General features: G+C 58.6%; 56 protein-coding genes (1 of these 56 running past the window's edge). 27 read left to right on the top strand and 29 right to left on the bottom strand.

Features of this window, described 5'->3' with window-relative positions:
* The 3 genes from lepA to lptF form a co-directional block, all read right to left on the bottom strand.
* Positions 1–668, bottom strand: partial view of a translation elongation factor 4 gene (gene lepA, locus NHU87_RS22715; protein WP_253552654.1) — the start only. It extends 1132 nt beyond the left edge of the window; only the first 668 of its 1800 coding nucleotides appear in the window; it begins with the start codon at positions 666–668; its stop codon lies beyond the left edge, outside the window.
* Between the two features lie 171 nt (positions 669–839).
* The gene (lptG, locus tag NHU87_RS22710) at positions 840–1901 is read right to left on the bottom strand and encodes an LPS export ABC transporter permease LptG (RefSeq protein WP_253552653.1); all 1062 of its coding nucleotides are present in this window, start codon (positions 1899–1901) and stop codon (positions 840–842) included.
* Positions 1894–3012, bottom strand: coding sequence for an LPS export ABC transporter permease LptF (lptF, locus tag NHU87_RS22705; RefSeq protein ID WP_253552652.1), 1119 nt, complete (start codon positions 3010–3012; stop codon positions 1894–1896). The genes lptG and lptF overlap by 8 nt, the downstream gene beginning before the upstream one ends.
* Before the next feature lie 297 nt (positions 3013–3309).
* Here lptF and NHU87_RS22700 point away from each other — a divergent pair, with 297 nt between their 5' ends.
* The 5 genes from NHU87_RS22700 (at position 3310) to rlmF (ending at position 10010) form a co-directional block, all read left to right on the top strand.
* Positions 3310–4800, top strand: coding sequence for a leucyl aminopeptidase (locus NHU87_RS22700; RefSeq protein ID WP_253552651.1), 1491 nt, complete (start codon positions 3310–3312; stop codon positions 4798–4800).
* Positions 4801–4860: 60 nt separating this feature from the next.
* A complete protein-coding gene (locus NHU87_RS22695) occupies positions 4861–5289 on the top strand; it encodes a DNA polymerase III subunit chi (RefSeq protein ID WP_253552649.1) in 429 nt (142 codons plus the stop codon).
* Positions 5290–5297: 8 nt separating this feature from the next.
* A complete protein-coding gene (locus NHU87_RS22690; protein WP_253552647.1) occupies positions 5298–5687 on the top strand; it encodes a DNA polymerase III subunit chi in 390 nt (129 codons plus the stop codon).
* A 222-nt stretch (positions 5688–5909) separates the two neighbouring features.
* Complete coding sequence (locus NHU87_RS22685; RefSeq protein WP_253552646.1) at positions 5910–8756, top strand: valine--tRNA ligase; 2847 nt, start codon at positions 5910–5912, stop codon at positions 8754–8756.
* A gap of 231 nt (positions 8757–8987) precedes the next feature.
* On the top strand, positions 8988–10010 hold the full coding sequence (rlmF, locus tag NHU87_RS22680) for a 23S rRNA (adenine(1618)-N(6))-methyltransferase RlmF (protein WP_253552645.1): 1023 nt from the start codon (positions 8988–8990) through the stop codon (positions 10008–10010).
* A gap of 212 nt (positions 10011–10222) precedes the next feature.
* Here rlmF and NHU87_RS22675 read toward each other — a convergent pair whose 3' ends face one another.
* Positions 10223–10504 (bottom strand): HU family DNA-binding protein, encoded by a 282-nt coding sequence (locus NHU87_RS22675; RefSeq protein WP_007905514.1) that lies wholly within the window; start codon positions 10502–10504, stop codon positions 10223–10225.
* A 394-nt stretch (positions 10505–10898) separates the two neighbouring features.
* On the opposite strand from NHU87_RS22675, the gene yejK reads away from it, so the two are divergent.
* Together yejK and NHU87_RS22665 are read left to right on the top strand one after the other, a co-directional pair.
* Entirely contained in the window at positions 10899–11903 is a 1005-nt protein-coding gene (gene yejK, locus NHU87_RS22670) for a nucleoid-associated protein YejK (protein WP_253552644.1), read from the top strand.
* Positions 11903–12253 carry a glutaredoxin family protein gene (locus NHU87_RS22665; RefSeq protein ID WP_253552643.1) on the top strand — a complete coding sequence of 117 codons (351 nt, stop codon included), beginning with the start codon at positions 11903–11905 and terminating at the stop codon, positions 12251–12253. Before yejK ends, NHU87_RS22665 begins: the two co-directional genes overlap by 1 nt.
* Positions 12254–12400: 147 nt before the next feature.
* Here NHU87_RS22665 and NHU87_RS22660 read toward each other — a convergent pair whose 3' ends face one another.
* The 5 genes from NHU87_RS22660 to NHU87_RS22640 all read right to left on the bottom strand — a co-directional run bounded on the left by NHU87_RS22660 (position 12401) and on the right by NHU87_RS22640 (position 16331).
* Positions 12401–13336 carry a glutathione S-transferase family protein gene (locus NHU87_RS22660; protein ID WP_253552642.1) on the bottom strand — a complete coding sequence of 312 codons (936 nt, stop codon included), beginning with the start codon at positions 13334–13336 and terminating at the stop codon, positions 12401–12403.
* Between the two features lie 88 nt (positions 13337–13424).
* The gene (locus NHU87_RS22655; RefSeq protein ID WP_253552641.1) at positions 13425–13745 is read right to left on the bottom strand and encodes a GIY-YIG nuclease family protein; all 321 of its coding nucleotides are present in this window, start codon (positions 13743–13745) and stop codon (positions 13425–13427) included.
* Positions 13746–13784: 39 nt separating this feature from the next.
* Complete coding sequence (locus NHU87_RS22650; RefSeq protein ID WP_253552640.1) at positions 13785–14255, bottom strand: nuclear transport factor 2 family protein; 471 nt, start codon at positions 14253–14255, stop codon at positions 13785–13787.
* Positions 14256–14368: 113 nt separating this feature from the next.
* Positions 14369–15682, bottom strand: coding sequence for a CynX/NimT family MFS transporter (locus tag NHU87_RS22645; protein ID WP_253552637.1), 1314 nt, complete (start codon positions 15680–15682; stop codon positions 14369–14371).
* The gene (locus tag NHU87_RS22640; RefSeq protein ID WP_038981661.1) at positions 15672–16331 is read right to left on the bottom strand and encodes a FadR/GntR family transcriptional regulator; all 660 of its coding nucleotides are present in this window, start codon (positions 16329–16331) and stop codon (positions 15672–15674) included. The genes NHU87_RS22645 and NHU87_RS22640 overlap by 11 nt, the downstream gene beginning before the upstream one ends.
* A gap of 166 nt (positions 16332–16497) precedes the next feature.
* Between NHU87_RS22640 and NHU87_RS22635 the strand changes: the two genes are divergently transcribed.
* Both NHU87_RS22635 and NHU87_RS22630 read left to right on the top strand, forming a co-directional pair.
* Positions 16498–16809 carry a type II toxin-antitoxin system MqsR family toxin gene (locus NHU87_RS22635; RefSeq protein WP_048395423.1) on the top strand — a complete coding sequence of 104 codons (312 nt, stop codon included), beginning with the start codon at positions 16498–16500 and terminating at the stop codon, positions 16807–16809.
* On the top strand, positions 16806–17288 hold the full coding sequence (locus NHU87_RS22630; protein WP_253552635.1) for a type II toxin-antitoxin system MqsA family antitoxin: 483 nt from the start codon (positions 16806–16808) through the stop codon (positions 17286–17288). The genes NHU87_RS22635 and NHU87_RS22630 overlap by 4 nt, the downstream gene beginning before the upstream one ends.
* A gap of 65 nt (positions 17289–17353) precedes the next feature.
* Here the strand turns inward: NHU87_RS22630 and NHU87_RS22625 are convergent, their stop codons facing one another.
* The 4 genes from NHU87_RS22625 to NHU87_RS22610 all read right to left on the bottom strand — a co-directional run bounded on the left by NHU87_RS22625 (position 17354) and on the right by NHU87_RS22610 (position 21516).
* Entirely contained in the window at positions 17354–18118 is a 765-nt protein-coding gene (locus NHU87_RS22625; RefSeq protein WP_008053474.1) for an amino acid ABC transporter ATP-binding protein, read from the bottom strand.
* Positions 18119–18129: 11 nt separating this feature from the next.
* On the bottom strand, positions 18130–19227 hold the full coding sequence (locus tag NHU87_RS22620; RefSeq protein WP_253552634.1) for an amino acid ABC transporter permease: 1098 nt from the start codon (positions 19225–19227) through the stop codon (positions 18130–18132).
* 10 nt (positions 19228–19237) lie between these two features.
* Entirely contained in the window at positions 19238–20419 is a 1182-nt protein-coding gene (locus NHU87_RS22615) for an amino acid ABC transporter permease (RefSeq protein ID WP_217854427.1), read from the bottom strand.
* Between the two features lie 65 nt (positions 20420–20484).
* The gene (locus tag NHU87_RS22610; protein WP_253552633.1) at positions 20485–21516 is read right to left on the bottom strand and encodes an amino acid ABC transporter substrate-binding protein; all 1032 of its coding nucleotides are present in this window, start codon (positions 21514–21516) and stop codon (positions 20485–20487) included.
* Between the two features lie 469 nt (positions 21517–21985).
* Here NHU87_RS22610 and NHU87_RS22605 point away from each other — a divergent pair, with 469 nt between their 5' ends.
* From NHU87_RS22605 to NHU87_RS22585, 5 genes are all read left to right on the top strand, one after another.
* Positions 21986–22642, top strand: coding sequence for an alpha/beta hydrolase (locus NHU87_RS22605; protein ID WP_253552632.1), 657 nt, complete (start codon positions 21986–21988; stop codon positions 22640–22642).
* Positions 22643–22727: 85 nt separating this feature from the next.
* Complete coding sequence (rhlB, locus tag NHU87_RS22600) at positions 22728–24215, top strand: ATP-dependent RNA helicase RhlB (RefSeq protein ID WP_253552631.1); 1488 nt, start codon at positions 22728–22730, stop codon at positions 24213–24215.
* A 137-nt stretch (positions 24216–24352) separates the two neighbouring features.
* Entirely contained in the window at positions 24353–25300 is a 948-nt protein-coding gene (locus tag NHU87_RS22595) for an ornithine cyclodeaminase family protein (RefSeq protein ID WP_253552683.1), read from the top strand.
* 158 nt (positions 25301–25458) lie between these two features.
* Positions 25459–26586, top strand: a complete 1128-nt coding sequence (locus NHU87_RS22590; protein ID WP_253552630.1) for an NAD(P)/FAD-dependent oxidoreductase — start codon at positions 25459–25461, stop codon at positions 26584–26586.
* A gap of 99 nt (positions 26587–26685) precedes the next feature.
* Positions 26686–27327, top strand: coding sequence for a helix-turn-helix transcriptional regulator (locus NHU87_RS22585; RefSeq protein ID WP_038981650.1), 642 nt, complete (start codon positions 26686–26688; stop codon positions 27325–27327).
* A 130-nt stretch (positions 27328–27457) separates the two neighbouring features.
* Here NHU87_RS22585 and NHU87_RS22580 read toward each other — a convergent pair whose 3' ends face one another.
* Together NHU87_RS22580 and hmpA are read right to left on the bottom strand one after the other, a co-directional pair.
* Positions 27458–28234 (bottom strand): ABC transporter substrate-binding protein, encoded by a 777-nt coding sequence (locus NHU87_RS22580; protein WP_253552629.1) that lies wholly within the window; start codon positions 28232–28234, stop codon positions 27458–27460.
* A gap of 236 nt (positions 28235–28470) precedes the next feature.
* On the bottom strand, positions 28471–29652 hold the full coding sequence (gene hmpA / locus NHU87_RS22575) for an NO-inducible flavohemoprotein (RefSeq protein WP_253552627.1): 1182 nt from the start codon (positions 29650–29652) through the stop codon (positions 28471–28473).
* Positions 29653–29799: 147 nt separating this feature from the next.
* Here hmpA and norR point away from each other — a divergent pair, with 147 nt between their 5' ends.
* The 5 genes from norR to NHU87_RS22550 all read left to right on the top strand — a co-directional run bounded on the left by norR (position 29800) and on the right by NHU87_RS22550 (position 34323).
* The gene (gene norR, locus NHU87_RS22570; protein ID WP_253552626.1) at positions 29800–31353 is read left to right on the top strand and encodes a nitric oxide reductase transcriptional regulator NorR; all 1554 of its coding nucleotides are present in this window, start codon (positions 29800–29802) and stop codon (positions 31351–31353) included.
* A gap of 273 nt (positions 31354–31626) precedes the next feature.
* Positions 31627–32529: a chemotaxis protein CheV gene (locus NHU87_RS22565; protein ID WP_008072097.1), complete on the top strand. Its 903-nt coding sequence runs from the start codon at positions 31627–31629 to the stop codon at positions 32527–32529.
* Between the two features lie 27 nt (positions 32530–32556).
* On the top strand, positions 32557–33015 hold the full coding sequence (locus tag NHU87_RS22560) for a GNAT family N-acetyltransferase (protein WP_253552625.1): 459 nt from the start codon (positions 32557–32559) through the stop codon (positions 33013–33015).
* Positions 33016–33163: 148 nt separating this feature from the next.
* Positions 33164–33490 (top strand): hypothetical protein, encoded by a 327-nt coding sequence (locus NHU87_RS22555; protein WP_253552624.1) that lies wholly within the window; start codon positions 33164–33166, stop codon positions 33488–33490.
* A gap of 83 nt (positions 33491–33573) precedes the next feature.
* Positions 33574–34323: a YkgJ family cysteine cluster protein gene (locus NHU87_RS22550; RefSeq protein WP_253552623.1), complete on the top strand. Its 750-nt coding sequence runs from the start codon at positions 33574–33576 to the stop codon at positions 34321–34323.
* Positions 34324–34490: 167 nt separating this feature from the next.
* Here NHU87_RS22550 and NHU87_RS22545 read toward each other — a convergent pair whose 3' ends face one another.
* The 8 genes from NHU87_RS22545 to rplM all read right to left on the bottom strand — a co-directional run bounded on the left by NHU87_RS22545 (position 34491) and on the right by rplM (position 39782).
* A complete protein-coding gene (locus NHU87_RS22545; RefSeq protein WP_054045524.1) occupies positions 34491–34748 on the bottom strand; it encodes a hypothetical protein in 258 nt (85 codons plus the stop codon).
* 146 nt (positions 34749–34894) lie between these two features.
* Complete coding sequence (locus NHU87_RS22540; RefSeq protein WP_008004998.1) at positions 34895–35308, bottom strand: ClpXP protease specificity-enhancing factor; 414 nt, start codon at positions 35306–35308, stop codon at positions 34895–34897.
* A gap of 16 nt (positions 35309–35324) precedes the next feature.
* Positions 35325–35942, bottom strand: a complete 618-nt coding sequence (locus NHU87_RS22535) for a glutathione S-transferase N-terminal domain-containing protein (protein ID WP_007905304.1) — start codon at positions 35940–35942, stop codon at positions 35325–35327.
* A 150-nt stretch (positions 35943–36092) separates the two neighbouring features.
* The gene (locus NHU87_RS22530) at positions 36093–36875 is read right to left on the bottom strand and encodes a cytochrome c1 (RefSeq protein ID WP_253552622.1); all 783 of its coding nucleotides are present in this window, start codon (positions 36873–36875) and stop codon (positions 36093–36095) included.
* The gene (locus NHU87_RS22525) at positions 36875–38086 is read right to left on the bottom strand and encodes a cytochrome b (RefSeq protein ID WP_253552620.1); all 1212 of its coding nucleotides are present in this window, start codon (positions 38084–38086) and stop codon (positions 36875–36877) included. Before NHU87_RS22525 ends, NHU87_RS22530 begins: the two co-directional genes overlap by 1 nt.
* Entirely contained in the window at positions 38086–38679 is a 594-nt protein-coding gene (gene petA, locus NHU87_RS22520) for a ubiquinol-cytochrome c reductase iron-sulfur subunit (RefSeq protein ID WP_253552618.1), read from the bottom strand. Before petA ends, NHU87_RS22525 begins: the two co-directional genes overlap by 1 nt.
* Positions 38680–38946: 267 nt before the next feature.
* Positions 38947–39339, bottom strand: coding sequence for a 30S ribosomal protein S9 (gene rpsI / locus NHU87_RS22515; protein WP_002555064.1), 393 nt, complete (start codon positions 39337–39339; stop codon positions 38947–38949).
* A gap of 14 nt (positions 39340–39353) precedes the next feature.
* Entirely contained in the window at positions 39354–39782 is a 429-nt protein-coding gene (gene rplM / locus NHU87_RS22510; RefSeq protein WP_007905295.1) for a 50S ribosomal protein L13, read from the bottom strand.
* A gap of 245 nt (positions 39783–40027) precedes the next feature.
* Between rplM and NHU87_RS22505 the strand changes: the two genes are divergently transcribed.
* The gene (locus NHU87_RS22505) at positions 40028–41068 is read left to right on the top strand and encodes an NADP(H)-dependent aldo-keto reductase (RefSeq protein WP_253552616.1); all 1041 of its coding nucleotides are present in this window, start codon (positions 40028–40030) and stop codon (positions 41066–41068) included.
* Between the two features lie 104 nt (positions 41069–41172).
* Here NHU87_RS22505 and NHU87_RS22500 read toward each other — a convergent pair whose 3' ends face one another.
* On the bottom strand, positions 41173–42309 hold the full coding sequence (locus tag NHU87_RS22500; protein WP_253552614.1) for an acyl-CoA dehydrogenase family protein: 1137 nt from the start codon (positions 42307–42309) through the stop codon (positions 41173–41175).
* A 244-nt stretch (positions 42310–42553) separates the two neighbouring features.
* Between NHU87_RS22500 and NHU87_RS22495 the strand changes: the two genes are divergently transcribed.
* The 5 genes from NHU87_RS22495 (at position 42554) to NHU87_RS22475 (ending at position 48984) form a co-directional block, all read left to right on the top strand.
* A complete protein-coding gene (locus tag NHU87_RS22495) occupies positions 42554–43450 on the top strand; it encodes a GlxA family transcriptional regulator (protein ID WP_173667540.1) in 897 nt (298 codons plus the stop codon).
* 260 nt (positions 43451–43710) lie between these two features.
* A complete protein-coding gene (locus tag NHU87_RS22490) occupies positions 43711–45660 on the top strand; it encodes a flavin monoamine oxidase family protein (RefSeq protein ID WP_253552613.1) in 1950 nt (649 codons plus the stop codon).
* 165 nt (positions 45661–45825) lie between these two features.
* Positions 45826–46713 carry a nitrilase family protein gene (locus NHU87_RS22485; protein ID WP_253552612.1) on the top strand — a complete coding sequence of 296 codons (888 nt, stop codon included), beginning with the start codon at positions 45826–45828 and terminating at the stop codon, positions 46711–46713.
* Between the two features lie 15 nt (positions 46714–46728).
* The gene (locus NHU87_RS22480; RefSeq protein ID WP_253552611.1) at positions 46729–47937 is read left to right on the top strand and encodes a hypothetical protein; all 1209 of its coding nucleotides are present in this window, start codon (positions 46729–46731) and stop codon (positions 47935–47937) included.
* 66 nt (positions 47938–48003) lie between these two features.
* Complete coding sequence (locus NHU87_RS22475) at positions 48004–48984, top strand: asparaginase (protein ID WP_253552610.1); 981 nt, start codon at positions 48004–48006, stop codon at positions 48982–48984.
* A 321-nt stretch (positions 48985–49305) separates the two neighbouring features.
* Here NHU87_RS22475 and zapE read toward each other — a convergent pair whose 3' ends face one another.
* From zapE to NHU87_RS22460, 3 genes are all read right to left on the bottom strand, one after another.
* Positions 49306–50400: a cell division protein ZapE gene (gene zapE / locus NHU87_RS22470; protein WP_253552609.1), complete on the bottom strand. Its 1095-nt coding sequence runs from the start codon at positions 50398–50400 to the stop codon at positions 49306–49308.
* Between the two features lie 90 nt (positions 50401–50490).
* The gene (locus tag NHU87_RS22465; protein WP_253552608.1) at positions 50491–51846 is read right to left on the bottom strand and encodes a tryptophan--tRNA ligase; all 1356 of its coding nucleotides are present in this window, start codon (positions 51844–51846) and stop codon (positions 50491–50493) included.
* Between the two features lie 24 nt (positions 51847–51870).
* Entirely contained in the window at positions 51871–52500 is a 630-nt protein-coding gene (locus tag NHU87_RS22460) for an alpha/beta hydrolase (protein WP_253552606.1), read from the bottom strand.
* Between the two features lie 145 nt (positions 52501–52645).
* On the opposite strand from NHU87_RS22460, the gene NHU87_RS22455 reads away from it, so the two are divergent.
* Entirely contained in the window at positions 52646–53080 is a 435-nt protein-coding gene (locus NHU87_RS22455; protein ID WP_217854458.1) for a YhcB family protein, read from the top strand.
* A 273-nt stretch (positions 53081–53353) separates the two neighbouring features.
* Here the strand turns inward: NHU87_RS22455 and NHU87_RS22450 are convergent, their stop codons facing one another.
* Both NHU87_RS22450 and NHU87_RS22445 read right to left on the bottom strand, forming a co-directional pair.
* Complete coding sequence (locus NHU87_RS22450) at positions 53354–54076, bottom strand: OmpA family protein (RefSeq protein ID WP_253552604.1); 723 nt, start codon at positions 54074–54076, stop codon at positions 53354–53356.
* 117 nt (positions 54077–54193) lie between these two features.
* Positions 54194–54838, bottom strand: a complete 645-nt coding sequence (locus NHU87_RS22445) for an MBL fold metallo-hydrolase (protein WP_008014570.1) — start codon at positions 54836–54838, stop codon at positions 54194–54196.
* Positions 54839–55053: 215 nt separating this feature from the next.
* Here NHU87_RS22445 and NHU87_RS22440 point away from each other — a divergent pair.
* Positions 55054–57671, top strand: a 2618-nt coding sequence (locus NHU87_RS22440) for a M10 family metallopeptidase C-terminal domain-containing protein (protein WP_253552602.1), incomplete at its 3' end; no start/stop codon positions are given.

The following is a 57671-nucleotide window of genomic DNA, read 5'->3' as shown; positions in this document are numbered from 1 at the left end:
CCCTTCTTCACACGACCGTGACGCACGCGCACCAGGGAAACAACACCCAGGTAGTTGTCGAACCAGGAGTCGATGATCAACGCTTGCAGCGGATCTTCGTAGTTGCCGGTCGGCGCAGGAATGGTGTGAACCAGGCGTTCGAGCACTTCATCGACGCCCAGGCCAGTCTTGGCAGAGCACTCGACCGCATCGGTGGCATCGATGCCGATGATTTTTTCGATTTCTTCTTTGACGCGGTCCGGATCGGCCTGTGGCAGGTCGATCTTGTTCAGGACCGGCATGACTTCCAGGCCCTGCTCGATCGCCGTGTAGCAGTTGGCAACCGACTGCGCTTCAACGCCCTGACCGGCATCGACCACCAGCAACGCACCTTCACAGGCCGCCAGCGACCGGCTGACTTCGTAGGTGAAGTCAACGTGGCCGGGGGTGTCAATGAAGTTCAGCTGGTACTTGATGCCATCGCGGGCAGTGTAATAAAGGGTGACGCTGTGGGCCTTGATGGTGATCCCGCGTTCACGTTCCAGGTCCATGGAGTCCAGCACCTGGGCTTCCATTTCGCGCTCGGCAAGGCCGCCGCACATCTGGATGAAGCGATCGGCCAGCGTCGACTTGCCATGGTCAATGTGGGCGATGATGGAGAAATTGCGGATATGACTCAAATCACTCACGGATCAACACTCAAAAAGGCTGCAGGCATAGCCCGCCGAAAAATAGCCGGGAATTGTACCTGATCCACGGCGCAAGCGTCACGTTCGCAGGTCAGACGGCGCTTACAAAAACGCCCCGGTCTTGCGACTGGGGCGTTTTGAGTGACAAGCCACATCGGGAATAACCCGCGATCAACCAGCCCGGCGCAACAACCAGACCCCGGCCAGGGCACAGACACCGGCCGGTACCAGCACCGCAAACAGCGGCGAAAAACCGAATACCAGGCTCGAAGGCCCGAGCAAATCCTGGACGATGCGGAAGGTGAAGCCCACCAACACACCGGTAAAGACCCGCTGACCGAGGGTCACCGAACGCAGCGGACCGAAGATGAAGGAAATCGCCATCAGCACCAATGCGGCGGTCACCAGCGGCTGCAACACCTTGACCCAAAATGCCAGCCAGTACCGACCGTTGCTCAGGCCCTGATCAGCAAGATAGTGGATGTAACTCCACAGACCGCTGATCGACAGTGATTCAGGCGCCATCACCACAGTGCTCAGCAGTTGCGGGCTCAGGGCTACTTCCCAACGCTCCACCGGAGTCGTCACCACTTCGGTGTTCTTTTCATGGAACAACGTGGTCGTGACATCGCTCAGTTGCCAGTGATCCGTGTCGAATTCCGCGCGCTTGGCGAAGCTCGAAGACAGAATGTGGCGTTGATCGTCGAAGCGATAACGGGTCACGCCATATAACAGACCATTGGGTTGCACGGAGTTGACGTGAATGAACTCGTCACCCTGACGGTGCCACAGACCGTGCTTGGCGCTTTGTGCATCGCCACTGCCCTGGGCCAGCGAGCGGTTGGCCTGAGCGGTGACTTCCGTGGCCGGCGCGACGTATTCACCGATCACCAGTCCCACCGCCATCAAAAGCAACATCGGCTTCATGACAGCCCAGACGATTCGACCGAGCGACACGCCGGCCGCGCGCATGATGGTCAGTTCGCTGTGGCTGGCCAGGCTGCCGAGGCCGATCAGGCAACCGATCAGAGCCGCCATCGGCAACATGTCGTACAGACGGCGCGGCGCAGTCAGCAGCACATAGCTCAGGACATCCGCCAGCGTGTAGGTATCGCTGACGTCGCCCATCTCATCGATGAAGGCAAACAACGTTGCCAGACCCAGAATGATCCCCAGTACCGCCAGGATCGCCATGAACACGCTGCTACCAATGTAGCGATCGAGCTTATCCACGGGCCACCTCCAGCGCACTGCGGCGACTTGCCATCTTCAAGCGCAACGGCTCCCAATACAGCAAGCCCAGACCGATGGCCAGGAAGATCGCATGCACCCACCACAAGCCCAATGCTGCCGGGATCTTGCCCTTTTCGAGGGCGCCGCGAGCGGCAATCAGGATGGTCAGGTAAGCCATATAAAGAAGAATCGCCGGCAGCAGCTTGAGGAAACGGCCCTGACGCGGGTTGACCCGCGACAGCGGCACCGCCATCAGGGTCACGATGAAGACCAGCAACGGCAGAGACAGACGCCATTGCAGTTCGGTGCGGGAACGAATGTCATCATTGCCCAGCAGGGAGCGGGTGGTCATCGCATCGCGGTCGGTGACTTCGTCGCTGACGTCCGGCTTGGGCAGCAATACGCCGTACTCGTCGTATTTGATGGCGCGGTAGTCGGCCTGACCCGGATTACCGTCGTAGCGGTAGCCGTTGTCGAGAATCAGATACCGATTGCCGTCGGGGCGAATTTCCTGGCGGCCCTTCTCGGCCACCAGCACGGAAATCCCGCGATCCTTTTTGTCGGAACTTACATTCTTTTGCGAAATGAACACGCCGCCCAGATTGATGCGGTCATCCGACAATTGCTCGGTGTAGGTCACCCGGGTACCGTCGCGCAAGGCCTGGAAGCGGCCTGGCTCGAGGGTATCGAACTCAGTCAGTGCGTCCTGTTTGTTCAGCAGCAGCTGGAACTGGTTGGCACCTTGTGGCGCCAGGCTCAGGCTCAACCAAGCCACCACTAGCGCAACCAGCGTGGCCGGAAACAGGGTGATGCGAAACAGCCGTTGCTGGCTCATGCCGGTGGCCGACAACACAGTCATTTCGCTGTCGAGGTACAGACGACCGTAGGCCAGCAGGATTCCGAGAAACAGCCCCAAAGGCAGGATCAACTGCAGGAAACCCGGCAGACGGAAGCCCATGATCAGGAACAGCGAGCCCGGATCCAGAGCACCAGCGGCCGCTTGGGCGAGGTATTTGATGAAGCGTCCGCTCATGATGATGACCAGCAGCACGGCGCTGACGGCGCTCAAGGTCAACAGGACTTCGCGGGATAGATAACGGAAGACAATCAAACCAGACACTCCAGGGTTGTCAGGCTAAGCGGCCAAACAAACAAACGTATCGGTCGGTCCGCAGGGCAGAGCCGCCGAAAAAGATGGCGCATTATCCTGTGATTGGGTGCGCCTGTCACTGCGCATGCTCAAGCAGATACCTGAACCACCGAAGTTCGTACGACCGAGGGTTGTCAGGCGCCATTAGCGAGGTTCAAACTGCGGCCTTTGTCGCTGGCACTGCTACCTGCGTCTTTCTACTTATAAGCAAGTCCTCTGCGCGTCGCGCATTTTGACCATTAATTCAGGGACCCGGACATGGAACTGGTTGTAAAGAGTGTTAGCCCGGAAACGTTGAAGACCGCCACCTTGGTGGTCGCCGTCGGTGAAGGCCGCAAACTCGGCATCGTTGCCAAACAACTCGATGAGCTGAGCGGTGGCGCCATCAGCGCGGTACTCAAGCGCGGCGATCTGGCAGGCAAAGTCGGCCAGAGCCTGTTGCTGCACAGCTTGCCTAACCTCAAGGCCGAGCGCGTGTTGCTGGTGGGCGTGGGCAAGGATGACGAACTGGGCGATCGCCCGTTCCGCAAAATCATCGCCGGCATCCTCAACACCCTTAAAGGCCTGGGCGGCAGCGATGCAGTACTGGCCCTGGATGAAGTCGTGGTCAAAGGCCGCGACAGCTATGGCAAGACCCGCCTGCTGGCCGAAACCCTGGTGGATGGCGAGTACACCTTCGACCAGTTCAAGAGCCAGAAAGCCGAGCCGCTCACCCTGAAGAAAATCACCTTGGTGACCATCAAGGCAGCACAGGCTGAAATCGAACGCGCCGTGGCCCACGCCACCGCGATCGCCAACGGCATGGCCTTCACCCGTAACCTGGGCAACCTGCCGCCAAACATCTGCCACCCGACATTCCTGGGCGAGCAAGCCAAGAACCTGGGCAAAGAATTCAAGAGCCTGAAAGTCGAAGTCCTCGATGAAAAGAAGATCAAGGATCTGGGCATGGGCTCGTTTTACGCCGTCGGCCAGGGCAGCGCCCAGCCGCCGCGCCTGATCGTCATGCAATACAACGGCGGCAAGAAATCCGAGAAGCCCTACGCGTTGGTTGGCAAAGGCATTACCTTCGACACCGGCGGCATCAGCCTGAAACCGGGCGCCGGCATGGACGAAATGAAGTACGACATGGGCGGCGCCGCCAGCGTGTTCGGTACCCTGCGTGCCGTGCTTGAGCTGAACCTGCCGATCAATCTGGTGTGCATCCTGGCTTGCGCCGAGAACATGCCGAGCGGCAACGCTTCGCGTCCGGGCGACATTGTCACCACCATGAGTGGCCAGACCGTGGAAATTCTCAACACCGACGCCGAAGGCCGTCTGGTGCTGTGCGATGCCCTGACCTATTCCGAACGCTTCAAGCCGCAAGCCGTGATCGACATCGCCACCCTGACCGGTGCTTGTGTCGTCGCACTGGGTTCTCACATCTCGGGCCTGCTGGGCAACAACGACGAGCTGATCGGCCAACTGTTGAGCGCCGGCCAATCCGCCGACGACCGCGCCTGGCAACTGCCGCTGTTCGATGAGTATCAAGAACAATTGGACAGCCCGTTCGCTGACATCGCCAACATTGGCGGCCCGAAAGCCGGCGCCATCACCGCTGCCTGTTTCCTGTCGCGCTTCACCAAAAACCTGAACTGGGCGCACCTGGACATCGCCGGCACGGCCTGGACCAGCGGCGGCAAGGACAAGGGCGCCACTGGCCGTCCGGTTCCCCTGCTGACCCAATACCTGCTGGACCGCGCCAAGGCCTGAAACCGATGACCTTGAGCAGCATCACTTCCCTGTGATGCTGCTCAAGGCTCAGGAACCGCAATGACCAAAGTCGACTTCTATATCCTGCCCAGCGCCGATCCTTCGGCACGGCTGGATTTCGCCTGCAAACTCACTGAAAAAGCCTGGCGCATGGGTCACCGCATTTACCTGCACTGCAGCGATGACGCCCAGCGTGATGACCTCGATGCGCGTTTGTGGGCCTTCAAGGGCGAAAGCTTCGTGCCTCACGGTCCCGCTGAAAGCGAGCCGGAGGGTTTAATTGTCCTGGGTCTTGGCGATGACTGCGGTCAGCATCAGGATCTGTTGGTCAATCTGGACCTGAAAGTCCCGGTATTTGCCAAACAGTTCGCCCGCGTGGCGGAAGTGGTGGTGGAAGATCCGACGATTCGTTCGGCTGCACGGGAGAGTTTCCGTTTCTACCGTGAACAGGGCTATCCTCTGCAAGATCACCGTTTACAGCGACTCTGAGCATTCCGATGGACACTCCAAAACCGCAGCAAAAGTCCGCGCATCTGCTGGATGACCTCGAGTCGATCCGCCAACTGCTCGGCGATGACAACCTGCAACCGCCCTTGCTGACCGACACGGTCATTGAGGGTGATCAGGAACAGATCCCCATGCTGTTCGACACGGTCGGCAATGCGCCGCAGCCGGCCGAAACGACACCGCCGCCCGCCCCGGCCGCGCAACCGTCGCCCGCCGCCAGCAAAGGCCCCGATGCCCTGCTGCACCTGGACAGCGAACTGCGCGCCGCCGCGCTATTGATCATGCAAGACGTGATCGACGACTTCGCCCCGCACATCGAAACCGAAATCAAACGCCGTCTTGATGCGCGGATGGAACGGTTGCTCAGTCAGTACGAATAAACACCACCATTCTAATGTGGGAGCGGGCTTGCTCGCGAAGAGGCCGTAACATTCAACATTAGTGTTGGATGATAGGCCGCCTTCGCGAGCAAGCCCGCTCCCACATTGTTTTTGTGCAATGCCTGATGGTCAGCTCATCCCGCGATCAACTCGCCCTACGCCCCATGCCCCGCTATACTTGCCGGCTTTTCCTGAATAAATGCCAATAGGGTCCCGCCGCGCATGGATAAGACCTACCAGCCGCACGCCATTGAAACTTCCTGGTACAACACCTGGGAGTCTGAGAATTACTTCGCCCCGCAAGGCGCGGGCGAGTCTTACACCATCATGATCCCGCCGCCGAACGTCACCGGCAGCCTGCACATGGGTCACGGCTTCAACAACGCGATCATGGACGCCCTGATCCGTTTCCGCCGCATGCAGGGTCGCAACACCCTGTGGCAGCCGGGTACCGACCATGCCGGTATCGCCACGCAAATGCTGGTGGAGCGTCAACTCGAAGCCCAGGGCCAGAATCGCCATGATCTGGGCCGCGAAAAATTCCTCGAGAAAGTCTGGGAATGGAAGGATCAGTCCGGCGGCAACATCAGCCGTCAGATCCGCCGCCTCGGCTCGTCCGTGGACTGGAGCCGTGAGCGCTTCACCATGGACGACGGTCTCTCGGAAGCGGTTAAAGAAGCGTTCGTGCGCCTGCACGAAGACGGCCTGATCTACCGCGGCAAGCGTCTGGTCAACTGGGACACCAAGTTGCACACGGCGATTTCCGACCTCGAAGTGGAAAACCACGACGAGAAAGGTTTCCTGTGGAACCTGAAGTACCCGCTGGCTGACGGCGCCAAAACCGCTGAAGGCAAGGATTACCTGATCGTCGCGACCACGCGTCCGGAAACCATGCTCGGCGACGCCGCCGTGGCCGTTAACCCGAACGATGAACGCTACAAAGCCCTGATCGGCAAATTTGTCGAGCTGCCACTGGTTGGCCGCCGCATCCCGATCATCGCCGACGATTACTGCGACCCTGAATTCGGCACCGGTTGCGTGAAAATCACCCCGGCCCACGATTTCAACGACTACGAAGTCGGCAAGCGCCACAACCTGCCGCTGCTGAACATCTTCGACAAGAACGCCAATGTTCTGCCCGCAGCCCAGGTGTTCAACCTGGATGGCACGCTGAACACTGAAGTCGACGGCAAGCTTCCAGCCGAATACGCCGGCCTGGACCGTTTTGAAGCGCGCAAGCAGATCGTGGCAGCATTCGACGCCGCCGGCCTGCTGGTCAGCGTCGACGATCACGCCCTGAAAGTGCCGAAAGGCGACCGCTCCGGCACTATCATCGAGCCGTGGCTGACCGATCAGTGGTACGTCTCCACCAAGCCATTGGCCGAGCCGGCCATCGCTGCGGTTGAAGACGGCCGCATTCAATTCGTGCCCAAGCAATACGAAAACATGTACTTCTCGTGGATGCGCGACATCCAGGATTGGTGCATCAGCCGTCAGCTGTGGTGGGGCCACCGGATTCCGGCCTGGTACGACGAGTCGGGCAAAGTCTACGTGGGTCGTGACGAAGCCGAAGTACGTGCCAAGAACAACCTCGGCCCGGACGTTGCGCTGCAACAGGACAACGACGTTCTGGATACCTGGTTCAGTTCGGGCCTGTGGACTTTCTCCACGCTCGGCTGGCCGGAGCAGACCGAATTCCTGAAGAAATTCCACTCCACCGACGTGCTGGTGACCGGTTTCGACATCATTTTCTTCTGGGTTGCCCGGATGATCATGCTCACCATGCACTTGGTGAAAAACGAAGACGGCACACCGCAGGTTCCGTTCAAGACCGTTTACGTGCACGGTCTGGTTCGTGATGGTCAGGGCCAGAAAATGTCCAAGTCCAAGGGCAACGTCCTGGACCCGCTGGACATCATCGACGGTATCGAACTGGAAGAGCTGGTGCAGAAACGCACCTCCGGCTTGATGCAGCCGAAACTGGCGAAGAAGATCGAGAAGCAGACCCGCGACGAGTTCGCCGACGGCATCGCCAGCTACGGCACCGACGCCCTGCGCTTCACGTTCTGCTCGCTGGCATCGACCGGTCGCGATATCAAGTTCGACATGGGCCGCGTCGAAGGCTACCGCAACTTCTGCAACAAAATCTGGAACGCGGCGCGCTACGTGCTGGACAAGGGCGAAGACTGCGGTCAGAACGGCGAAGCCTACGAGTTGTCCCTGGCGGATCGCTGGATCATCTCGCAGTTGCAACGCACCGAAGCCGAAGTGACTCGTCAGCTCGATCAGTTCCGTTTCGACCTGGCCGCACAAGCCTTGTACGAGTTCATCTGGAATCAGTATTGCGACTGGTACCTGGAACTGTCCAAGCCTGTGCTGTGGGACGAAAATGCACCGGTTGAACGTCAGCGCGGCACTCGCCGCACGCTGGTTCGGGTGCTGGAAGTCGCGTTGCGTCTGGCGCATCCGTTCATGCCGTTCATCACCGAAGAAATCTGGCAGCGCGTCGCGCCGCTGGCCGGTATCGAAGGCAAGACGATCATGTTGCAACCTTGGCCAGTGGCCAACGAAGCACGTATCGATCAGGGCGCCGAAGACGACATCGAATGGCTCAAGGGCCTGATGCTCGGCACGCGCAACATCCGTGGCGAAATGAACATCGGTCCAGGCAAGCCGCTGAACCTGTTCCTGAAAAACGTCAGCGCCGAAGATCAGCGTCGTCTCACCGAGAACGAAGCGCTGCTGAAGAAGCTGGCGCGTCTGGAATCGATCACCGTTCTGAAGGCCGGCGAAGAAGCACCGCTGTCCGCCACCGCTCTGGTTGGCGAGATGGAAGTGCTGGTGCCAATGGCCGGCCTGATCGACAAGGACGCGGAGCTGGCTCGTCTGGACAAGGAAATCCTGCGTCTGCAGGGTGAAGTTCAGCGCGTCGGCGGCAAGCTCTCCAATGCCGGTTTCGTCGACAAGGCCCCGGCCGAAGTCATCGAGAAGGAACGCGCCAAACTGGCTGAAGCCGAACAGGCTTTGGGCAAGCTGGCCGAGCAGCATGCGCGGATTGCCAGTTTGTAATTGGTAAATCGCAATGAAAGAGGGAGGCCCGCAACGGCCTCCCTTTTTTTACCCGCCCTTTTCGCTTTCTGTAGGAGCGAGGCTTGCCCGCGAAGGTCGCGACGCGGTTAAACAGACATACCGCGTTATCGTTCTTCGCGGGCAAGCCTCGCTCCTACGGGATCCCCCGCGCTGCCATTGTCTGTGGGACAATACCCGCCACTTTTAGCCATACCCGAATCGACAACGCCCATGAACGCCCCCCGCACACCAAGACCTGCGCGCAAGAAGCCTGACTCCGCTACCCCGGTCAAAGCCGTGGAACCCCGCGAGAAGGCCAGCCTGCACCCGCGCAATCGCCATCAGGGTCGTTACGACTTCCCGGCGCTGATCAAAACCACGCCGGAACTGGCGAAGTTCGTGATCATCAACCCGTACGGCAAGGAAAGCATCGACTTCGCCAGCCCGGACGCGGTTCGGGTGTTCAACCGGGCGTTACTCAAATCGTTCTACGGCATTGCCCATTGGGACATCCCGGCCGATTACCTGTGCCCACCGGTGCCGGGCCGCGCCGACTATGTGCATTTCCTGGCCGACCTGCTGGCCAGCGTCAACGACGGCGAGATCCCTCGCGGTGCGCCGGTCAAGGTGCTTGATATCGGCATGGGTGCCAACTGTGTCTATCCGTTGATCGGCTACAGCGACTACCGCTGGCACTTCCTCGGTTCGGAAATCGACCCGACGGCCGTGGCTGCCGCCAAAGCCATCGTGCAGTCCAACGGGCTGAACAAAGCCATCCAGCTGCGCCAGCAAAGCAATCCCAAGCACATTCTGCTGGGCCTGCTTGAACCTGGCGAACGCTTCGACCTGACCATGTGCAACCCGCCGTTCCACGCCTCGATGGACGAGGCAACCAAGGGCAGCGAGCGTAAATGGCGCGCACTGGGCCGCGCCGACCCGAAACGCAAACTGCCGGTGCTGAACTTTGGCGGCCAATCGGCCGAATTGTGGTGTGAAGGCGGCGAAGCACGGTTTGTGACGCAACTGATCGCCGAGAGCGCGCATTTTCAACACAAAGTGCTTTGGTTCAGCACCCTGGTCTCGAAAGCCTCAAACCTGCCTGCGATCCAGACGGCACTGAAAAAGGCCGGCGTACTGGAGAGCCAGGTGGTGGAAATGTCTCAGGGGCAGAAGCAAAGCCGCTTCGTCGCCTGGACCTTCCAGACCAAATCCGAACAGCAGGTCTGGCGCGAACGTTGGGCGCGTAAAAGCTGATTAGCTGACCGACGTAGATCAACTGTGGGAGCGGCGGTGCGACGATTCGACTTCTCGCGAAGGCGGTGTGTCAGTCGAATTCAATAGTGACTGACACACCGCCTTCGCGAGCAAGCCCGCTCCCACATTGGTCATAGGGTGTTACGGGTAAATCGCAGACACAAAAAAACCGTGCCCGGATTGCTCCGGAGCACGGTTTTTTTCTACAAATCTTACTTGTTAACAGCGTCGGTCAGGCCTTTGGCCACAACCAGCTTGATAACTTTCTTGGCAGCGATTTCGATGGCAGCGCCAGTCGAAGGGTTGCGGCCGGTACGGGCAGGACGCTCAGTCACTTTCAGCTTGCCGATACCTGGCAGGGTGATTTCGCCGCCGTTTTCCAGCTGATCAGCAACGATTTGGCCCAGTTGGTCCAGAGCGTTACGCGCGGTGGTTTTTGGCGCGTCGATAGCTTCAGCGATGTCGGCGATCAGTTGGTCTTTAGTAAGAGCCATGTAATGTTCCTTCCCTATCAAATTCATATGGATTGCAGAGTGCAGTGTCAGCCATCGAGCCCGATCTTCTGGATCTGGCACCCTCGGCCATAACCACGACGAGTCGGGGTATAGATACCGAAATCAGGGTTTGGTTCGACCTGACAAATGCTGAATGCACGCTTAACGCAGTGACTTCGCGTAAGACCGGGCAAAACTAGCACAGAGACGGGGAAATATCCGCCTCTAGCTACCCATTTGGTCAGCTTTATTGCTCTAAATCGGCAAAAAACTGCATAAGGGCCGGCGGACAGCTGCAAATTGCCCTTGGCGCCACGCCAAAACCAGTGGTTGCGGTACACTGAGCGCTTTTTGGGGGAGCACGCCCTCCTCTCTTCAATCAGCCGAGAAGCCCATGCCGATCCGTCATTGCATCGTCCACCTGATCGACAAAAAACCCGACGGCACACCCGCAGTTCTTCATGCCCGCGATTCCGAACTGGCCGAGTCCAGCGCCATCGAGTACATGCTTGCCGACCTCAACGAGAGCTACAACGCCAAGCAAGGCAAGGCCTGGGGTTTCTTCCATGCCGAGTCCGGGGCGCATCCGTTCAGCGGCTGGCTGAAGGAATACCTCGACGGCGGCAAGGACTTCACAGCCTTCAGCCGGGTGGCGGTGGAACAGCTGCAAAAGCTGATGGAAGAGTCGAACCTCTCTGTGGGCGGCCACGTGCTGTTTGCGCATTACCAACAGGGCATGACCGATTACCTGGCCATCGCCCTGCTGCACCACAGTGAAGGCGTGGCAGTGACCGATCAACTGGACGTGACCCCTTCGCGACATCTGGACCTTGGCCAGTTGCATCTGGCGGCGCGAATCAACGTCTCCGAGTGGCAGAACAACAAACAGTCCAAGCAGTACATCTCGTTCATCAAAGGCAAGAACGGCAAAAAGGTTTCGGAGTACTTCCGCGACTTCATCGGCTGCCAGGAAGGCGTCGACGGCCCCGGCGAAACCCGCACCCTGCTCAAGGCCTTCAGCGACTTCGTCGAAAGCGAAGACCTGCCGGAAGAATCCGCGCGCGAAAAGACCAAGACCCTGGTGGATTACGCCAGCAGCCAGGCAAAAATGGGCGAGCCCATGGGCCTGAAAGAGTTGTCGGAGCTGATCGACGAAGAGCGCCCGAAAGCGTTCTACGATCACATCCGCAACAAGGACTACGGTCTGTCGCCCGAGATCCCTGCGGATAAGCGCACCCTGAACCAGTTTCGCCGCTTCACCGGCCGCGCCGAGGGCTTGTCCATCAGCTTCGAAGCGCACCTGCTGGGCTCGAAGATCGAATACGACGAAGAAGCCGGCACGCTGATCATCAAAGGCCTGCCGACCCAATTGACCGACCAGCTCAAGCGGCGCAACTGATGCTCGGCGGCGTATTGAAGAAATGCTTGCTGATCCTGCTGGTGGTCGTTGTTTACCAGAACTGGGGCAAGATCGAGCGGGTGTTCGACCCCTCGCAGGTGGTGTCCGAGCAGACCCAGGCCAAGGCCAACGTCGTGCTCTATACCACCGAATGGTGCGGCTACTGCAAGCTGACCCGGCGCTTTCTCGACCAGAAGGGTATTCCGTACAAGGAATTCGATATCGAGAAAGATGCCCAGGCTCGCAAAGCCTACGAAGCGCTGGGCGGACGCGGGATTCCGCTGATCGATGTCAACGGGACGTTGATTCGCGGGTATGACCCGGACAAGGTTCTTGCGGCGCTGAAATAACTCTTCAGACCGGCACCGTCCCTTGTGGGAGCTGGCTTGCCTGCGATAGCGGAGTATCAGGCAACATCAATATTGCAGCGCGGACCTCATCGCAGGCAAGCCAGCTCCCACAGGTTAGTGCATGACCAGAAAATGAGTGGTTAGCGCCTACTGCGCTTCGATGCGAAACCCGAACCGCGGAAAGTGCACATGCACAACGCCGGCCCGCTCGTCTTCGCGACGTAGAATCAACTCTTCGCTGCCCGCAAACAACAACTCACCCGCCACCGGATCAACCCCATAATCCGTCGCGGCAATCACCACTTGCTGACCAACCTCGAACCCGTTCGGCTCCTCGAACTGCTCATCCGGCAACGCAGCCGGTGTGGCATTGCGCGCGACCTCAAGCGCTTCTTCAGAAGTCATCTCGCTGAACGCGCCATGACCAAAGCCCATCACCCGGCCAAACCACGCCGACACAGCCGGATAAGCATCCACCAACGGTGACGTCACGTGCGTCGCTTTGAGGAACCACAGCGAGTGGACCAGGGCAAAGTCGGCAATCGACGGCTCGCCGAACAGGAAGTCACCCTGTTCGCGTTGAAGCTGCTGCTCCAGACGCGCCATGATCGTTGGCCACTGATGCCGAGCCTGCTCGGCGGACAACCGTGTAGCGCTGCCACCGCTGAACAAGCCGGCGCGATCGGCCAGGAACCCCTTGATCGCTTCCGGCGACAACTTGCCAAAGCGCACCGCCACCGACGCTGGCTGGAACACCAGGCTGACCGCATGCTGGAACACTACTGAATCGGCCCACGCTGCGAAGGTCGCGGTGATCATTTCCTGGCCTTCCGGGAAGAATGCCGGCAAGGCTTTTTCCTGCTCCAAACGACGAGCCATCAGCGCGGTGTCGCAATAGACATCAGCACCAATCTGCAACACCGGCGTCTTGCGGTAACCGCCGGTTAACGCCGTCAGATCGGGCTTTGGCATCACTGGCGAGATGTTCACCGAGCGCCAGGACAGCCCCTTGAACCCCAGCAGCAAGCGGGCCTTTTCGGCGAAAGGGGACGTCGGGTAGTGATGAAGAATCAACTCGGACATGCTCGGCTCCGCCGCTCGGATAAGGAGCCAGCAGCTTAGCGCGCAATCCGCAAGCGGCCTACCCATCTGCCTGATGGGCGCTTATCAGTCAGATTGATAAGCCAGCAGCCGCGCTCGCCACCAAACATTCCTTGGCGCTTTTCTTGAGTTTTTTGATCAATCGTTCCTGGCGCAATGCTTCGCTTTTGTCGCGACAGACTTCGGTGTAGACCAATGCCACGGCCGGGCTGGACAGGAAGAAGCGCGCGCCTTTGCCACTTTGGTGGGTGGCGAAGCGGCGGACGGGATCGTCGCTGATCCCGCAGTAGAGCGAACCATTGGCCGCGCGAACGAGGTAGACGAACCAGGGTTTGCTGACGGGCAGAGGCGGTTCGGCGGCAATGTCGGAAGATTCGCTCGAGGTGTTCACGTGACGATCAAGGCTTGTAGGAAACAAGCCGCGATCTTATCAGCGACTGGCCTGAAATGCCTTCAGCCCCTTCAAGGCCTGAGCACGAACGGCGTTTCTCACCACCGGCGTCCAGCCCAACAACAGCCCTTTGAAACCCAGCGCCTGACGCGACCAGCGCCACAGGTCAAAGCTGTCGTGATGCTCGCAGATCTTGCCGTCGCGAAACACGAAACGCGCCTGGATGTCGTTGACCACGGTATTGCCGGTCTGGCTGAACAGGTAGGTCGCCACCCAATGGGCACCGCCCGTGCGCTCATCGCTGCGCACGTTATCGAAGGTCAGGGAGAAGTCCTTGGCCCGGGTGGTGAGCATGCGCCACATGTCGCCGGCATCGCGACCGCGCAGCTCGCCGAACGCCGGATCACTGAACACCACGTCGTCGGTGTAGCAGGCACTCATAGCCTCGGCATCAAGCCGCTGGAAGGCTTGGTAGAACCGGTTGATCAAGGCGTTGTGGGCATCACTCATGGGTAGGCTCGCTGGGTTGCAAAGTGGCGTCGAAAGATTGCCTGCACCATAGTCAACAAATGCGCAGAACACTATCGGCATTCGTGGCCCGAATACCGACAGTGCGCAAAACGTCAGACTTTCTCGCTTTGAACCTGGACGTACAACGAACGTCCGGCACCGAGGCCAGCGATGATCGCGCCGAGGCCGATGACGCCGAAAATCCAGCCCAAGGCGCTCCAGCCGCCGGTCCAGTCATGCACCACACCGACCGCGAATGGCCCCATGGACGCTAGGGTGTAACCGAAGCCCTGGGCCATGCTCGACAGGTTGGCCGCGACATGCGCGTCCCGCGAGCGCAGCACGATCAGGGTCAGCGCCAGGCTGAACGTGGCGCCCTGCCCCAACCCCAGCAAGATCGCCCACCCCCACAGGCCGTCGATTGGTGCGTAGAGGCAACCGAACAAACCGCCGAGGGTCATTGCCATGACGATCACGATCGCCAGCCGCTGATCCTTGCCGCGCGTCGCCAGCCAGGGGGCTGCCAGCGAGCTGATCAACTGGACAATCACCGAACCCGACAACACCAGACCGGCCTGGGTTGGTGTCAGACCGCGGCCGATCAGAATCGACGGCAGCCAGCCAAACACGATGTAGGCCAAAGACGATTGCAGGCCCATGTACAAGGTCACCTGCCAGGCCAGCGGATCACGCAACAGCCCTCGGACCCGAGAGGCAACATGATGCGCGCCGTGTTTCTGGCCGACTTGCGGGAGCCAGAAAATCGCCGCGACCAACGCTGGAACCACCCAGAAGCCGAGACCCAAGGCCCAGCTTTTGTCGAAGTGTTCGCTCAACGGCACGGTTGCCCCAGCCGCCATGGCCGCGCCCAGGCACAGTGCCATGGTGTAGACACCGGTCATGGTGCCGGCCTGTTTCGGGAAGTCGCGTTTGACAATACCGGGTAGCAGCACGCCGATCACCCCGATGCTGGCGCCGGCCAGCACGCTGCCGGCGAACAGGCCGACCTCACCAAACGAACTGCGCAAAATGATCCCGCCGGCCAGCATCAGAAGAATCCCCAACACCACGCGCTCGGCACCAAAACGTCGCGCCAGCACCGGCGCCAATGGTGCGAACAGACCGAGGCAAAGTACCGGCAAGGTCGTCAGCAACCCGGCTTGGGCGGCCGATAGCCCCAGCGTCTTCGAGATTTCGCTGAGCATCGGCGCCATGCTCGACAGCGCCGGACGCAGGTTCAGCGCCACCAGAATCAGGCCGAGCAACAGCAACCATGGCCGCTGAAGGACCGGGTGAGTTTGCTGAACCTGTTCGTCATCGGCCTCGGCGTCGATCAACAGCTCTTCGAGTTCCGCCGTACGCTTGAGCTCAGTGCTGCTGTTGCTGGCCTGCTGGGTGGACATGGGGTTCTCGGTTTCAAGGTTCATTGATCAACTGCCTCGACAGGGCTTTGGCCCGTTCCGGGTCGCGTTGCTCGACGGCATCGAGCAGTTCGACATGAAGGTCGAACACCGCTTGGCGTCGAGGTGAGATGTTCAGGGTCTGGCGCAAGTGCGCGCCGACGATGCTGGAGAAATAGCGATACAGCTCGCTGAGTGTGGGGTTGTGCGCCGCATCCACCAGTCGACGGTGAAACACCAGATCGCAGGCGATGTAGGTGTCGAGATCGCCGTGGTAGTGACTGCCGCTGACGCCTAGCGCCTCGCGCAATGCCACCAGGTCTTCATCGGTGCGGCGTAACGCCGCGAGGCCGATGGCTTCGACTTCCAGAATGTGCCGGGTTTCCCGAGCCTGTTCCTGAGTGCAACGGGACAGCGCCTTCATGGTGTCCAGCGGATCAATCACCGCCCTCAGATAACTGCCGTCGCCCTGGCGAATCTCGATCAACCCGGAAAACGCCAACACACGCATCGCTTCACGCACGGTATTGCGACTGATGCCCAGCTCAGTCGCCAGTTCCGGCTCGGTGGGCAAGCGCTGGCCGACCGTCCAGACGCCTTGATTGATGCGCAAGCGCAACTGGTCCAAGGCCTGATCGACCAGGGATCGTTTAATTAATGGAGAAATGTCTGACATGGAGTTCGCCATTTCATCCAATCATAGGATGAATTTTCTGACATGTTAGTCAGCTTCGTGTAGGACGGCAACCGCCTACGGTCAGAGAGGAGGGAATGGAGCGGGATTTTCGATTAGTCAAAATTACCCTTTAAGGGTAATTTCTAGAATAGGTTCAAGGTTTCTTATGGAGAAGCACACACCCCATTACAACCTGGTGGTGATCAAGGAGGATGTCAGGCGGCTCGGGAAAAACGCGTTTACCAAAACGGCACGGAAAAACGGCAGAGACCTGGGCTTTAGCATCAGGGAAATGCAAGAGGTCATTTTCGAATTGCACAGCAAGATGTTGTACAAATCGATGACTACCTATGGCGATCATCGGATTTGGCAAGACGTGTACCACATCACTTCGCACGATCTGGAGATTTACATCAAGGTCACTTATTGCTCAGGCAGTGAACCTCCGGTGATCTCCTTCAAGGAGAAAAACCCATGAATACAAAACAATGCTTCAGCTGCGGCGCGCGAGAGGGAATGAGGCACTTCGAAGGTCGCGGCGAAACCATGAGCGTCAAGGGAATGGAGCGCCGGGTCGATGATTTATCCGGATGGGAGTGCCAGGCATGCGCAGAAGTCATACTCGACCCCGGTTGCTCGGAGCGCTATTCCGATGCGTGCGACGAGCTGGTCATCGCCGGCAGACAAATGATCGGCAACGAAATGAAGCGCATACGCCGCAAACTGCATCTGTCGCAAAAAGAAGCGGTACTCCTGCTGTCTGGCGGCGGGCACAACGCGTTTTCCCGTTACGAGCGCGGCGAATTACTCCCGCCCAAGGCGCTGATGGTGCTGATGCGCTTGCTTGATCGCTATCCGCACTTGCTCGCGGATGCGAGAACCCTGGGTGAAGGGGCGGACTTGAGGGGATTCAAGGATACGGTGCACAAGGAACATGAAACGCTCACCGTGTCCTGAGCAACAGAAGTACAAAAACAAAACCCGGCGCGAGGCCGGGTTTGTTTTTGCGAGTCAGTCTGCCATCAATGCAGAATCTGGCTCAGGAACAGTTTGGTACGCTCATTCTGCGGGTTGTCGAAGAAGTCGTTTGGCGCGGCCTGTTCGACGATTTCACCCTTGTCCATGAAGATCACGCGGTTGGCCACGGTACGGGCGAAGCCCATTTCGTGGGTTACGCAGAGCATGGTCATGCCGTCTTCGGCCAGGCCGATCATGGTGTCCAGAACCTCTTTCACCATCTCTGGGTCGAGTGCCGAAGTCGGTTCGTCGAACAACATGATTTTCGGTTTCATGCACAGGGCACGGGCAATCGCCACACGCTGTTGCTGACCGCCAGACAGTTGCCCCGGGTATTTATGCGCCTGCTCCGGAATGCGTACGCGCTCCAGGTAATGCATGGCGATTTCTTCGGCCTTGCGCTTGGGCATCTTGCGTACCCACATCGGCGCCAGGGTGCAGTTCTGCAGGATGGTCAGGTGCGGGAACAGGTTGAAGTGCTGGAACACCATGCCGACTTCACGACGGATCGCTTCGATCTGCTTGAGGTCGTTGGTCAGCTCCACGCCATCGACCACGATGCGGCCCTGCTGGTGTTCTTCCAGACGATTGAGGCAACGGATAGTGGTGGATTTGCCGGAACCCGACGGACCGCACAAAACGATACGCTCGCCTTGCTTGACGTTCAGGTTGATGTCTTTCAACACGTGGAACTGGCCGTACCACTTGTTCACGCCCTGCATCTGAATAATGCCTTCAGGGCTCACAGGCTGTTTGATCGCTTCACTCATAAACTACGCTCCTAACGCTTGTGGCCAGTGTCCAGCTTACGTTCCAAATGCATGGAGTAGCGGGACATACCAAAACAGAAAATCCAGAACACCAGGGCTGCGAACACATAGCCTTCAGTGGCCATGCCCAGCCATTTCGGGTCGGCGGCGGCTTGCTTGACGCTGTTGAGCAGGTCGAACAGGCCGATGATGATCACCAGGCTCGTGTCCTTGAACAGCGCAATGAAGGTGTTGACGATGCCAGGGATCACCAGCTTCAGGGCTTGCGGCAGAATCACCAGGCCCATGCTGCGCCAGTAACCGAGGCCCATTGCTGCAGCCGCTTCGTACTGACCTTTGGGGATCGCTTGCAGACCGCCACGCACCACTTCAGCGATATAGGCCGACTGGAACAGGATCACGCCGATCAGTGCCCGCAGCAGTTTGTCGAAGTTCATGCCTTCAGGCAGGAACAACGGCAACATCACCGAAGACATGAACAGCACCGTGATCAACGGCACGCCGCGCCAGAATTCGATGAAGGTTACGCAGACCACACGAATCGCCGGCATATTCGAACGCCGGCCCAGGGCCAGAACGATACCCAGCGGCAGTGCGCCGACGATACCGACAGTCGCGATCACCAGGGTCAGCATCAGGCCGCCCCACTGGCTGGTTGGCACTTCGGTCAGACCGAACCAGCCACCGTGCAACAAGGTGTAGGAAATGATCGGATAGAGCACCAGAAAGCTCAGCCCGTAGATCGCCTTGCGCGGGAAGCGCGAGATGAACAACGGTGCCACGCCGATGACCGCCAGCCACACGGTCAGGTCCACGCGCCAGCGCAGGTCTGTCGGGTAGTAGCCATACATGAACTGGCCGAAGCGCTGCTGGATGAACACCCAGCAGGCGCCCTCCTTGGTGCAGTCGGCGCGGGTGGTGCCGACCCAGTTGGCGTCGAGAATCGCCCAGCTCACGATAGGCGGAACTATCAGGTAAATCAGATAGAACGCGAACAGCGTCAGCAGCGTGTTGATCCAGCTGGAGAACATGTGCGCCCGCATCCACGCCACGATACCGATGCTACTGCTCGGTGGTGGCATGTCGGGTTTGAAAGTATGAGTCGTCATGCGCTTTTCCTTACCGCTCGATCAGCGCAATGCGCTTGTTGTACCAGTTCATCAGCAGGGAAATGCTGATACTGATCGCCAGGTACACGCTCATGGTGATGGCAATGACTTCGATCGCCTGCCCGGTCTGGTTCAGCACCGTACCGGCAAACAACGAGACCATTTCCGGATAACCGATACCGGCCGCCAGCGAGGAGTTTTTCGCCAGGTTCAGGTATTGGCTGGTCAGCGGCGGAATGATCACGCGCAGGGCTTGCGGGATGATCACCTTGCGCAGGGTCGGACCGTTACGCAGCCCCAATGAGTGGGCCGCTTCGGTCTGGCCATGGCTGACCGACTTGATGCCCGAACGCACGATTTCGGCGATAAACGCCGCGGTATACACCGTCAGGGCCAAGGTCAGCGCCAGCAGTTCCGGGATCAGCACCCAGCCACCGACGAAGTTGAAGCCCTTGAGCTCCGGCATTTCCCAGTGCAGCGGCGCGCCGAAGATCAATGCGCACAACGCAGGGATCACCAGGAACAGCGCCAGGCCTACCCAGAATTTGTGGAACGGTACGCCGGTCGCTTCGAAACGCTTGTTGGCCCAGCGGCACATCAACACGATCGCGACGATCGCCACGACCACACTCACCACAAACGGCCAGAAACCATCCGCCGCCAACGCTGCGGGCATGTTCAGGCCGCGGCTGCTGACGAAGAAGGTATCGCCGAAGTTATGGCTGTTGCGCGGCCCTGGCATGGTCAGGAACACGGCGAAGTACCAGAACAGGATTTGCAGCAGCGGTGGAATGTTACGGAAGACCTCTACATACACCGTCGCCAGCTTGGCAATGATCCAGTTCTTCGACAGCCGTGCCACACCGACGATGAAACCAAGGATCGTCGCCAGGATCACACCGATAAAGGTGACCAGCAGGGTGTTGAGCAGGCCGATGACGAACACTCGGGCATAACTGTCCGATTCGGTGTAGTCGATCAGGTGCTGAGCGATGCCGAAACCGGCACTGCGCTCAAGAAAGTCGAAACCCGAGGTAATGCCCCGGTGCTGGAGGTTGGTTTGCGTGTTGTCGAACAGAAACCAGCCTAGCGAGACCACCGCCACAATGGTGATGATCTGGAATACCCACGCACGCACTCGTGGATCGCTGAGGCTGAGCCTCTGCTTTGGTGCGCCGATTGAATTTTGCATGAAGTGCCCCGGAAATAATGGAACAGAACATCACCCGGTGGTTGGCCCACCGGGTGATAGAACCATCAGCGCACTGGTGGTGCGTATTGAATGCCGCCAGCGTTCCACAGAGCGTTCAGCCCGCGGTCGATTTCCAGCGCAGTGCTCTTGCCAAGGTTCTTCTCGAACACTTCGCCGTAGTTACCGACTTGCTTGACGATCTGCACGACCCAGTCTTTCTTCACTTTCAGGTCTTTGCCATATTCACCGTCAGTGCCGAGCATACGAGCCACGTCCGGGTTCTTGGTGGCCTTGGCTTCGGCTTCGACGTTCTTCGAAGTGATGCCTGCTTCTTCAGCGTTGAGCATGGCGTAGCCAGTCCAGCGCACGATGGCCAGCCATTCGTCGTCGCCATTACGCACGACCGGGCCCAGCGGTTCCTTGGAAATGGTTTCCGGCAGAACCACGTAGTCCTTCGGCGAAGCCAGCTTGCTGCGCTGGGCGAACAGCTGGGATTTGTCGGAGGTCAGTACGTCGCAACGACCGGATTCAAGCGACTTGGCGCTTTCATCGGAGGTGTCGAAGGTGATCGGGGTGTACTTCAGACCGTTGCCACGGAAGTAGTCGGAAACGTTCAGCTCGGTGGTAGTGCCGGCCTGGATGCAGATGGTTGCGCCATCCAGCTCTTTGGCGCTCTTGACGCCCAGTTTGTTGTTTACCAGGAAGCCGATGCCGTCGTAGTAGGTGATGAAGCCCGGGAACTTGAGGCCCATGCCCGCGTCACGGGAGCTGGTCATGGTGGTGTTGCGCGACAGGATGTCGATTTCACCGGATTGCAACGCGGTGAAGCGCTCTTTGGCGTTCAACTGGCTGAACTTGACCTTGGTCGCATCGCCGAAAACGGCAGCAGCCACAGCGCGGCAGAAGTCAGCGTCGATCCCGACGATCTTGCCAGTGGAATCCGGAACCGAGAAGCCCGGCAGACCGTCGCTTACACCGCACTGTACGAAACCTTTCTTTTGCACAGCATCCAGGGTTGCACCCGCCTGAGCGAACCCGCTGACACCGAGCACTGCGGCTGCAGTCACGATGGCCAGGGTGGATTTCAACATCTTCATTCAAACCTCCAGTTTTGCTCTTGTTGTGTCGGAGCTTGAGCCCTGTCGCACCCTTTTGAGGCGTTGCTGACCCTTGTTGGCTTTTTTTAGGGTCAACCGACATAAGGACCGTCGCCATGAGTCTAGTAGGAGAAAATCCACATTATGGATAACGCCCTTCTCACCAATCGGCCGAACGGGCTGTAGCCCTTTCACGTTCGCGAAGCCCGTAGCGGCCACTGGCGAACATCCATCACCGGATTCTTTGCTATCCCACGACCAGCCGTACACTGATAGTGTTACCGCCAGGCATGAGATTGGTTGCACAGGCTTCCCCATAGCAAACCCCGTACCAGACCGCTCGCTAAAGCGATTAAGCGACAGGTCAATAGCAAAACTTTCAGCCTTGCGACATCTTCTTAACTGATCAACCAGACGCGCACTCAGAGCTCGCACTCAATTGAGACGCACGCACACATATGGAGCACCCATGACCGAGCCCTTGATTCTGCAACCCGTCAAGCCCGCAGACGCCTGCGTAATTTGGCTGCACGGGCTGGGCGCCGACCGCTACGATTTCCTGCCGGTAGCTGAAGCGCTGCAGGAAACCCTGTTGACCACTCGCTTCGTTCTGCCCCAGGCACCGACTCGCGCCGTCACTATCAATGGCGGCTACGAAATGCCGAGCTGGTACGACATATTGGCCATGAGCCCGGCGCGCGCGATCAGCCGCGAGCAGCTGGAAGTGTCCGCGCAGCGGGTCTTTGATTTGATCGAAGAGCAGAAGGCCAGCGGAATAGACGCCTCGCGCATCTTTCTCGCCGGGTTTTCCCAAGGCGGCGCGGTGGTGTTGCACACGGCCTTTGTGAAATGGCAGGGACCGCTGGGTGGCGTACTTGCCCTCTCGACTTATGCACCGACCTTCAGCGCTGAACTGGAGCTTTCCGCCAGCCAGCAGCGCATTCCGGTGCTGTCTTTGCACGGCCAGTACGATGACGTTGTGCAAAACTCCATGGGCCGGACCGCGTACGAGTATTTAAAGCAACATGGTGTCACCGTGACATGGCAGGAATACCCAATGGGCCACGAAGTGTTACCCGAAGAAATTCGTGACATCGGCGTCTGGCTCGCCGAGCGTTTGCGTTAAAAACTACCCATTGATCCATCCCACTACGCCGCGCCCGATTCTTGCATTACACTGGCCGGCGTATATTCCTTAACCAATTGATGAGATGACCGTGCTCAAAGCACTCAAGAAAATGTTCGGTAAAAGCGAGACTGAGCAGCTCGCGCCAGTCTCCAGCGCTCCTTCTCATACTCCCAGCCACCGCACCGACGGTAATCAGCCTGGCCGGACCGCAACCGTAGCGGTACCGAAGCACGAACCGGTGACCACACCGACCGCCCCCTCGGCACCGGCCATTGCCTCTGAGCAGCCGCGCAGCGAAGCCCCGAAACCGGTAAAACCGCGTCGCGAACCCAAGCCAAAAGCGCCGGTTATTCCCTGGAAACTCGAAGACTTCGTCGTCGAACCCCAGGAAGGCAAAACCCGCTTCCACGATTTCAAACTCGCCCCCGAACTGATGCACGCCATTCAGGACCTGGGGTTTCCGTATTGCACGCCGATCCAGGCGCAGGTGCTTGGTTTCACCCTCGCAGGCAAAGACGCCATCGGTCGCGCCCAGACAGGCACTGGCAAAACCGCCGCCTTCCTGATTTCGATCATCACTCAGCTGCTGCAAACCCCGCCGCCCAAAGAGCGCTACATGGGTGAACCGCGGGCACTGATCATCGCCCCGACCCGGGAGCTGGTGGTGCAGATCGCCAAGGACGCAGCCGACCTGACCAAGTACACCGGCCTCAATGTCATGACATTTGTCGGCGGCATGGACTTCGACAAGCAGCTCAAGCACCTCGAAGCCCGTCACTGCGACATCCTCGTGGCCACTCCGGGCCGCTTGCTCGACTTCAACCAGCGCGGCGATGTGCACCTGGACATGGTCGAAGTCATGGTGCTGGACGAAGCCGACCGGATGCTCGACATGGGTTTCATCCCACAAGTGCGTCAGATCATTCGCCAGACTCCGCCGAAGAACGAGCGTCAGACACTACTGTTCTCCGCGACCTTCACCGAAGACGTGATGAACCTCGCCAAGCAATGGACCACCGACCCGTCGATCGTCGAGATCGAAGCGCAGAACGTGGCCAGCGAAAACGTCGAGCAACACATCTACGCGGTGGCCGGTGCCGATAAATACAAACTGCTCTACAACCTGGTCAACGATAACGGCTGGGAACGGGTGATGGTCTTCGCCAACCGCAAGGACGAAGTGCGGCGGATCGAAGAACGCCTGGTACGCGATGGCGTCAACGCGGCGCAACTGTCTGGCGATGTGCCGCAGCACAAGCGCATCAAGACCCTCGAAGGCTTCCGCGAAGGCAAGATCCGCGTGCTGGTGGCCACCGATGTGGCCGGTCGCGGCATTCACATCGACGGCATCAGCCACGTGATCAACTTCACCCTGCCGGAAGTCCCGGACGACTATGTACATCGCATCGGTCGTACTGGCCGTGCCGGCGCGGATGGCGTGTCCATCAGCTTTGCCGGTGAAGACGACTCCTACCAGCTGCCGTCCATCGAGGCGCTGCTGGGTCGCAAGATCAGTTGTGAAACGCCACCCACGCATCTGCTGCGGGCGGTCGAGCGCAAGCGCCCGTAACTCGGGGCTTTCAGAAAGAGGCGCAGCCGGAAACGGACTGCGCTTTTTTTTCGTCCGGCTTTTTTCAACAGGAGCTTGCTCGATACAACTAAAAGTCCATAATGGACAAATTAGTTTACTTTCAGCGCGAGCCAACGATGCCCAGCACGCCTTACGTGATCACCCAATCCCAGGCCCGCGAACTGCTGGCGCAAGTCGATGTGCCGCAGATCTTGCGCAAGTTGTTCCGCGACCTGGCCGCCGGGCAAGCCGTGCAGCCGGCGCAACAGTTAGTGGAATTCCCGCAAGGTGCCGGAGACTTCATCAACTACCTGGGTGTGCTGGCCGAAGATGGGGTATATGGCGTCAAGACATCGCCTTACATCGTGCGCGAGCAAGGTCCACTGGTGACCGCCTGGACGCTGCTGATGTCGATGCAAACCGGCCAGCCGCTGCTGCTCTGCGATGCCGGTGAACTGACTACCGCACGCACCGCCGCAACGACGGCGGTGGCGGTCGATGCCCTCGCGCCTCTGAAGGCCCGGCGCCTGGCGATCATCGGCAGCGGCAAGGTGGCCCAGGCGCATCTGCACTACGTGAAAGACCTGCGAGACTGGCAAAGCATCAACCTCTATTCGCCGAGCCTGAATGGCAAGAACCCCGAAGCGCTGGCACAGCTCAAAAGCCTCGATCCACGGCTGAGCCTCGTCGACAGTTGCGAAGCCGCGATTGAAAACGCCGACGTGATCATGCTCTGCACCTCGTCCGCCGGCCCGGTGATCGACCCGTCGAACTTAAGCAAACCGGCGCTAATCACCTCCATCAGCACCAACGCCCCGCGCGCCCATGAGGTGCCGCCGCAGAGCCTCGATGACATGCAGGTGTTCTGTGACTATCGTCAAACCACTCCGGGTTCGGCCGGTGAAATGCTGATCGCCGGTGAGCAGCATGGCTGGGACAAGCGTTCGATTGTTGGTGATCTGCCCGATTTGCTCAGCGAAAAAATCCAGCGTCCAGACTACGACCGACATGTGTTTTTCCGTTCCATCGGCCTGGGCCTGGAGGACATCGCGCTGGCCAATGCCCTTTACCAACTACAGCGCTGACACCACGCCCTTGTAGGAGCTGTCGAGTGAAACGAGGCTGCGATCTTTTGATCTTCCCTTTAAAAAGCAAAGTCAAAAGATCGCAGCCTCGTTTCACTCGTCAGCTCCTACAGGGGAACTCCACAATTTCGGCATTTGCGCCCCCACAGGAGACGTTCATGAGCCAGGCAGATTTCATCATCATCGGCGGCGGAATTGCCGGCGCTTCCACCGGTTTCTGGCTGTCTCAGCACGGGCGGGTGGTTGTGCTCGAACGCGAATCCCATCCGGCCTATCACTCCACCGGACGCTCGGCGGCGCTGTTCACCGCCGCTTACGGCACACCGCAGGTTCGTGCTCTGACCCAGGCCAGCCGGGATTTCTTCGACACACCGCCAGCCGGTTTCTGCGAACACCCATTGCTGACCCCGCGCGGCGAGATGACCGTCGACTTCACTGGCGATCCGGCCGAGCTGAGTAATCAATACCTGAGCGCCAAAGCCACGGTGCCGCAAATGCAATGGCTCAGCGCTGACGAAGCCTGTGCGCGTCTGCCGATCTTGCGTCGGGAAAAAGTCCATGGCGCGATCTACGACCCGACCGCCAGCGACATCGATACCGACGCCCTGCATCAGGGCTATCTGCGCGGTATCCGGCGCAATAAAAGTGAAGTTCATACGGACAGCGAAGTGCTCAGCCTGACCCGGGATGCCGAAGGACTGTGGCAGGTTCAAACCGCGACTCAGACTTTCAGCGCCCCGATCATCATCAATGCCGCCGGTGCCTGGGCCGACAAGATTGGCGAGCTGGCCGGTGCCCAACCTCTGGGCGTGCAACCCAAGCGCCGGGCAGCCTTTATCTTTGCCGGCCCCGAGGGCCTGGATATCCATGACTGGCCAATGCTGGTCAGCCTCGATGAATCCTTCTATATGAAGCCCGACGCCGGCATGTTCCTCGGCTCACCCGCCAATGCCGACCCGGTAGAACCGCACGACGTGCAGCCCGAAGAGCTGGACATCGCCATGGGCATTTACCAGATCGAAGAAGCCACCACCCTGACCATCCGCCGCCCCACCCGCACCTGGGCTGGCCTGCGCAGTTTCGTGCGCGACGGTGATTTGCTGTCCGGCTTCGATCAGCAGGTGCCGGGGCTGTTCTGGGTCGCGGCGCAAGGCGGTTATGGCATCCAGACGTCGCCGGCCATGGGCCAGGCCAGCGCTGCATTGGTCCGCGGTGAAGCCTTGCCCGAGCAGCTCACCCGTTTCGGCCTGGACGCCGGAATGCTCTCCCCCGCCCGCCTGAGCTGATTCTGATCCTGCCCCTCAGGTGACGTGTCCACACGATTGCGGCAAACTTCCAGCGTCCCTTTTTAAACGGGGCGCTGACGCTGCCTGGAGTTCCACTGAATGAACGCACCTGAAAAAGACTCGGCCCTGGACGCGACATCCATGGACAACTTTCGCGCGATTGCCGATGCGATCGCCACGTTGTTCTTCCCCCACGCCGAGGTGGTGCTGCACGACCTGCGCACGCAAAAGGTCGATTACATCGCCAACAACCTGTCCAAACGGGAAATCGGCGACGACTCCTCGCTGGAAGACATGCTCAGTGAAGAGGTCAGCGAACGAAACATCGGGCCGTACGAAAAGCTCAACTGGGACGGCCAGAAGATTCGCAGCCTCAGCAGCGTGCTGCGCGACAGCGAAGGGCGTCCGCTGGCGGTGCTGTGCATCAACCTGAATATCTCGCTGTTCGAAAACGCGAAAGCGGCGCTGGATCTGTTCCTGTCGCCGACCAAGCTGATCCCGCAACCGGACTCACTGTTTCGCGATGACTGGCAGGAACGGATCAACACCTTTCTGCACGCCTGGCTGCGCGAGCGTCAGTTGAGCCTGAATGTGCTGACCCGCGATCACAAACGCGAGCTGGTGCTGGCGCTGCACGCCGAAGGCGCCTTCAAAGGCAAAAGCGCCTCCAACTATGTGGCCAATGTGCTGAACATGGGGCGGGCGACGGTGTACAAGCATTTGAAGGAATTGAAGGGTTGAGCTTTGAGATCTGCGTCAATTGAAAGGACCCCTTCGCGGGCAAGCCTCGCTCCTACAGTCCAACGTTGTCACAAATCGGGTGAACGACGCGAAACCTGTAGGAGCGAGGCTTGCCCGCGATAGCGATTTGTCAGTCGCCGTAGATATCCGACTTGAAATACTTCTGCGAAATCTTCTGATACTCGCCATTGGCGCGAATCTCATCGATCGCCTTGTTCAGATCGGCCACCAACTGCGTATTGCCCTTGCGCACGGCAATCCCGGCGCCCTCGCCCACGTATTTCGGATCCTTGAGCTCCGGCCCGACAAACGCGTAGCCTTTGCCACGCGGCATCGACAGGAAGTCATTCAAGGGAATGGTGTCGGCAAAAATCGCATCGAGACGACCGGCTGCCAGATCCATATAGATTTCTTCGTTGTTGGCGTAGCGTTTGACGTTGACGCCCATCGGTTCGAAAACCTCGGCTGCAAAACGGTCGGTGGTGGTTGCGCGCTGCACGCCGACATTCTTGCCCTTGAGGCTGGCGTACTGGTCATCCACTATGGCGCCATCCTTCATCACCAGACGCGATGAGGTGAAGTAATACTTGTGAGTGAAATCCACCGATTTCTTACGGTCTTCGTTAATGGTCATGGACGACAGCGCCATGTCGATTTTCTTCACTTTCAGGGAAGGAATCAGACCGTCGAACTCGCCTTCGACCCACTCACATTTGACCTTCATCTGCGCGCACAGGGCATTGCCGATCTCGTAGTCGAAACCGACTATCTTGCCTTCCTGGGTTTTGGACGCGAACGGCGGATAAGCCGCTTCGATGCCGATGCGCAGGTTTTTCTCGGCGGCGAACACGCTACTGCACGCCAACAGGCTCAGGGCCAGACCGGTGATGAGGGGGAATTTCTTCATATTCGTTCTCTCGCGGGTTGTTGTTGGTTTGGCAAGACAGAAGAAGAACTGAAACGGGGGCAAACACATTTTTGTACTTGGAATTCCATACTGGACTTTTATGTATTTTCCGTCAATCGGGCAGACAGGTTAATGCCTGGCCTCTGGTCGGGCGCTAGCCAAATGTGAAAAAGGCCGGGTCGGTGCTCCGCGAACAAGCGAAACACCGACCCGGCCCTCAGGAACCGCCCAGACAGTTATTCCAGCGCGGCAGCCGGCCCGAAGAACTCGTAACGGCTCTGCTCCTCTGGCACACCCAAAGCCTTGAGGTGCCGCTTGATCGTTGCCATGAAGCCTTTAGGCCCCAGGAAGTACGCATCCACATCACGCTGTTCCGGCAACCACTCGCCGAGTTGCGCCTGGCTCAACAGGCCAACCTTGTCCGCCGCCGGACTGATGCCATCATCTTCGGCGTAGCAATAAAAACGCTTGAGCTGCGGATGACGCTCGGCCAGCCCATCGATCCAGTCACGGAACGCATGCACGCTACCGTTGCGCGCGCAGTGAATAAAGTGCACCGGCCGCTCGGTTGCCAGCGCCGCTTCGAGCATCGCCAGCGTCGGAGTGATGCCGACGCCGCCACTGATCAGCACCAGCGGTTTGTTGCTGGTGGTCAGGGTGAAGTCGCCCGCTGGTGGGAATAGCAGGATGCTCGCGCCGATGTGCAGTTGATCGTGCAAATGGTTGGAAGCGCGGCCGCCGGTTTCACGCTTGACGCTGATGCGGTACTGGCCCTTGTTGGCCAGCGCCGACAGCGAATAGTTACGTCGAATTTCTTCGCCATCGAGGATCAGTTTCATGCCGATGTACTGGCCAGGCTCTGCCGCGAGAATCGGGCCCTTGTCTGCCGGCTCGAAGTAGAACGAGGTGATTTCCGCGCTTTCTTCCACCTTGGCCGCCACGATGAACTCCCGCGCACCCCGCCAGCCGCCCGGTGCCTGCGCTTTCTGGTCGTAGATGCTGGCTTCGGCGCCAATCAGGATCTCGGCCAATTGACCGTAGGCAGCGCCCCAGGCACTCATCACTTCAGGCGTGGCAATCTCTTCGCCCAGCACTTCGGAAATTGCTCGCAACAGGCAGCTACCCACGATCGGGTAATGTTCCGGAAGGATTTGCAGGGCCACGTGCTTGTTGATGATCTTGACCACCAGGTCGCCCAACTGATCGAGCTGGTCGATGTGCCGCGCATACATCAATACACCGTTGGCCAGGGCGCGAGGCTGATCGCCGCTGGCTTGGTGGGCCTGGTTGAACAGCGGGCGGACTTCCGGATATTCGGAGAGCATCATGCGGTAGAAGTGAGCGATCAACGCTTCGCCGCCGCTTTCCAGCAACGGCACGGTGGACTTGACGATGGCACGGTCTTGAACGCTAAGCATAAGAGCAACTCCTGGGCTTTATATGAATAACCTTTACGTATCAGTTTCCATGCCAACAATTAAAACCTTATAAATCAGTAAGTTAATAACATAGTAGTCATATAGACACCCAAGGCTTTATAGTCATACCGACTACACGGAGTCATTATGACTGCAAAATTACTGCTCACGACCCTGCTGCCCCTGGTCTCCGACCTGTCCCGCGAATTGCCCGAAGGCGAGCGCTACCGACGCCTGCTCGAAGCCATGCGCGCCCTGCTCCCCTGCGACGCCGCGGCCCTGCTGCGACTCGATGGCGAATGGCTGGTGCCGCTGGCGGTGGATGGATTGAGCACCGACACCCTCGGCCGACGTTTCAAGGTCAGCGAACACCCGCGCTTCGAAGCGCTGCTCAGCAGTCACGGCCCGACTCGCTTTGCCGCCGACAGCGATTTGCCCGATCCTTATGACGGCCTGGTCGATGGTCTTCACGATCACCTGGAAGTTCACGACTGCATGGGCTGCCCGTTGTTTATTGACGAGCGTCCGTGGGGTTTGCTGACCCTGGACGCGCTTGACCCTGAACGTTTCGAACCGATCGAACTGGACGCCCTGCAAGCCTTCGCCAGCCTCGCCGCCGCCACGGTCAACGCCGCCGAGCGCATCGAACGGTTGGCCAATCGCGCCGAAGACGAACATCAGCGCGCCGAGGTTTACCGTCAGGCCAGTGGTCAACAGAACCGCGAAATGATCGGCCAGAGCAAGGCTCACAAACGGCTGGTGGAAGAGATCAGCCTGGTGGGCGGCAGCGACCTGACGGTGCTGATCACCGGCGAAACCGGAGTCGGCAAAGAGCTGGTGGCCCAGGCCATCCACGCGGCGTCCCCACGGGCCGACAAACCAATCATCAGCCTCAATTGCGCCGCCCTGCCGGACACATTGGTGGAGAGCGAATTGTTCGGCCATGTGCGCGGTGCTTTCACCGGGGCGACGAATGATCGACGCGGCAAGTTCGAACTGGCCAATGGCGGCACATTGTTTCTCGATGAAGTCGGCGAACTGTCACTGACGGTGCAAGCCAAATTATTGAGGGTGCTGCAGAGCGGGCAATTGCAGCGCCTGGGCTCGGACAAGGAGCATCAGGTCGACGTGCGATTGATCGCAGCAACCAACCGCGACCTGGCCGAAGAAGTGCGCAGCGGTCGCTACCGCGCCGACTTTTATCATCGCCTGAGCGTTTACCCGCTGCTGGTGCCGGCATTGCGCGATCGCGCTCGGGATGTGCTGTTGCTCAGCGGCTACTTCCTGGAGCAAAACCGCTCACGCATGGGCCTCAACAGTCTGCGCCTGACCAGCGATGCGCAAGCGGCATTATTGGCGTATGACTGGCCGGGGAACGTGCGGGAGCTGGAGCATTTGATTGGTCGCAGTGCGTTGAAGGCGTTGGGTAACTGCAAACAACGGCCGAAGATTCTCAGTTTGAGCGCGGCGGATCTGGACTTGCCCAATGGCAGCATTGAACCTGCGCCAAAACCGGTGGATGCTGCACCGGCGGCTGCATTAATTGCAGGGGATTTGCGTGAGGCCACCGAGCATTATCAGCGCCAATTGATCAGCGCTTGCCTGGAACGTCACCACAATAACTGGGCCAGCGCGGCACGGGAGCTGGGTCTGGATCGGGCGAACCTTGGACGGATGGCCAAGCGATTGGGTATGAAGTAAGCCTGATCTCCTGTAGCAGCTGCCGAAGGCTGCGTTCGAGGACGAAGTCCTCGCCAAACCGGTCACCGCCCTTGTACCTGGAAATGTTTCATGCGCAGGTTTTACGACTGCTTCGCAGCCGAACGCAGCCTTCGGCAGCTGCTACAAAGATCGCGTTGGTCGTTATGCTGGGGATTACTTCTAAAGCCTGCCCCCAACAAGTCGATAACCCGGCATCGATAGCTGTTGGCGATCTTCACAATCGCCCATCACCTTTTTCCACAGAAGGTTTTTATGTCTTCCAACAAAGCCCGCGCAGATTCACTTTCGCTTCTGCTGTTTACCTTGCGCAGCGGCAAGCTGATGGCGATCAACCTGCTGAAAGTCAGCGAAATCATCCCCTGCCCGCCGCTGACCAAGCTGCCGGAGTCGCATCCCCACGTCAAAGGCATCGCCACCCTGCGCGGCGCATCGTTGTCGGTGATCGACCTTAGCCGCGCCATCGGCGAGCGACCGCTGGAAGACCCGAACGGTGGCTGCCTGATCGTCACCGACGTCAGCCGCTCCAAGCAGGGCCTCCACGTTCAGGCGGTGAGCAAAATCGTCCACTGCCTGACCACCGACATTCGTCCACCGCCCTTCGGCTCTGGCGGTGTGCGCTCGTACATCACCGGCGTGACCTCGGTCGATGGCACCCTGGTGCAAGTGCTGGACATCGAAAAGGTCATCCACGGCATCGCTCCGGCACAGATCGAAACGGCCCCGACTGAATTAAGCATGGAAGACGCCGAAGTACTCGGCAACGCGCGGATTCTGGTGGTCGATGACAGCCAGGTCGCCCTGCAACAATCGGTGCACACCCTGCGCAACCTCGGCCTGCAATGCCACACCGCTCGCAGCGCCAAGGAAGCCATCGACTGCCTGCTGGACCTGCAAGGCACCGCCCAGCAGATCAACCTGATCGTCTCCGATATCGAAATGTCGGAAATGGACGGCTATGCCCTCACCCGCACCTTGCGCGAAACGCCGGACTTCTCGCACCTCTATGTGTTGTTGCACACCTCGCTGGACAGCGCGATGAACAGCGAGAAGGCTCGACTGGCCGGGGCCAACGCGGTGCTGACCAAATTCTCCTCGCCGGAACTGACCAAATGCCTGATCGCGGCGGCCAGGGCCGTCACCGAACAAGGTCACTGAGTTGTGGCTGAGGTTTTTTGTTTTCTGATGCGGCGCAACCTCGTGGAGGATGTGCCGCCTTTCACTTGGCCAAATGGCATTGAGTTGACCGAGTACCGTCCCGAACTGGCCGAAGCCGTTCATCACTTGATGGAACTCGGCTATCTGGAAGGTAGCGGTCGCGTACCGGCGCTGGAAGTCTGGCAACAGCGTTTCGAAACCGATCCTGAATACGATCCGTCTTTGTGCTTCATCGCGCTCGACGCCGAAGGCATCGTCGGTGTCGCCCAATGCTGGACCAGTGCCTACATCAAGAGCCTGGTGGTGCATCCGCGCGCTCAAGGCCTCGGACTTGGCCGTGCATTGCTGCTAAATGCTTTCAATGTTTTTCAGCAACGTCGCGAAGGTTTTGTGGATCTGAAGGTGCTGGAAAACAACCTTCGGGCACAGCGTTTGTATGAAAGTGCCGGGATGTATGTGGTCCGCCGGGAACCGGTTCCAACCTGACACCGTCTTCGCGGGCAAGCCTCGCTCCTACAGGGTTCGGTGACCTGTGTAGGAGCGAGGCTTGCCCGCGAAGAGGTCCGCATAACTAATCCAAAACCATCAGGCATACTCCTGACCTCGGCCACTACACGCCAAGGATGCTCAAACCATGAAAACCATCACCCTGACCTTCCTCTGCCTCACCACCCTCGCCACCCAAACCCACGCCTCCAGCCCCGACGCCTGGGCCACCTACGACAAAGCCGTGCTCGCCAGCTGCACCAAAACCAGCGGCCTGAAGAACGTCAAACCCGTCGGCAATGCCGCGCAGTTCGATGACCGGGTCGGTTATACCGCGCTCCTGCTGCAAGGCCAGTACCCGCAAAAACACATGAAAGGCCAGCAAGGCACCGAGCTGTGCCTCTACAACAAGAAGAGCAAAACCGCCTACGTGACCGAGTGGGACTCCATCCGCCCAACAGCAAAATCGCAGTGAATGGCGCATAACTTGCTTCGGCACAGGCCTTTGCGGTGGCTTTTTGTCGCCATTTCATGCCCCCACAGGTGACTGGCCGTTCGATGAATACAACGTTTTCCTGCGTAGGTTGCGGCAAATGCTGCAACGACCACCACGTGCCCCTGACACTGGCCGAAGCCCGGATGTGGGCGGCCGATGGCGGTCAGGTGATCGTGCTGGTGGAGGCCTTCCTCGCCAATGGCCTGGGCCTGCCCATGCAACAACGCGAACACGCCGAACGCCGTTCAATTGTGGTTCGAAGCGGCGCCTGCGACGCGCACGTGGCGATCACCTTTGCCGCCTATAACGTCGGCCCCTGCCGGAATCTTGACGAAGATAACCTCTGCCGCATCTACGAATGCCGACCGCTGGTGTGCCGCATCTACCCAATGGAAATCAATCCGCACATCCCGCTCAACCCGGCAATCAAGGAATGCCCGCCCGAGTCGTGGGAAACAGGGTCTGATTTAATCATCGGGGGTGAGCTGGTGGATCAGGAACTGGCGGGATTGATCCAGCGCTCCCGTCAGGCGGATCGCGATGAGATTCAGACCAAGGAGGCGATTTGCGCGTTATTGGGGATTCGGACGACAGCGCTGAAGGGCGATGGCTTTACTGCTTATCTGCCGGACATGACGGCGTTTGCCATGGTCATTGATCAGGTGGCGCAACAGCCGTTGGCGGGGTCGGGCGGTGAATGGGTCTTTCATGTGTCAGGTGATGATATTGCCGGGCAAGTGTTGGCGGCCGGGGCGCAGGTGGCAACTGAGGTGCCAGTGAACTATGCGTTTATTTCGTTGCGGGCGGGCTGAGCCAAAGGATGTGTTGTATTTAATGGCCTCATCGCGAGCAGGCTCGCTCCCACAGGGATTTCGTCGTACACAATATCTGTGTCTCATGAAGATCAAATGTGGGAGCGAGCCGGCTCCGGGCGGCGTTCCGACGATGACGATAGATCAGGCACCGCAGAGGTAAAAACTCAGCGCTTACCCATCGAACGACGAGTGCCAGGAGGCGCTGCACCCGGAGTCTTGGTGTGACCGTTCTTGGCGCCATTCTTGTACCAAGGCTGATTGGCATTCTTCGCCGCGGCCAATTCACCCGGCTTGAACGGAAACTTGAATGCAGGGATCGCCGCTTTGGTTTCGCTGTCTGCGCTGGAGTCGACGCTGTCTGGCAGGTCTGCCTGGTCGTCGCTCAAGGCGTCGGCAACCGGCGGTTGTGTCGGGGAAGTCATGAAAGCTCCGGGTGATGCTCAAAGAGTCGGGCCCGGTAGGCGAGCCGCGAAAGGCAGCAGTATACCTGTCTCAGGGACAGCAAGCTGCAGTTGGTCAGTCGGGTTTTGGCCCAATAAAAAGGCGATCCATTCGGATCGCCTTTTTATTACTTCACCACCTTCAAACTCGGTCGACCGCTGGGACGCGGCGGCTCGCTGTCGGGTGGCGGAACATCATCATCCGGCTCGATCTCTTCCTCGTCTTCCAGAGGCGATTCCATATCGAACACCATGCCCTGACCGTTTTCCCGGGCGTAAATGCCCAGGATCGATGCGATAGGCACGTACAGGGTATGCGGCACGCCACCGAAGCGCCCCTCGAAACTGACTGCCTCGTTGTCCATGTGCAGATGACGCACGGCCGCAGGGGAAACATTCAGGACAATCTGTCCGTCACTGGCAAACCCCTGAGGCACCTGCACCGATGGATACTCGGAATTAACCAGCATGTGCGGGGTGCAATCGTTGTCCACAATCCACTCGTAGAGCGCGCGGACCAGATAAGGTCGACTGGAGTTCATAGCGGCTCCTTAAGCCTTAGCGCATATCGCGTTCGACACCAGACAGACTCGCCTGGAAAGCCTCACGCGCAAACGAGCGCTCCATATAATCAAGCAGCGGCTTGGCAGGCCGCGGCAGTTCAATACCCAGAATCGGCAATCGCCAGAGTATTGGCAATAGGCAGCAATCCACCAGACTTTGTTCCTCGCTGAGGAAAAACGGCTTGTCGGCAAACAGCGGCGACACGCCTGTCAGGCTTTCGCGCAGCTCTTTACGAGCCACGACACGGGCTGCTTCCTTGGTCCGCGAATCCAGAATCAGATCCACCAGGCCACACCAGTCACGCTGAATGCGATGAATCAGCAGACGACTGTTGGCACGCGCCACAGGATAAACCGGCAGCAATGGCGGGTGCGGGTAGCGCTCATCCAGATATTCCATCACCACGGTCGACTCCCACAACGCCAGGTCACGATCGACCAGGGTGGGCAGGCTTCCGTAAGGGTTCACCTCAATCAGTTTAGGCGGCTGGCGACCAGCTTCCACGTAAATGATCTCGGCGCTGACACCCTTCTCTGCAAGTACGATGCGCACTCGGTGGGAATAGTGGTCGGCGGGGTCGGAGTAACAGGCCAACCGATTGGTCACGCCCATGGCGGTCCTCCTCGCTTGTTGAAATTATCGGAAACGGAAAAACACGCGCGCCCAGAGGGCGCCTCCCGTAACGCCTGGCTCACCAGACTCGTTACACCTTCAGAGACGCCCCTGGGCGCGCGCGATTAACAGCAATGGCTTACAGCTTTATCAATGGACGTCTTTCCAGTATTCACGCTTGAGCAAGTAAGCGAATACGAAGAAGAACGCCAGGTACAGCAACACATAGGTACCGATGCGCTGATGCTGCAGCTTCACCGGGTTGGCCGAGTAGGCCAGGAAAGTCACCAGATTCTTGACCTTCTCGTCGAACTGCTCTTCGTTCAGCGTGCCGGTTTTTGGCAATACAGTCAGTTGATCGCAGGCTTCATGGGTCAAAGCGGTGCCGGTCAGCGGATCGTATTGCTTCTTGCCGTCTTCGACGACTTGAACTTGTTTACAGCCTACCACTTGACGACCCTGCAGGCCGACCAGAACGTTAGGCATGCCGACGTTCGGGAACACCTTGTTGTTCACGCCCCAAGGACGCGACGGGTCTTCATAGAACGAACGCAGGTAGCCGTAAAGCCAGTCGGTGCCACGAACACGAGCCACCAGCGTCAGGTCGGGCGGTGCCGCACCGAACCAGTTTTTGGCGTCCGCCGGCTGCATGCCGATGTTCATGTGATCGCCGATCTTGGCGCCGGTGAACACCAGATTCTCAAGCATCAGCTCATGAGGAATACCCAGGTCATCGGCGACGCGCTCGTAGCGCTGGAACTTGGCGCTGTGGCAGCCCATGCAATAGTTGGCGAATGTACGTGCGCCGTCTTGCATGGCAGCCTTGTCGGAAACGTCGATATCGACTTTTTCCAGCTCCGGGCCACTCGATGTCGATGCGAAAGACAGTCCAGGCATCGCCGCAAGAATCAGTACAGCAAATAGCTTTTTCATCAGCCAGTCACCCTTTCCGGAACCGGTTTGGTCTTCTCGAGCCTGGTGTAGAACGGCATCAGAATGAAGTAGGCGAAGTACAGGAAGGTACATACCTGCGACAGCAACGTACGGCCTGGCGTTGGCGCCAGAACACCCAACACACCCAGGATCACGAACGAGATGCAGAACACCCACAACCAGATCTTGCTCAGCCAGCCTTTGTAGCGCATCGACTTGACCGGGCTACGATCCAGCCATGGCAGGACGAACAGCACAGCGATGGCCGCGCCCATGGCGATTACGCCCAGGAGCTTGTCCGGAACTGCCCGCAGAATCGCGTAGAACGGTGTGAAGTACCAGACCGGAGCGATGTGCTCAGGGGTCTTGAAGGCGTTCGCCACTTCAAAGTTCGGCTTCTCGAGGAAGTAGCCACCCATTTCCGGGAAGAAGAATACGATCGAGCAGAAGATGAACAGGAACACCACCACACCGACGATATCTTTCACGGTGTAGTACGGGTGGAAGGCGATGCCGTCCAGCGGTACGCCGTTTTCGTCTTTGTACTTCTTGATGTCGACGCCATCCGGGTTGTTCGAACCGACTTCGTGCAGCGCCAGAATGTGCACCACCACTAGACCGAGGATCACGATCGGCAGGGCAACCACATGCAAGGCGAAGAAGCGGTTCAGGGTAATACCGGAAATCAGGTAGTCGCCACGAATCCACTGGGTCAGGTCGTTACCGATGACCGGGATTGCACCGAACAGCGAGATGATCACCTGGGCACCCCAGTAGGACATCTGGCCCCACGGCAGCAGATAACCCATGAAGGCCTCAGCCATCAACGCCAGGTAGATCAGCATGCCGAACACCCATACCAGCTCGCGCGGCTTCTGGTACGAACCATAAAGCAGGCCACGGAACATATGCAGGTAAACGACGATGAAGAACATCGAAGCACCGACTGCGTGCAGCATGCGCAGGATCGAGCCGTGCTCGACGTCGCGCATGATGTATTCGACGGAAGCAAACGCTTCTTCCGCCGACGGGGTGTAGCTCATGGTCAGCCAGATACCGGTAACGAGCTGGTTGACCAGAACGAGCAGTGCCAGGGAGCCAAAGAAATAGAAGAAGTTGAAGTTCTTCGGGGCGTAGTACTTGCTGAGATGGTCTTCCCACATTTTGGTCGCGGGGAAGCGCGCATCAACCCAATCCATGAACTTGCTCATCACGCTTTCTCCGTATCGACGCCAATGACAATGAGGTCATCGGTCTCATAGGAATGCGGGGGAACTGGCAGGTTCAAAGGCGCGGGTTGCGACTTGTAGACGCGGCCAGCCAAATCGTAGTGGGAACCGTGGCAAGGGCAGAAATAACCCCCTACCCAATCCTTGCCCAGGTCTGCTGGTGCTACTTCCGGGCGGAAGGTCGGTGAGCAACCCAGGTGAGTGCAGATACCGATCAGCAGCAGAACTTCTGGCTTGATCGAACGCGTCTCCGGGTCGACATACGTCGGTTGCGTCGAGTTCTTGGAGGTCGGGTCAGACAGCTGGCCCTCGATCTTTTTCAGATTCCCCAGGATTTCCTCGGTACGGCGGACAATGAACACCGGCTGACCGCGCCACTCAGCAATCATTTGCTGGCCTGGCTCGATTTTGCTGACATTCACTTTCACCGGTGCACCTGCAGCTTTCGCCTTGGCACTGGGAAACCATGACCCCACGAACGGGACCGCAGCCCCCACCGCTCCTGCAGCACCCACCACGGATGTGGCTGCTACCAAGAAGCGACGCCGGCCTGCATTCACGCCGTCATTGCTCATTCAGTCCTCTCCCATCAGCTTTGTGGCCTGTTAAATCAGGCGTCTACTAAGTAAAAATCTGAACTTATAAAAATTTTGCCGAATGGTAATGAAAAGCCCCAATTCTGACAAGGTAATTACCGAGGGGCTCCACTGCCAAGCCTTGCAGTATAGGGCTTCTGCGAATGTGGCAAGTTGTCACAGCGCAATTCCTCGATAAATCGCGCCCATAAAAAAACGCCCAGCTTCGCGAGGAAACTGGGCGTTCTTTTTGAACGTGAAAGCGAATTAACGCTTCGAGTACTGCGGACGCTTACGCGCTTTACGCAGACCAACTTTCTTACGTTCAACTTCACGAGCATCGCGAGTAACGAAGCCGGCTTTGCGCAGAGCGCCACGCAGGGTTTCGTCGTACTGCATCAGTGCGCGAGTGATACCGTGGCGGATTGCGCCAGCTTGACCACTTACACCACCGCCGATCACGGTGACGTAGATGTCGAACTTCTCGACAGTCTCAGTCAATTCCAGCGGCTGACGAACTACCATGCGGGCAGTTTCGCGGCCGAAGAAATTATCCAGCGAACGGTTGTTGATGGAGATGTTACCAGTACCCGGACGCAGGAAAACGCGTGCGGTTGCGGTCTTGCGACGGCCAGTGCCGTAATTTTGAGTCGCCGACATAATGAACTATTCCGTTAAAACTTCAGTTCTTGGGGCTGCTGAGCAGTATGAGGGTGTACAGCGCCCGCATAGACTTTCAGCTTACGATACATGTCGCGACCCAGCGGGTTCTTAGGCAGCATGCCTTTGACCGCGGTCTCGATCACGCGCTCAGGGGCTTTAGCGATCAGCTTTTCGAAATTGATCGACTTGATGCCGCCCGGGAAACCGGAGTGGGAGTAGTAGATTTTGTCGGTGGTTTTAGCACCGGTTACACGAATCTGCTCGGCATTGATAACGACGATGTAATCGCCGGTGTCAACGTGAGGAGTGTACTCAGCTTTATGCTTGCCACGCAGACGGCTCGCGATTTCGGTGGCCAGACGACCCAGGGTCTGACCTGCAGCGTCGACGACAAACCAGTCGCGCTGTACTGTTTCCGGTTTAGCAGTAAAAGTTTTCATTCTTTATAGCCTCAGGGGCCGCCCTGTAAATTAGACGGCGGATCTTACTGAATAGTGCGTACTTTGACAAGTCAAAGGCAGCCGGATACAGACGCTTTCGGGGGCTCGGGTCGGCGCGTCCGTTCAACGGCAAGATTCTTCGGCGGCGGCGCATCACTTCCACTGCAGAAAGAGGTGCGCAATTATGCAGATTGCGAAAAATAATTCAACCTGCTTTTATGATTGTTTTGCCCAAGGAGCACCCGATGGACTATCGCCAGCTAGGCCGTACCGATCTGAACGTGAGTGCAATCTGCCTCGGCACCATGACCTGGGGCGAGCAAAACAGCGAGGCTGAAGCCTTCGCCCAGATCGAACGGGCCAAGAGCGCCGGGATCAATTTCATCGACACCGCCGAGATGTACCCCGTGCCGCCCAAGGCCGAAACCTACGCCACCACCGAGCGCTACATCGGCAATTACTTCAAAAGTCGCGGCGATCGCGCCGACTGGATCCTGGCGAGCAAGATCGCCGGCCCCGGCAACACCATCGACTACATCCGCGACAAAAACCTCAAGCACAACCGCGAGCACATCGTCCAGGCCGTGGATGCGAGCCTCAAGCGCTTGCAGACCGACTACATCGACCTCTATCAGTTGCACTGGCCGGAACGCAGTACCAATTTCTTCGGACAACTGGGCTACAAGCACACGAGCGAAGTCAACCTCACGCCGTTGGAAGACACCCTCGAAGCACTGGACGAACAGGTCAAGGCCGGCAAGATCCGCCACATCGGCCTGTCCAACGAAACCCCGTGGGGCACCATGCGCTTCCTCGCCATTGCCGAAGCCCGGGGCTGGCCGCGCGCGGTGTCGATCCAGAACCCTTACAACCTGCTCAATCGCAGCTTCGAAGTCGGCCTGGCGGAAATCGCCATCCGCGAACAGTGTGGTTTGCTCGCCTACTCGCCGCTGGCGTTCGGCTTCCTGTCGGGCAAGTACGAAGGTGGCGCGCGCCCGCCCAAAGGTCGTCTGAGCCTCTACAGCCGCTTCAGCCGCTATTTCAATCCGCAATCGGAAGCGGCATGCAGCCGTTACGTGGCACTGGCGCGTGAACACGGCCTGGATCCAGCGCAGATGGCACTGGCATTCGTCACACAGCAACCGTTCGTCACCAGCAACATCATTGGCGCCACCACGCTTGAGCAGCTTGAAAGCAATTTAGCGAGCTTCGAGCTGAAACTTTCCGACGAAGTGTTGGCGGGGATCGAGGCGATTCACCAGGATCATCCGAATCCTGCTCCTTGATTGATTCATAGGCCCAATCGCGGGCAAGCCACGCTCTCACAGGGAAATCACAAACCTGTGGGAGCGTGGCTTGCCCGCGATGGCGTCCGCCCAGTCGCTGCAAATTACAGCGACCGCGCAATAATCTCCTTCATGATTTCATTGGTCCCGGCATAGATCCGCTGCACCCGCGCATCCGCCCATGCCCGGGCGATCGGGTATTCCCACATGAACCCGTAACCGCCATGCAACTGCACGCACTCATCGAGCACCTTGCATTGCAGGTCGGTGCCCCAGTACTTGGCCATTGCCGCCGTCGGCACGTCGAGCTTGCCTTGCAGGTGCAGTTCCAGGCAGCGATCGACGAAAACCCGGCCGATCTGGATTTCGGTCGCCATTTCAGCGAGCTTGAAGCGAGTGTTCTGAAAGTCGGCGATGGCCTTGCCGAAAGCCTTGCGCTCACGGGTGTAATCCAGCGTCCATTGCAATGCCGCTTCGGCTGACGCCAAGCCGCCCACCGCAACTGTCAGACGCTCCTGCGGCAATTCCTGCATCAGGTAAGCGAAGCCCATTCCGGCCTGGCCCAGCAGGTTTTCCTTTGGCACCCGCACGTCCTGGAAGAACAGCTCCGAGGTGTCCTGAGCCTTCATGCCAACCTTTTCCAGACGCTTGCCCTTGGCGAAGCCCGGCGTATTGGCCTCCACCAGAAACAGGCTGGTACCCTTCGCCCCTGCCTTCGGATCGGTCTTGGCCACGACGATCACCAGGTCAGCCAGAAAACCATTGGTGATGAAGGTCTTCGAACCGTTGATCACGTATTCGTCGCCCTCCAGCACGGCGGTGGTTTTCACCCCTTGCAGATCGGAACCGGCACCCGGCTCGGTCATGGCAATCGCGGTGACCATCTCGCCAGACACCAGTTTGGGCAGGTATTTGTGTTTCAGCGCTTCACTGCCGTAATGCAGGATGTAAGGCGCCACAATGTCCGAATGAAGAGAAAAACCGATGCCGGTCAGACCCAGACGACCAACCTCTTCGATCACCACCGCACTGTAGAGAAAGTCTGCCCCCAGCCCGCCGTATTCTTCCGGCAGATGCGAACAGAGCATCCCCGCCTCCCCCGCCTTGTTCCAGAGTTTGCGGTCGATATAGCCTTGTTTTTCCCATTGCCCATGGAACGGCACGGCCTCTTTTTCGAGGAACATTCGCACGCTGTCGCGAAAAAGTTCGTGCTCGGAGCTGAACAACGTTCTGGGGATCATGCGGCACCTGTGGTTATTGTTAGCCGGAATTGACCTCTAGAGACTAAGCCTCGCATCCGATACAGGACACTGGACACATCCGACAAAAAATAAGACGATCCAGCCGTCTGGTGACCACTTTCCCCTATAAGAATAAAGTTGAATTATGTCTAACCAAGTCTCCACGCCCTTGCGGCGCGTCAGCATCCTGGCTATCGACCGGGTTTTCGCTTCCACCCTCATGCAGGCCAAGGATTTCTTCCATCTGGCCAGCCTGCGCTATGGCAAACAACTGGGCCACGGCCTGACACCGGCGTTTGAAACCCGGCTGGTCAGCCCCGACGGCAAACCGGTGAACAGCTTCAGCGATGTGATCATGCCAGTGGACGGTGGCCTGGAAAACGCCGACGTCATCATCCTTCCCGCCTTCTGGGACGATTTCGACACGCTCTGCAAACGTTATCCACAGGTCCTGCCGTGGCTGCGTCAGCAGCATGCACGCGGTGCCGTGTTGTGTGGCGAGGCCACCGGCGTGTTCTGGCTGGCCGAGGCCGGGCTGCTCGATGGCAAGGAAGCGACGACCTACTGGCGTTTCTTCAATGCGTTTGCCGAGCGCTTCCCGCAGGTCCAGCTCAATCAGGACAAACACCTGACCGACGCCGACAACCTGTATTGCGCCGGCGGCACCACCTCGGCCTGTGACCTCTACATTTACCTGATCGAGCGTTTTTGCGGCGCCAACGTGGCCCAGGCCGTGGCCCGCGACATTCTTTACGAAGTGCAGCGCAGCTATGCCCCGGGGCGGATCGGTTTCGGCGGGCAGAAACTGCATCAGGACGTGATCATCCTGCAGATCCAGCATTGGCTCGAAGAACACTTCGCCGACAAGTTCCGCTTCGAAGACGTGGCCCGCGAGCACGGCATGAGCATCCGCAACTTCATGCGCCGCTTCCAGACCGCCACCGGCGACAAACCGCTGCATTACCTGCAGCGACTACGCATCGAAACCGCCAAGGGCTTGTTGTCCGGCAGCCGCAAGAGCATCAAGACCATCAGCTATGAAGTTGGTTACGACGACGCGAGCTTCTTCGCCCGGCTGTTCCGGCAGCATACGGAGTTGTCGCCGAACCAGTATCGGCAGCAGTTTCAGCAGGCGGCGTGATACTCAAATCCAACACACATCCCATGTGGGAGCGAGCCTGCTCGCGATAGCGGTATCACATTAAACATTGATGTGACTGACACACCGCAATCGCGAGCAGGCTCGGTCCCACGGGGTCGTGCGCCCTCCATTTAATACAGGGCTTTTTCCCACGGCAAAAAACGAATTGAGAGCCCCGCCCCGCCCCGTTTTGCGGCTAGGCGCTGATCGCTGCAGTCTTCAACATCTTTCCCTGCCAACACCATCAGGGAAGATCAACCATGACCATCGGCTCCAGCTACAACTACCCCGCCCACGTTGCCAAAGACGCCGCTCGAAAAAAACGCTCGGTGGGCAACAAATGGTCGGGCCGTTTCCCCAATCCGCCCGATTTATGCTTCGACTATCGCGCGTTGGTCGAACAGGAAAACGGCATCGCCAGGGCCACTGACCCGCAGCACAGAATCTGCATCATCGGTGCCGGCGTGACGGGCCTCACTGCCGCCAGAGAACTGCATCGCTGCGGATTCACCCACATCACCCTGATCGAACAATCAACGCGCATCGGCGGCCGGCACCTGACCGTACCCGGAAGCCGACAGTCGAGCGCGAGCCATACGCCGTTTGAAATGGGCGCCATGCGCATGCCCTTTTTCAATCGCGCGGATGAATCGCCGATCGAGGGCCGGTCGCTGATGGCCTACTACGCCAATACGTTCGATCTGGCGTTTTGCGAATTCGCCAACCCTGGAAGCCAATGGGTCAAATCAACCGGCATCTATTTGCGAGAAGGTAGCCTGGGCGGGGAATCGCGCCCGCAGATGCTGATCTGGAACAACCCGGACGGCGAAACCCCACCGCCCGGCGAGAAGCTGCAAGCGGTTTACGCCAAATGGAAAACCTTTGCCGACCGCATGACCCGGCACGTTGCCGAGGTTTATGCGAGCGAGTCGTGGGAAGCCATGTGGGCGGCTATCGTCGAAAAATACCACAGCGTTTCGTTTCGCGACCTGGTCAGCATGGCCGCCATCGAGGCGTGGGACAAACACGCTCCTGGCGACTTCGGCGGCATGGGCATGACCGCACAGGAGTCAGCGATTTTCTACGCCATCGGCATAGGCGATGGCAGTTGGGGAGCGTTTTATGACGTTTGCTCCCTTTACCCGTTACGCACTGCCATTTTTGGATTCAGCAGTCAGCTACAGCTGATTCAGGGACGGGTTGACTCACAAGGCGATCCTTTGGCCGATTCACCCCACCTGCACAGCAAGGCGGTCTTTGACTCGACCGGACTTTCTTTCGATCAGCCCCGCTACATCGGCCTGGCCGCGCTCAACGAATGCCTGCTGTTCATGAAGCCCAAGGAAACGGCCCAGTCCTTCTACGAACACTGCCTGGACAGAACCAACGGTCTGTTTACGGATTCGTCCGTCACCAAACTCAGGAAACTCGCCAACCAGAAAACCCGTGTGTATTTCAACTGGAAACACAGCCAACCGGAACACACCCAGGAGCACTTCGATGACTATGATTCCGTCATCCTCACCCTTCCCTCCTGGCTGATTGAAACGCGAATCAAATTGGAGAATTTCACCCCGCAAATGCTGCCATTCGAGACGATCAATGCCTATAAAACGGCGCACTGGGAAACCAGCTGCAAGGTGTTCGCGCCATTGAAAAAAACTTTTCTGTCCGGCAACAGCAACATTCCTCAGGTCATCGTCACGGACAGTTTCATCCATGACGTTTACACCTATCGCTACAACGACAATTACAGCTACGACTGCATTCTGCTCAGTTACACCTGGGAGGATGACGCGACCAAGTTGGCGTGCTTTACCGATACAGAACTTGTCAAAAAATGCGCAAAAGAACTGGATCGGATTCTCATGAATTCGAGCAATATTCAGCAGAAAATTACGCCGTACATCGGTATCGAGCAAGCCGTAGTGCAGCGCTGGATGACGGATAAAAATGCCTTGGGCTGTGCCAAGTTGTACCGCCCCGGTGCCTATTACGACGCCGTCAGCCTGATGAAATACAACCGCGACTATGCGCATGTTTCTGGCCTGTACCTGTCAGGTGAATCTTTCTCTGTCGACGCCGGCTGGACCGAACCCTGCTTCAGGGGCGCCGTCGACGCGGTTATCCATATCTGCAACAAAACCGCCGCGACGTTCAACGGCGGTTTTTCGATGAGTGACTACCCGCACTACAACGTCGCTACTTGACGCGCATGACCTCGGCTTTCGCTCAAGCGTCGACCTGCGTCAATACATCTTGGGAGATGGCCTACAGCCGTCACGGAATCGGCTGACTTACTTGCTGCCCCCGTTTCGCCTCTTATGAACACGCAGTTAAACCGCGTGAAAAACAATAAAAAGAGGTCATCCGAAATGAGCGAGCCCATCAGCCCTGTTCGTGTAGCAGTCGTGCAATTCGATCCACAAGTCGGCATGGATAACCGTGACGTCAATCTGCGTCAGAGCCTGGATCTGGCTCGAGAGGCGGCCAACGGCGGGGCGAATCTCATCGTCCTGCCTGAGCTGTCGAGTAGCGGATACTTCTTCAGCAACCGCCAGGATGCATTCGACCATTCGGAACGGGTTCCCGAGGGTCCGAGTGTGCAGGCGTGGATGGCGTTCGCCCGCGAGCACCGGGTGTACCTTGTGGCCGGTTTGACCGAGCGCGATGGCATGCGTTTGTTCAACACCGGCGTACTGGTCGGACCCGACGGCTTCATCGGCAAGTACCGCAAAGCCCATCTGTGGAACCTGGAAAAACTCTGGTTCACGCCGGGCGATTTGGGCTTCCCGGTGTTCGACACGCCCATCGGCCGAATCGGCCTGTTGATCTGCTGGGACATCTGGTTCCCGGAAGTGCCGCGCATTCTCAGCCAGCAAGGCGCGGACATTATCTGCAGCCTGAACAACTGGGTCTGGACGCCACCGCCGCTGTTCGATGATGCGGGAAAATGCATGGCCTCCTACCTGACCATGACCGCCGCGCATGTCAACAATGTGTTTATCGCCGCCGCCAGTCGAATCGGCGAAGAACGCGGTGCGCGCTACCTCGGCTGCTCGCTGATTGCCGGCACCAACGGTTGGCCGATCGGCAAGGTGGCGTCGGCAGACAAGCAGGAAATTCTGTTCGCCGATATCGATCTGACCAGCTCTCGCAGCGCCCCCATCTGGAACAGCCTGAACGACCTGCACCGTGATCGCCGGTCCGATCTTTACGATCAGATGCTGGGTTATCACCAGCACCCTTGCCTGCCGCGCTGACAGGGGGCATGACGGATGGACACCCCAAACCAGAAACCACTGAACCACGTGGCCGCCCGCTCGCCGCTCGATAGCGCGATTATCGGGTTGATGCTCGGCACGTCCCTGCTGATCATATGGCTGTCATTTACCAACCGCTCGTTCTGGTCAGCTCATTGGCCAGACTACAGTCACCTGCTTTCGAGCCTCCCGGAGCCCAGCGCCTGGTTACGCTGGGTGTTGGGCGACATCAGCGAGGTGGCGTTCTACAAACATGAGTTCGCCTCGATCGGGCTGCTTGCCGGCGCCTACCTGGCCTACTGGGCGAATCGAACGGGCAAAGCCTGGCAAGGCTTTGCCATTTGCTACGGCAGCGGGTTATGGCCGTGGCTGGTCACAAGCTCGTTGCTTGGGCTTTTACTCAGCAACTTGCTGTGGGGCTGGACGGTCACGGCCACCAGTTGGCAACCGACCTTTGCCGCCTTCGTCTCGCTGCCGGCGGCGATGGTGCTGATGTTTGGGGGCGGCTGGAAGGTGGCAATCAATGGCGCAATCATGGGTGTGCTGTTTGTCACGCCGATGTGTTTGCTGATCGTCAACTACGTCTGCAATCCTCTTGGATTGCCTGTGGTGATCGGCAACGTCTCAGGTATGGCGGCGGCGAGTGTCGGTGCCTTTCTGCTCTGCCGGTGGATGCCGAGGCTGGTGAAGTCCGCCGCACCCGAGCAGCCATCCGACATTGCGCCTGATCCTGCCCTCATCAAAACGCCCGATTACGGGGTGTTCTGGAGCTTGCGCCGGGTGTTGGCGGATTTTTCCGAAGCGCCCTTCTTCGGCAATGAATGGGCCAGCCTCGGCCTGATAGCGGGCGCCTTGCTCGCGTTCACGTTGAATCCGATGAGCCCCGTCTATGGGACCGGCTTGCTGCCGCAACTGCTCGCCGCGCAGGCACTGACGTCGGCATTGGGGATCGTGATCTGGCGGCAACAATGGATATCACGCGGCTGGTATCCGACTTATGTGCCACTGGTGTCAGTCGTACCGGCGGCAGTTCTGACCTACGGCGGCAGTTGGCAGGTCATCGCCTCAAGCGCACTGCTTGGCGCGCTGATTGCGCCGCCCCTGGCATGCATGCTGGCGCAGCGGGTACCGGGTTATATGCATGGCTTCATCGGCAATGTCCTGTCCATGGCCATCAGTACGCTGATGATCGTGCCGTTTGTAGGTTGGCTAATCAGCCACTGACAGCGTAACCACCTTTGGCCATTCCCGGATTGAATCCGGGAGCGGCTCATCACTGCGAGGTATTAAATGGACCTGCCCAAACTTTCCATTGCAGCGCTTGGCGGGACTGTGAGCATGCAATCGGAAAATACTGGCGAAGGGATTGTTCCGACTGTCAGCGGCGAAGCCCTGCTGAGTTCGGTGCCGGCGCTTGAAACGCTGGCGCACATCAGCGTCGAAACGCTCGGGTTGATGCCAAGCGCCTCCCTGGATTTCGAGTTCCTGTTGAGCGTTCTGTCCTGGGCCAACTTCCAGATCGGACAAGGCGCTGCAGGCGTGGTGATCACTCAGGGCACCGACACGCTGGAAGAAAGCGCCGCATTTCTGGATTATTTATGGGATCGCGACGAACCACTGGTCCTGACCGGCGCTATGCGCTCGGCATCGGAACCGGGCGCCGAGGGCCCCGCGAACCTTCTGGATGCCTGTCGGGTCGCCCTGGCGACACACAGTCGCGGGCGCGGCGTACAGGTGGTGATGAATGGTCAGATCCATTCGGCGAGCGCTGTGCGCAAAACCGATTCGCTGGCATTGCAGGCGTTTTCATCGCCCATCGTCGGTCCCGCTGGCTTGCTGGTGGAAAGCAGCGTGCGCTATCTGCGTCCGCCCTCTCTACGCAACGTCTTGCCCTTGCCCCAGCAGACGTCGCAGAAAATCGCGCTGCTGGAAGCCTCGCTATCAGCTGATTGTTCGATCCTCGAAAACATTCTCGGACTGGGTTATGACGGGCTGGTGATTGCCGGTTTCGGTGCCGGGCATGTTTCCGAGAGCTGGGCCGATGTCATGGAAACCATCGCCTGGCAGATTCCCGTCATTGTGGCGACGCGAACGGGTTCCGGATCGACTGCCCAGGCGACGTACGGATTTACCGGCGGCGAGATGGATTTGACTCGCAGGGGTGCTCTGATGGCGGGATTTGTCTGCCCGCGCAAGGCAAGAATTCTGTTGTGGCTGCTGGTGGGGTGTGAGCGACAGGGTGAGCTGGCGCGCTACCTGACTCAAGACTGACAACGGCAACCTGTGTGAGCGGGCTTGCTCTAATGCCAGTCAGTTAAGTCGTAATGCGATCTGTAGCAGCTGGCGAAGCCTGCGTTCGGCTGCGTAGCAGTCGTGAATCCGTCTGATGCGATCTCCCTGACATACCGCGATCTCTGATTTTACGACTGCTTCGCAGCCGAACGCAGGCTTCGCCAGCTGCTACAAAGAGTGCGTTGTGGCTGAAATTGCTTAACTGACTGGCATTAGGGTTTGCTCGCTCCCTTATGGGTTATTCGACGCACACAAAAAAGGGCCTGCATATGCAGGCCCTTTTTTATGTTTTCGAATTGTCTACGGCTTATGCGCCCGGGACAGGAATTCGTGTGACTGCATTTCCAGCAAACGGCTAAGCGTGCGCTGGAACTCGAAGTTCAGGCGACCGCCGGTGTAAAGGTCTTTTAGCTCGACTTCGGCGGAAATGATCAGCTTCACGTTACGGTCGTAGAACTCGTCGACCATGTTGATAAAGCGTCGGGCGATGTCGTCGGTGGTGACGCTCATCTGCTCGACATTGCTGAGCAACACGGCGTGGAAGATTTTACCCAGTTCGATGTAATCGTTCTGGCTGCGTGGGCCGTCGCAGAGATCGCGGAAATCGAACCAGGCCACGTCATCGCAAGTGCGCACGGCACGGATTTCACGGTTCTCGATCACCAGTACGTCGTTCTCGACCGCTGCCGTGCATTCCGGCGTCAAGGCACGGAAGCTCTTGCGCAGGCTTTCCTGGGCAGCGTCATCCAGCGGGAAGTGGAACAGCTCCGCTTGCTCGAGGTGACGCAGACGGTAATCGACGCCGCTGTCGACGTTGACGATCTCGGTGTTCTGCTTGATCAGCGCAATGGCCGGCAGGAAACGCGCACGCTGCAGGCCGTCCTTGTACAGACCGTCCGGAACGATGTTCGAGGTCGCAACCAGGGTCACGCCGTTCTTGAACAACTCTTCCATCAACGTGCCAAGAATCATCGCGTCGGTGATGTCGGAGACAAAAAACTCATCGAAACAAATCACTCGCGACTCATCGGAGAAGCGCTTGGCGATGATGGTCAGCGGGTTTTTCTCGCCGCTCAGGGTCTTCATCTCTTCGTGCACGCGCTTCATGAAGCGGTGGAAGTGAGTACGGGTCTTTTCCTTGAACGGCAGCGCTTCGAAGAAGGTGTCGACCAGATAAGTCTTGCCGCGGCCCACGCCGCCCCAGAAGTACAGGCCCTTGACCGGTGCCTGGTCTTTCTTGCCAAACAGTTTGCCGAGCAGGCCCGGTTTGTTTTGCGAGGCCGCGACCAGATCGTCATACAGACGCTGCAAATGACGCACGGCAGTTTCCTGCGCGGCATCATGGAAGAATTCCGGGCGTTTCAGATCAGCTTGATATCGTTCTAGGGGCGTCATAATTCGTTAGCAAGGCAACAAAAACGGGCCGTCACTGTAGCGACGGCCCGTGGGAATGGCAATCGGCCCTTGGTCGGGCCGAGCCGTTGATTATTCCTGAACCGGGGTCAGGGCAACGCGCAAAGCACCGATGGCGGTATCGCGAGCAGCGCTGTCGGCGAAGGCCGGGCTGTCGGCAACGCACTCGCCTTCCAGCCAGACGCTGAAGCTCAGGTCTTCGTTGCGCACGTCCAATGGCTGACCCGATTGCAGTTGCTTGGTCACTTGGCCTGCGGTTTTACCGTCGGCGAAGTTGCGCGACAGCAGCAGTTGCTCGCCATCGGCCGCCAGCAGACGGAAGCGGAAACTGCCGTCGTCTTCACGGAAGCTGACAAAACGCGCGGCTTTCGCAGCTTTTTTCTTGGTGGTGGCAGCGACTTGAGTCTGAGCGACGAAAGAGCGCAGGCCAACCGCTTCACGCAGTTCGTGGAGAAACGGCGTCGCCACCGAACGGGCCTTTTTGGCGCCGATCTGCAGCATGTCTTCCAGATCCGCCGGGCGTTCGATCAGCTGGTGATAGCGCTCGCGGGATTCGCCCAATTCGCTGTCGAGCAACTGGAACAGACGATTCTTCGCCTCGCCCCAACCCAGGCCCTGAAGCAATTCGCTGCGGAATTCGTCGGATTGTGCCGGCGTAGCGAAAGCCTGGAACAAGGTGAACAGATGCGAGTTGTCCGGATCCTTGGCTTCGCCCGGGGCACGGGAGTCGGTGACGATCCGCGAAATCGCGTCTTTCATCTCTTTGGCGCTGCTGAACAACGGAATGGTGTTGTCGTAGCTCTTCGACATCTTGCGACCATCGAGGCCCGGCAAGGTGGCGACACTCTCCTCGATCAGCGCTTCGGGCATGGTGAAGAATTCTTTGCCCTGGCCGAACAAGTGGTTGAAGCGCTGACCAATATCCCGCGCCATTTCCACGTGCTGGATCTGGTCACGACCGACCGGCACCTTGTGGGCGTTGAACATCAGAATGTCCGCGGCCATCAACACCGGGTAGCTGTACAAGCCCATGGTGATGCCGGCGTCCGGGTCTTCGCCGGTTTCGACGTTCTTGTCCACCGAGGCCTTGTAGGCATGGGCGCGGTTGAGCAGGCCCTTGGCGGCCACGCAGGTCAGCAGCCAGGTCAGCTCAGGGATTTCCGGGATGTCGGACTGGCGATAGAACGTCACGCGGTCCACGTCCAGGCCACCGGCCAGCCAGGTCGCGGCGATTTCCAGACGCGAGCGCTGGATGCGCAGCGGGTCATCGCATTTGATCAGGGCGTGGTAGTCGGCCAGGAAGTAGAACGAATCGGCATTGCTGTCACGGCTGGCAATGATCGCCGGACGGATAGCGCCAGCGTAGTTGCCCAGGTGCGGCGTGCCAGTGGTGGTGATGCCGGTGAGGATACGGGTACGAGTCGTCATGGGTAATCGCTTGTCAGACTGCAATCAATTCGAAAGACGCGGCAGGATCAGATCCTTGAGATCGGTCAGCTTGCCATGAAAAAAGTGTCCGCATTCTGCCACTTTCAGCAGCTCATGGGGACGATCGAGTGCGTCGGACCAGTGGTAAACGAGCTGCGGATCGATGACTTCATCGGTTTCCGGCTGGATCAGGGTCAATGTGCCTTGTTGCGGCAGTTGATCCTGATCGCCCAAACGCATGACGGCGGGCGCGACCATGAACAAATGCTTGAGTTGTTCGCCCTTGGCTTCCAGGCGTCCGCCGAGACTTGCTGCAACAAATCCGCCGAAGGAAAAACCGAACAGGGTCAGGGGCAAGTCAGGATGTTGGGCCCGCAGCCACTCGGCCGCCGCCTGGGCATCGTCGACTTCGCCAGTGCCCATGTCGTGCGTGCCTTCACTGGCGCCGACGCCACGGTAATTGAACCGCAAGGTAATCAAACCGGCGTCGCGCGCGGTGCGCTGCAAGGTCGAGACGACTTTGTTGAGCATGGTGCCGCCTTGCACCGGGTTCGGGTGGCAGATCAGCGCCAGGCCGCGGGGCTGCTCGCTGTCCAGATACAGGCTCTCTAATTGACCGACCGGGCCATCAATCACTACAGGGGTTTCGCGCATAAGCAAGGAAGGAACTCCGTGACCTCGAATCGGGTCGACTCGTCTAGCCAATTGTCTGTGCCAATTCTATTGCGAGTGAATCGCGGTATACAGCGCAGGTTCGAGCCGTTAACGTAAAGCAAAGCCGTTTATAGAGGAAGGACTCGTGGAACACTCGCTCTTAGTTTGGTTGTTGCCGACTCTTGCCCTGGTTGTGGGTGTCGCCATTGGATTTCTGATCGCTCGCCTGGTGCCGAATGCCGCGCCTAACCGCACGCAACGTCAGCTGGATGATATTCAGGAACGTTTTGACAATTATCAGAACGAAGTGGTCACCCACTTCAACAGCACTGCAACACTGGTCAAGAAACTGACTCAGAGCTATCAGGAAGTGCAGGATCATCTCGCCGAGGGCGCCAACCGTCTGGCCCTGGACGAGCAGACTCGCCAACGCTTGCTGGCGGCCCTGCACGCCGACGCGGCGCAGGCTCCACGGGAACGTCTGACGCCACCGCGCGATCAGGAACCGCCTCGCGACTACGCCCCCAAAGCCCCGAACGCGCCGGGCATGCTCGATGAGCATTACGGCCTGAAGAAGTAATCAGGTTTCGCGCGACACAAAAAAGCCCTCGGATGAGTGATCGTCCGAGGGCTTTTTTATTGCTGATCCGATATCTCTGGTGTCTGTCAGGGCCTCATCGCGGGCAAGCCCGCTCCCACAGGATTTTGTGTTTGACCACTATCTTGTCATCGACAAAAAACACTGTGGGAGCGGGCTTGCCCGCGATGAGGCCCGAACTGACAAAACAAAAAACCGCCCGATCAGCTGAGGATCGGGCGGTTTTTTTGTACTTCTCGGTTTCAACCAGAGCCTTTACGGATACTGCTGAACCTGACCCTGCTGCTGATATTCCTGACCCGGAATCGGCTTCAGGTTGACCTCGACGCGACGGTTCTGAGCCCGGCCATTAACATCACCATTGCTGGCAATCGGGTTATCCGAGCCGGCACCACGCGCCGACAGATTGGCGCCGCTGACACCCTGGGAGGTCAGGTAAGTCGCCACACTCTGGGCACGACGCTGGGACAGGTCCATGTTGTGCTGACGGCTGCCGGTGCTGTCGGTGTAGCCGACGATCTCGATCTGGTTCTGGTTGAACTCCTTGAGCGAGCCCGCCAGATTATTCAGCGGCTGGTAGAAACTCGACGCGATGTTCGCCGAATCGGTGGCGAAGGTGATGTTGCCCGGCATGATCAACTTGATCTGATCGCCCTGACGCTGCACTTCAACCCCAGTGTTGGCCATGCTGGCCCGCAGTTTCTTCTCTTGCTGGTCGGCGTAGTAACCGTAACCGGCGGCAGAAGCCCCCACCACGGCAGCGCCAATCAGCGCGCCCTTGCCACGGTTATCGTGACCGATGGCAGCACCGGCCAGTGCACCGGCCAAGGCGCCGAGGCCACCGTATTTGGCGGTTTTACTCATGCCCGTAGAACCGCTATCAGCCTGACCCTGGTTGTCATAAGGGTTCTGCGATGCGCAACCGGACAATAAAGCCACAGCAGTAGCGACAATAATCAAACGACGCGAGGTGAACATGGAGAGCTCCTACTTTTTTTGCATTCTGTGGTGCAGCGGACTTAAGCAATGAACCTTTGCGGGCGTTGGATCATGGCCAACGCCAAAAATTCCGTCGTGCCTTTCACAACTGCATCTTCAGGCTCGTACAAAGGGGTTACCGCGCATTTCATCGCCCAGACACGTGTCTGGACCATGACCGGTCACCACCGTCGCCTCTTCGTCGAGGGTATACAACCGTTGCTTGATCGAACGCACGAGAGTCGCCTGATCGCCGCCCCATAAATCCGTGCGCCCTACCCCACGCTTGAACAGCGTATCGCCGGCTATCAGCAGCTTAGCCTCTGAAAACCAAAAGCTCATGGAACCTGGTGTATGACCCGGCGTGTGCAACGCCACGCCACACCCGCAAGCCAGCTCCTCATCGTCGGCCAACCAGCGATCCGGCGATGGCACGGGGGTATAAGGCACACCGAACATCTGACACTGCATCTCCAGATTGTCCCAGAGAAATTGATCTTCTTTATGCAGATGCAGCGTCGCGCCGGTTTTCTCCTTGAGCTGCCCCGAAGCCAGGAAGTGATCAAGGTGCGCGTGGGTGTGAATGATGCTGACCACCTTCAGGCCCAACGCATCGAGGCGCGCGAGGATCAGTTCATGATTGCCCCCCGGGTCGACGACGATGGCTTTTTTGGTGATGGGGTCGCCGATGATGGTGCAGTTGCACTGCAACGGGCCGACGGGGAAGGTTTCGCGGATGAGCGCTGGGGTCGGCGCGTTCATGGGAGGTCCTGATTGGTCAATTTCGAACAGAATACCAGCGCGCCTTCCTCAAGACTCAATGGCACACGCCGACACAGACTTGCCGGCCAGTTTTTTGACGCCATCAAATAAAAAATAATGGCCATGTGATATCAATTGACGCTGGCTCTGATGCAAAATCGCTTTCTTGTAGCGACCACATACAGGACGGTCGCGGCCCTCTCAGGATATTTAGAATGTCGTCTCCCCTTGGTTACGTTTTAACAAAGCCATCTGTTCTGACCGGTAACCAACAAGTCGACAGCCTGATCCACGGCACCTCCTGGCTGAGTCCTGACTTCGGTGGAGACATATTCGCGACACGACTGACTTACAGTTTCGTCCAACCCGGCCAGTCGTATTTCACGCCCAATTACAGCTCCCACAAGGAGTTCCTGAACAGTTTCGCCCTGACATCGGCCCAACAAAACGCCGTAACCGGTGCACTTGGCGCCTGGAGTGCGGTGGCTAACGTCAAGTTCACTCTGGTCAGTGACAACATCAATACCGTGGGTGACTTGCGATTCGGCGGCTATTGGGACATGGACGACGACGCCGCTGCCTGGGCCTACTTCCCCGACCGGACACCGCTGGCTGGGGATGTATGGATCAGTCCGGATACGAACAACTCTGCGCCCATCAAAGGCACCTACGACTTCATGACGTTCGTGCATGAAATCGGTCATGCCTTGGGCCTCAAGCATCCATTCGAGCCGAGCAAATCCAACAGCACGCTGATCTCGCCCCTGCTCGACGATTCGCATTACTCCGTTATGAGCTACAACAATGCGTATTCCTATCAGCCGACGACACCGATGCTGCTGGATATTCTCGCGATCCAAAAGATTTACGGCGCCAACATGCTTTGGCAAACCGGTAACAACGTCTATCGCTGGGCACCGGACCAATCAGTGTTCGAAACCATCTGGGATGCCGGCGGCAACGATAAGATCGATGCCAGCAATCAGCTGGCGGCCGTCAGACTGAACCTGAATGAAGGTGAGTTCAGTAACATTGGCAAGGCATTCGTCGACATTTCGAACCTGGAACTGATCAATGACGGACTGGCGATCGCCTTTGGCGCCAAAATCGAAAATGCCATCGGTTCGGCCTTTGACGACGACTTGATCGGCAATGCACTGGATAACGTTCTCGATGGCGGTGCAGGTCAAGACGTCATGGTGGGCGGTGCAGGCAACGACGTTTACGTTGTGGATAATGTTAATGACGTGGTGGTGGAAACCAATACTTCACTGACTGAAATTGACACGGTCATGTCGTCCATCAGCTACACCTTGGGCAGCAGTAGCAATCTGGAGTACCTGACTCTTACCGGCGGCGATAATCTGGATGGCACCGGTAATGCCCGAAACAACCGCCTCGTCGGCAATGTTGGCAATAACACGTTGGACGGCAGCCTCGGCGCCGACGTGATGATTGGCGGCAACGGCAATGACACCTACATCGTCGACAACCTCAAGGACGTGGTCACTGAGACCAGTACTTTGGCGAGCGAAATCGACACCGTCAGTTCCTCAATGAGCTGGACCCTTGGCGCCAACCTGGAAAACCTCATTCTCACGGGCAGCGACAACCTCACCGGTATCGGCAACACCCTGAATAACGTGCTGACTGGCAACAGCGGCAATAACATCCTCAACGGTGGTGCGGGGCTGGATACGATGGGCGGCGGTGCCGGCGACGACATCTATGTCCTCGATCAGACCGGTGAACTGGCGCTGCTGCAGGAAACAGCCGATCAAGGCCACGATCTGCTGTACGTGAACTACACTTCGACCCCGGTCACCAGCACCGTCGATCTCAGTCAAAGCAACCTGCAAAACGTCGAAGATGTCACCGTCACCGGTCTCGGCAACTTCACCGTGATTGGCAACGACCTGGACAACATACTGCTCGGCAACGCCTACGACAACACCCTGCAAGGCGGGGTCGGCAACGACTGGCTCGAGGGCTGGGCCGGGGCTGACAAGCTAAGTGGCGGCAGCGGCGATGACACCTACGTCATCTACAGCTATGGTGCGCAAGTCACCGAACTGGCTGACGAAGGCCACGACTTGATCAGGACGGCGGTTAGCTATTATTTGGAAGACAACGTCGAGGATGGCGTGCTGCTCGGTTCTGCAGGGCTGAGCCTCACAGGTAATAAGCTGGACAACAGCCTCACCGGCAACGCCGCCGCCAACCTCCTCGACGGCCGGGGCGGGGCCGACACCCTGGACGGCGGTGCGGGCAACGACACCTATTCCGTCGACAATCTCGGCGACATGGTAATCGAACGCGGCACCTCGCTGACCGAGATCGACACCGTCGAATCGTCGATCAGCTATACGTTGGGCAGCAACCTCGAAAACCTGACCCTTATCAATTTCAACGACCTGAATGCTACCGGTAATGCCCTGAATAACCGCATCGTCGGTAACTACGGCGACAACACCCTGGACGGAGGCCTTGGCGCCGACGTGATGATCGACGGCCGCGGCGGCGACACCTACATCGTCGACAACCTCAAGGACGTGATCATCGAGACGGGCACTGGGTTTTGGGATATCGACACCGTGCGCTCTTCGGTCAGCTGGACCCTCGGCGCCAACCTGGAAAACCTCACCCTTACCGGCAGCGATAATCTCACCGGTGTTGGCAATGCCCAGAACAACACCCTGCTCGGCAACGCCGGCAATAACGTGCTCAACGGTGGCGCCGGCCTGGACACACTGATTGGCGGCGCCGGCGACGACACCTACGTCCTCGACCAATTCGGCGAACTGGCGCTGTTGCGGGAAACGGCCGATGAGGG

The sequence above is a fragment of the Pseudomonas mandelii genome (assembly GCF_024138395.1).
GTDB lineage: Bacteria > Pseudomonadota > Gammaproteobacteria > Pseudomonadales > Pseudomonadaceae > Aquipseudomonas > Aquipseudomonas mandelii_E.
Note: the sequence above shows the minus strand (reverse complement) of the source record. Positions and strands in the feature narration are given on the sequence as shown.

Coding starts and splice junctions, on each gene's coding strand:
- NHU87_RS22590 (WP_253552630.1), top strand. CDS start 25,459: ATGAGCCAGGCAGATTTCATCATCATCGGCGGCGGAATTGCCGGCGCT.
- NHU87_RS22605 (WP_253552632.1), top strand. CDS start 21,986: ATGACCGAGCCCTTGATTCTGCAACCCGTCAAGCCCGCAGACGCCTGC.
- NHU87_RS22535 (WP_007905304.1), bottom strand. CDS start 35,942: ATGGGCGTGACCAATCGGTTGGCCTGTTACTCCGACCCCGCCGACCAC.
- NHU87_RS22625 (WP_008053474.1), bottom strand. CDS start 18,118: ATGAGTGAAGCGATCAAACAGCCTGTGAGCCCTGAAGGCATTATTCAG.
- NHU87_RS22560 (WP_253552625.1), top strand. CDS start 32,557: ATGCGGCGCAACCTCGTGGAGGATGTGCCGCCTTTCACTTGGCCAAAT.
- NHU87_RS22450 (WP_253552604.1), bottom strand. CDS start 54,076: ATGTTCACCTCGCGTCGTTTGATTATTGTCGCTACTGCTGTGGCTTTA.
- hmpA (WP_253552627.1), bottom strand. CDS start 29,652: ATGCTTAGCGTTCAAGACCGTGCCATCGTCAAGTCCACCGTGCCGTTG.
- NHU87_RS22475 (WP_253552610.1), top strand. CDS start 48,004: ATGGACCTGCCCAAACTTTCCATTGCAGCGCTTGGCGGGACTGTGAGC.
- NHU87_RS22595 (WP_253552683.1), top strand. CDS start 24,353: ATGCCCAGCACGCCTTACGTGATCACCCAATCCCAGGCCCGCGAACTG.
- NHU87_RS22640 (WP_038981661.1), bottom strand. CDS start 16,331: ATGTCAGACATTTCTCCATTAATTAAACGATCCCTGGTCGATCAGGCC.
- NHU87_RS22540 (WP_008004998.1), bottom strand. CDS start 35,308: ATGAACTCCAGTCGACCTTATCTGGTCCGCGCGCTCTACGAGTGGATT.
- yejK (WP_253552644.1), top strand. CDS start 10,899: ATGCCGATCCGTCATTGCATCGTCCACCTGATCGACAAAAAACCCGAC.
- NHU87_RS22465 (WP_253552608.1), bottom strand. CDS start 51,846: ATGACGACTCGTACCCGTATCCTCACCGGCATCACCACCACTGGCACG.
- NHU87_RS22610 (WP_253552633.1), bottom strand. CDS start 21,516: ATGAAGATGTTGAAATCCACCCTGGCCATCGTGACTGCAGCCGCAGTG.
- rlmF (WP_253552645.1), top strand. CDS start 8,988: ATGAACGCCCCCCGCACACCAAGACCTGCGCGCAAGAAGCCTGACTCC.
- petA (WP_253552618.1), bottom strand. CDS start 38,679: ATGAGCAATGACGGCGTGAATGCAGGCCGGCGTCGCTTCTTGGTAGCA.
- NHU87_RS22620 (WP_253552634.1), bottom strand. CDS start 19,227: ATGACGACTCATACTTTCAAACCCGACATGCCACCACCGAGCAGTAGC.
- NHU87_RS22525 (WP_253552620.1), bottom strand. CDS start 38,086: ATGAGCAAGTTCATGGATTGGGTTGATGCGCGCTTCCCCGCGACCAAA.
- NHU87_RS22555 (WP_253552624.1), top strand. CDS start 33,164: ATGAAAACCATCACCCTGACCTTCCTCTGCCTCACCACCCTCGCCACC.
- NHU87_RS22700 (WP_253552651.1), top strand. CDS start 3,310: ATGGAACTGGTTGTAAAGAGTGTTAGCCCGGAAACGTTGAAGACCGCC.
- NHU87_RS22695 (WP_253552649.1), top strand. CDS start 4,861: ATGACCAAAGTCGACTTCTATATCCTGCCCAGCGCCGATCCTTCGGCA.
- rplM (WP_007905295.1), bottom strand. CDS start 39,782: ATGAAAACTTTTACTGCTAAACCGGAAACAGTACAGCGCGACTGGTTT.
- NHU87_RS22690 (WP_253552647.1), top strand. CDS start 5,298: ATGGACACTCCAAAACCGCAGCAAAAGTCCGCGCATCTGCTGGATGAC.
- NHU87_RS22675 (WP_007905514.1), bottom strand. CDS start 10,504: ATGGCTCTTACTAAAGACCAACTGATCGCCGACATCGCTGAAGCTATC.
- NHU87_RS22480 (WP_253552611.1), top strand. CDS start 46,729: ATGGACACCCCAAACCAGAAACCACTGAACCACGTGGCCGCCCGCTCG.
- NHU87_RS22615 (WP_217854427.1), bottom strand. CDS start 20,419: ATGCAAAATTCAATCGGCGCACCAAAGCAGAGGCTCAGCCTCAGCGAT.
- NHU87_RS22530 (WP_253552622.1), bottom strand. CDS start 36,875: ATGAAAAAGCTATTTGCTGTACTGATTCTTGCGGCGATGCCTGGACTG.
- NHU87_RS22685 (WP_253552646.1), top strand. CDS start 5,910: ATGGATAAGACCTACCAGCCGCACGCCATTGAAACTTCCTGGTACAAC.
- NHU87_RS22660 (WP_253552642.1), bottom strand. CDS start 13,336: ATGTCCGAGTTGATTCTTCATCACTACCCGACGTCCCCTTTCGCCGAA.
- rhlB (WP_253552631.1), top strand. CDS start 22,728: ATGACCGTGCTCAAAGCACTCAAGAAAATGTTCGGTAAAAGCGAGACT.
- NHU87_RS22460 (WP_253552606.1), bottom strand. CDS start 52,500: ATGCGCGAAACCCCTGTAGTGATTGATGGCCCGGTCGGTCAATTAGAG.
- NHU87_RS22665 (WP_253552643.1), top strand. CDS start 11,903: ATGCTCGGCGGCGTATTGAAGAAATGCTTGCTGATCCTGCTGGTGGTC.
- NHU87_RS22550 (WP_253552623.1), top strand. CDS start 33,574: ATGAATACAACGTTTTCCTGCGTAGGTTGCGGCAAATGCTGCAACGAC.
- NHU87_RS22645 (WP_253552637.1), bottom strand. CDS start 15,682: ATGAACCTTGAAACCGAGAACCCCATGTCCACCCAGCAGGCCAGCAAC.
- NHU87_RS22635 (WP_048395423.1), top strand. CDS start 16,498: ATGGAGAAGCACACACCCCATTACAACCTGGTGGTGATCAAGGAGGAT.
- NHU87_RS22545 (WP_054045524.1), bottom strand. CDS start 34,748: ATGACTTCCCCGACACAACCGCCGGTTGCCGACGCCTTGAGCGACGAC.
- rpsI (WP_002555064.1), bottom strand. CDS start 39,339: ATGTCGGCGACTCAAAATTACGGCACTGGCCGTCGCAAGACCGCAACC.
- NHU87_RS22505 (WP_253552616.1), top strand. CDS start 40,028: ATGGACTATCGCCAGCTAGGCCGTACCGATCTGAACGTGAGTGCAATC.
- NHU87_RS22445 (WP_008014570.1), bottom strand. CDS start 54,838: ATGAACGCGCCGACCCCAGCGCTCATCCGCGAAACCTTCCCCGTCGGC.
- NHU87_RS22580 (WP_253552629.1), bottom strand. CDS start 28,234: ATGAAGAAATTCCCCCTCATCACCGGTCTGGCCCTGAGCCTGTTGGCG.
- NHU87_RS22565 (WP_008072097.1), top strand. CDS start 31,627: ATGTCTTCCAACAAAGCCCGCGCAGATTCACTTTCGCTTCTGCTGTTT.
- zapE (WP_253552609.1), bottom strand. CDS start 50,400: ATGACGCCCCTAGAACGATATCAAGCTGATCTGAAACGCCCGGAATTC.
- norR (WP_253552626.1), top strand. CDS start 29,800: ATGACTGCAAAATTACTGCTCACGACCCTGCTGCCCCTGGTCTCCGAC.
- NHU87_RS22585 (WP_038981650.1), top strand. CDS start 26,686: ATGAACGCACCTGAAAAAGACTCGGCCCTGGACGCGACATCCATGGAC.
- NHU87_RS22650 (WP_253552640.1), bottom strand. CDS start 14,255: ATGAGTGATGCCCACAACGCCTTGATCAACCGGTTCTACCAAGCCTTC.
- NHU87_RS22485 (WP_253552612.1), top strand. CDS start 45,826: ATGAGCGAGCCCATCAGCCCTGTTCGTGTAGCAGTCGTGCAATTCGAT.
- NHU87_RS22630 (WP_253552635.1), top strand. CDS start 16,806: ATGAATACAAAACAATGCTTCAGCTGCGGCGCGCGAGAGGGAATGAGG.
- NHU87_RS22490 (WP_253552613.1), top strand. CDS start 43,711: ATGACCATCGGCTCCAGCTACAACTACCCCGCCCACGTTGCCAAAGAC.
- NHU87_RS22500 (WP_253552614.1), bottom strand. CDS start 42,309: ATGATCCCCAGAACGTTGTTCAGCTCCGAGCACGAACTTTTTCGCGAC.